Source organism: Streptomyces sp. NPDC017991 (assembly GCF_044328075.1).
In the GTDB taxonomy this organism is placed as follows: domain Bacteria; phylum Actinomycetota; class Actinomycetes; order Streptomycetales; family Streptomycetaceae; genus Streptomyces.
In genome coordinates this window covers 1-57,447 of record NZ_JBIRGP010000016.1, presented here as the reverse complement: position 1 = coordinate 57,447, position 57,447 = coordinate 1, and the positions used below count along the sequence as shown (strand labels likewise).

General features: G+C 70.2%; 48 protein-coding genes, 3 pseudogenes and 1 riboswitch. Of the genes and pseudogenes, 25 read left to right on the top strand and 26 right to left on the bottom strand.

Annotation, left to right across the window (positions count from 1 at the left end; genetic code table 11):
* Positions 1-105 precede the first annotated feature (105 nt).
* Positions 106-957 carry a helix-turn-helix domain-containing protein gene (locus ACH4DZ_RS37190; RefSeq protein ID WP_398292904.1) on the top strand — a complete coding sequence of 284 codons (852 nt, stop codon included), beginning with the start codon at positions 106-108 and terminating at the stop codon, positions 955-957.
* 22 nt (positions 958-979) lie between these two features.
* Positions 980-1,189, top strand: coding sequence for a DUF397 domain-containing protein (locus tag ACH4DZ_RS37185; protein WP_398293307.1), 210 nt, complete (start codon positions 980-982; stop codon positions 1,187-1,189).
* Here ACH4DZ_RS37185 and ACH4DZ_RS37180 read toward each other — a convergent pair.
* Entirely contained in the window at positions 1,155-2,012 is an 858-nt protein-coding gene (locus ACH4DZ_RS37180; RefSeq protein ID WP_398292902.1) for a helix-turn-helix domain-containing protein, read from the bottom strand. The genes ACH4DZ_RS37185 and ACH4DZ_RS37180 overlap by 35 nt on opposite strands.
* 16 nt (positions 2,013-2,028) lie before the next feature.
* On the bottom strand, positions 2,029-2,781 hold the full coding sequence (locus ACH4DZ_RS37175; protein WP_398292900.1) for a DUF6879 family protein: 753 nt from the start codon (positions 2,779-2,781) through the stop codon (positions 2,029-2,031).
* A gap of 232 nt (positions 2,782-3,013) precedes the next feature.
* Here ACH4DZ_RS37175 and ACH4DZ_RS37170 point away from each other — a divergent pair, with 232 nt between their 5' ends.
* On the top strand, positions 3,014-3,979 hold the full coding sequence (locus tag ACH4DZ_RS37170; protein WP_398292898.1) for a radical SAM/SPASM domain-containing protein: 966 nt from the start codon (positions 3,014-3,016) through the stop codon (positions 3,977-3,979).
* 72 nt (positions 3,980-4,051) lie between these two features.
* A complete protein-coding gene (locus ACH4DZ_RS37165; protein WP_398292897.1) occupies positions 4,052-4,402 on the top strand; it encodes a hypothetical protein in 351 nt (116 codons plus the stop codon).
* Positions 4,403-4,502: 100 nt separating this feature from the next.
* Here the strand turns inward: ACH4DZ_RS37165 and mnmA are convergent, their stop codons facing one another.
* Positions 4,503-5,639 carry a tRNA 2-thiouridine(34) synthase MnmA gene (gene mnmA, locus ACH4DZ_RS37160; RefSeq protein ID WP_398292895.1) on the bottom strand — a complete coding sequence of 379 codons (1,137 nt, stop codon included), beginning with the start codon at positions 5,637-5,639 and terminating at the stop codon, positions 4,503-4,505.
* Between the two features lie 60 nt (positions 5,640-5,699).
* On the opposite strand from mnmA, the gene ACH4DZ_RS37155 reads away from it, so the two are divergent.
* Positions 5,700-6,455, top strand: coding sequence for an N-acetylmuramoyl-L-alanine amidase (locus ACH4DZ_RS37155; protein WP_398292893.1), 756 nt, complete (start codon positions 5,700-5,702; stop codon positions 6,453-6,455).
* A 19-nt stretch (positions 6,456-6,474) separates the two neighbouring features.
* Here the strand turns inward: ACH4DZ_RS37155 and ACH4DZ_RS37150 are convergent, their stop codons facing one another.
* From ACH4DZ_RS37150 to ACH4DZ_RS37140, 3 genes are all read right to left on the bottom strand, one after another.
* Positions 6,475-7,644: a cysteine desulfurase family protein gene (locus tag ACH4DZ_RS37150; RefSeq protein WP_398292891.1), complete on the bottom strand. Its 1,170-nt coding sequence runs from the start codon at positions 7,642-7,644 to the stop codon at positions 6,475-6,477.
* A 93-nt stretch (positions 7,645-7,737) separates the two neighbouring features.
* The gene (locus tag ACH4DZ_RS37145) at positions 7,738-8,007 is read right to left on the bottom strand and encodes a DUF4190 domain-containing protein (RefSeq protein WP_398292889.1); all 270 of its coding nucleotides are present in this window, start codon (positions 8,005-8,007) and stop codon (positions 7,738-7,740) included.
* 142 nt (positions 8,008-8,149) lie between these two features.
* A complete protein-coding gene (locus ACH4DZ_RS37140) occupies positions 8,150-8,314 on the bottom strand; it encodes a hypothetical protein (RefSeq protein WP_387325836.1) in 165 nt (54 codons plus the stop codon).
* A gap of 116 nt (positions 8,315-8,430) precedes the next feature.
* Between ACH4DZ_RS37140 and ACH4DZ_RS37135 the strand changes: the two genes are divergently transcribed.
* The gene (locus ACH4DZ_RS37135; RefSeq protein WP_398292887.1) at positions 8,431-9,057 is read left to right on the top strand and encodes a TetR family transcriptional regulator; all 627 of its coding nucleotides are present in this window, start codon (positions 8,431-8,433) and stop codon (positions 9,055-9,057) included.
* Positions 9,058-9,135: 78 nt separating this feature from the next.
* Here the strand turns inward: ACH4DZ_RS37135 and ACH4DZ_RS37130 are convergent, their stop codons facing one another.
* The 11 genes from ACH4DZ_RS37130 to ACH4DZ_RS37080 form a co-directional block, all read right to left on the bottom strand.
* Entirely contained in the window at positions 9,136-10,107 is a 972-nt protein-coding gene (locus ACH4DZ_RS37130) for a helix-turn-helix transcriptional regulator (RefSeq protein WP_398292885.1), read from the bottom strand.
* Between the two features lie 71 nt (positions 10,108-10,178).
* Positions 10,179-11,045, bottom strand: a complete 867-nt coding sequence (locus ACH4DZ_RS37125) for a thioesterase family protein (RefSeq protein WP_398292883.1) — start codon at positions 11,043-11,045, stop codon at positions 10,179-10,181.
* A 98-nt stretch (positions 11,046-11,143) separates the two neighbouring features.
* Positions 11,144-11,806 carry a trimeric intracellular cation channel family protein gene (locus ACH4DZ_RS37120; protein ID WP_398292881.1) on the bottom strand — a complete coding sequence of 221 codons (663 nt, stop codon included), beginning with the start codon at positions 11,804-11,806 and terminating at the stop codon, positions 11,144-11,146.
* Between the two features lie 90 nt (positions 11,807-11,896).
* Positions 11,897-13,153 carry an ABC transporter ATP-binding protein gene (locus ACH4DZ_RS37115; RefSeq protein WP_398292879.1) on the bottom strand — a complete coding sequence of 419 codons (1,257 nt, stop codon included), beginning with the start codon at positions 13,151-13,153 and terminating at the stop codon, positions 11,897-11,899.
* 23 nt (positions 13,154-13,176) lie between these two features.
* Positions 13,177-14,274, bottom strand: coding sequence for an ABC transporter ATP-binding protein (locus ACH4DZ_RS37110; protein WP_398292877.1), 1,098 nt, complete (start codon positions 14,272-14,274; stop codon positions 13,177-13,179).
* Positions 14,271-15,269, bottom strand: a complete 999-nt coding sequence (locus ACH4DZ_RS37105; RefSeq protein ID WP_398292875.1) for an ABC transporter permease — start codon at positions 15,267-15,269, stop codon at positions 14,271-14,273. The genes ACH4DZ_RS37110 and ACH4DZ_RS37105 overlap by 4 nt, the downstream gene beginning before the upstream one ends.
* Before the next feature lie 117 nt (positions 15,270-15,386).
* Positions 15,387-17,177 (bottom strand): ABC transporter substrate-binding protein, encoded by a 1,791-nt coding sequence (locus ACH4DZ_RS37100; protein ID WP_398292874.1) that lies wholly within the window; start codon positions 17,175-17,177, stop codon positions 15,387-15,389.
* Positions 17,178-17,239: 62 nt separating this feature from the next.
* On the bottom strand, positions 17,240-18,253 hold the full coding sequence (locus ACH4DZ_RS37095) for an ABC transporter permease (protein ID WP_398292872.1): 1,014 nt from the start codon (positions 18,251-18,253) through the stop codon (positions 17,240-17,242).
* Positions 18,254-18,636: 383 nt separating this feature from the next.
* Positions 18,637-19,428 (bottom strand): enhanced serine sensitivity protein SseB C-terminal domain-containing protein, encoded by a 792-nt coding sequence (locus tag ACH4DZ_RS37090; protein ID WP_398292869.1) that lies wholly within the window; start codon positions 19,426-19,428, stop codon positions 18,637-18,639.
* 263 nt (positions 19,429-19,691) lie between these two features.
* Positions 19,692-20,477: an enhanced serine sensitivity protein SseB gene (locus tag ACH4DZ_RS37085; RefSeq protein ID WP_398292867.1), complete on the bottom strand. Its 786-nt coding sequence runs from the start codon at positions 20,475-20,477 to the stop codon at positions 19,692-19,694.
* Between the two features lie 50 nt (positions 20,478-20,527).
* A complete protein-coding gene (locus ACH4DZ_RS37080) occupies positions 20,528-21,214 on the bottom strand; it encodes an AAA family ATPase (RefSeq protein WP_398292865.1) in 687 nt (228 codons plus the stop codon).
* Between the two features lie 193 nt (positions 21,215-21,407).
* Positions 21,408-21,523: riboswitch (glycine riboswitch) on the top strand.
* 163 nt (positions 21,524-21,686) lie between these two features.
* Here ACH4DZ_RS37080 and gcvT point away from each other — a divergent pair.
* The 7 genes and pseudogenes from gcvT (at position 21,687) to ACH4DZ_RS37045 (ending at position 27,618) form a co-directional block, all read left to right on the top strand.
* On the top strand, positions 21,687-22,814 hold the full coding sequence (gcvT, locus tag ACH4DZ_RS37075; RefSeq protein ID WP_398292863.1) for a glycine cleavage system aminomethyltransferase GcvT: 1,128 nt from the start codon (positions 21,687-21,689) through the stop codon (positions 22,812-22,814).
* 108 nt (positions 22,815-22,922) lie between these two features.
* Positions 22,923-23,300, top strand: a complete 378-nt coding sequence (gene gcvH / locus ACH4DZ_RS37070) for a glycine cleavage system protein GcvH (RefSeq protein ID WP_398292861.1) — start codon at positions 22,923-22,925, stop codon at positions 23,298-23,300.
* Between the two features lie 30 nt (positions 23,301-23,330).
* Positions 23,331-24,593: a serine hydroxymethyltransferase gene (gene glyA / locus ACH4DZ_RS37065; RefSeq protein ID WP_398292859.1), complete on the top strand. Its 1,263-nt coding sequence runs from the start codon at positions 23,331-23,333 to the stop codon at positions 24,591-24,593.
* 130 nt (positions 24,594-24,723) lie between these two features.
* Positions 24,724-26,109, top strand: a complete 1,386-nt coding sequence (locus ACH4DZ_RS37060) for an L-serine ammonia-lyase (RefSeq protein ID WP_398292857.1) — start codon at positions 24,724-24,726, stop codon at positions 26,107-26,109.
* 19 nt (positions 26,110-26,128) lie between these two features.
* Positions 26,129-26,218: pseudogene (locus ACH4DZ_RS37055) on the top strand (TerB family tellurite resistance protein); the annotation flags it as partial.
* Between the two features lie 173 nt (positions 26,219-26,391).
* Positions 26,392-26,749 (top strand): annotated as a pseudogene (locus ACH4DZ_RS37050) (MMPL family transporter); the annotation flags it as partial.
* A 311-nt stretch (positions 26,750-27,060) separates the two neighbouring features.
* Complete coding sequence (locus tag ACH4DZ_RS37045; protein WP_398292856.1) at positions 27,061-27,618, top strand: glycoside hydrolase family 25 protein; 558 nt, start codon at positions 27,061-27,063, stop codon at positions 27,616-27,618.
* Between the two features lie 5 nt (positions 27,619-27,623).
* Here the strand turns inward: ACH4DZ_RS37045 and ACH4DZ_RS37040 are convergent, their stop codons facing one another.
* Positions 27,624-28,067 (bottom strand): endonuclease domain-containing protein, encoded by a 444-nt coding sequence (locus ACH4DZ_RS37040; protein ID WP_398293305.1) that lies wholly within the window; start codon positions 28,065-28,067, stop codon positions 27,624-27,626.
* 410 nt (positions 28,068-28,477) lie between these two features.
* On the opposite strand from ACH4DZ_RS37040, the gene ACH4DZ_RS37035 reads away from it, so the two are divergent.
* On the top strand, positions 28,478-29,020 hold the full coding sequence (locus ACH4DZ_RS37035; protein ID WP_398292854.1) for an MOSC domain-containing protein: 543 nt from the start codon (positions 28,478-28,480) through the stop codon (positions 29,018-29,020).
* Positions 29,021-29,054: 34 nt separating this feature from the next.
* Here ACH4DZ_RS37035 and ACH4DZ_RS37030 read toward each other — a convergent pair whose 3' ends face one another.
* From ACH4DZ_RS37030 to ACH4DZ_RS37000, 7 genes are all read right to left on the bottom strand, one after another.
* Positions 29,055-29,714: an NADPH-dependent F420 reductase gene (locus tag ACH4DZ_RS37030; RefSeq protein WP_398292852.1), complete on the bottom strand. Its 660-nt coding sequence runs from the start codon at positions 29,712-29,714 to the stop codon at positions 29,055-29,057.
* Between the two features lie 147 nt (positions 29,715-29,861).
* A complete protein-coding gene (locus tag ACH4DZ_RS37025) occupies positions 29,862-30,074 on the bottom strand; it encodes an EF-hand domain-containing protein (RefSeq protein ID WP_398293303.1) in 213 nt (70 codons plus the stop codon).
* Positions 30,075-30,163: 89 nt separating this feature from the next.
* On the bottom strand, positions 30,164-30,778 hold the full coding sequence (locus ACH4DZ_RS37020; protein WP_398292850.1) for an ADP-ribosyltransferase: 615 nt from the start codon (positions 30,776-30,778) through the stop codon (positions 30,164-30,166).
* A 262-nt stretch (positions 30,779-31,040) separates the two neighbouring features.
* Complete coding sequence (locus ACH4DZ_RS37015; protein WP_107021845.1) at positions 31,041-31,544, bottom strand: ATP-binding protein; 504 nt, start codon at positions 31,542-31,544, stop codon at positions 31,041-31,043.
* Between the two features lie 303 nt (positions 31,545-31,847).
* Positions 31,848-32,615 (bottom strand): enoyl-CoA hydratase/isomerase family protein, encoded by a 768-nt coding sequence (locus tag ACH4DZ_RS37010; RefSeq protein ID WP_398292848.1) that lies wholly within the window; start codon positions 32,613-32,615, stop codon positions 31,848-31,850.
* Positions 32,616-32,723: 108 nt separating this feature from the next.
* Positions 32,724-33,965 carry an Ig-like domain-containing protein gene (locus ACH4DZ_RS37005; RefSeq protein WP_398292846.1) on the bottom strand — a complete coding sequence of 414 codons (1,242 nt, stop codon included), beginning with the start codon at positions 33,963-33,965 and terminating at the stop codon, positions 32,724-32,726.
* A gap of 179 nt (positions 33,966-34,144) precedes the next feature.
* Positions 34,145-35,377: an Ig-like domain-containing protein gene (locus ACH4DZ_RS37000; RefSeq protein WP_398292845.1), complete on the bottom strand. Its 1,233-nt coding sequence runs from the start codon at positions 35,375-35,377 to the stop codon at positions 34,145-34,147.
* A 232-nt stretch (positions 35,378-35,609) separates the two neighbouring features.
* On the opposite strand from ACH4DZ_RS37000, the gene glgX reads away from it, so the two are divergent.
* The 10 genes and pseudogenes from glgX to ACH4DZ_RS36950 all read left to right on the top strand — a co-directional run bounded on the left by glgX (position 35,610) and on the right by ACH4DZ_RS36950 (position 52,122).
* Positions 35,610-37,937, top strand: coding sequence for a glycogen debranching protein GlgX (gene glgX, locus ACH4DZ_RS36995; protein ID WP_398292843.1), 2,328 nt, complete (start codon positions 35,610-35,612; stop codon positions 37,935-37,937).
* Positions 37,938-38,047: 110 nt separating this feature from the next.
* Positions 38,048-38,143 carry a putative leader peptide gene (locus ACH4DZ_RS36990; protein WP_398292842.1) on the top strand — a complete coding sequence of 32 codons (96 nt, stop codon included), beginning with the start codon at positions 38,048-38,050 and terminating at the stop codon, positions 38,141-38,143.
* Positions 38,144-38,280: 137 nt separating this feature from the next.
* Positions 38,281-39,719 (top strand): annotated as a pseudogene (locus tag ACH4DZ_RS36985) (sulfatase).
* Between the two features lie 109 nt (positions 39,720-39,828).
* On the top strand, positions 39,829-41,739 hold the full coding sequence (locus tag ACH4DZ_RS36980) for an ABC transporter ATP-binding protein (RefSeq protein WP_398292840.1): 1,911 nt from the start codon (positions 39,829-39,831) through the stop codon (positions 41,737-41,739).
* Positions 41,736-43,613, top strand: coding sequence for an ABC transporter ATP-binding protein (locus ACH4DZ_RS36975; RefSeq protein WP_398292838.1), 1,878 nt, complete (start codon positions 41,736-41,738; stop codon positions 43,611-43,613). The genes ACH4DZ_RS36980 and ACH4DZ_RS36975 overlap by 4 nt, the downstream gene beginning before the upstream one ends.
* Positions 43,614-43,684: 71 nt before the next feature.
* Positions 43,685-45,472 (top strand): ABC transporter ATP-binding protein, encoded by a 1,788-nt coding sequence (locus ACH4DZ_RS36970; protein ID WP_398293300.1) that lies wholly within the window; start codon positions 43,685-43,687, stop codon positions 45,470-45,472.
* Positions 45,469-47,298: an ABC transporter ATP-binding protein gene (locus tag ACH4DZ_RS36965; protein WP_398292836.1), complete on the top strand. Its 1,830-nt coding sequence runs from the start codon at positions 45,469-45,471 to the stop codon at positions 47,296-47,298. The genes ACH4DZ_RS36970 and ACH4DZ_RS36965 overlap by 4 nt, the downstream gene beginning before the upstream one ends.
* A gap of 251 nt (positions 47,299-47,549) precedes the next feature.
* Positions 47,550-49,586, top strand: coding sequence for a M4 family metallopeptidase (locus ACH4DZ_RS36960; RefSeq protein WP_398292834.1), 2,037 nt, complete (start codon positions 47,550-47,552; stop codon positions 49,584-49,586).
* Between the two features lie 317 nt (positions 49,587-49,903).
* Complete coding sequence (locus tag ACH4DZ_RS36955; protein WP_398292832.1) at positions 49,904-51,550, top strand: M4 family metallopeptidase; 1,647 nt, start codon at positions 49,904-49,906, stop codon at positions 51,548-51,550.
* Between the two features lie 65 nt (positions 51,551-51,615).
* Positions 51,616-52,122, top strand: coding sequence for a DUF1990 family protein (locus tag ACH4DZ_RS36950; protein ID WP_398292830.1), 507 nt, complete (start codon positions 51,616-51,618; stop codon positions 52,120-52,122).
* 47 nt (positions 52,123-52,169) lie between these two features.
* On the opposite strand, the gene glgP is transcribed toward ACH4DZ_RS36950, so the two are convergent.
* Complete coding sequence (gene glgP, locus ACH4DZ_RS36945; RefSeq protein WP_398292828.1) at positions 52,170-54,788, bottom strand: alpha-glucan family phosphorylase; 2,619 nt, start codon at positions 54,786-54,788, stop codon at positions 52,170-52,172.
* Positions 54,789-55,377: 589 nt separating this feature from the next.
* Between glgP and ACH4DZ_RS36940 the strand changes: the two genes are divergently transcribed.
* On the top strand, positions 55,378-57,447 hold a 2,070-nt coding region (locus tag ACH4DZ_RS36940), incomplete at its 3' end, for an alpha-1,4-glucan--maltose-1-phosphate maltosyltransferase (protein WP_398292826.1).

The window sequence follows — 57,447 nt, the reverse complement described above, 5'->3', positions numbered from 1 at the left end:
GCATTTAACCCGTGCCATAGCCTTAATCAGAACGGGTTAATAATTGCCGTGAGTGGACCGGACTCAGCAGGGTCGGCACACTGTGCGCGAGCAAGGAGAGTCCTTATGGCAGCAAACAGCCCCCCAACCATCAGGCAGCGCCGCTTCGGGCTGGAGTTGCGGCGCCTGCGCGAGGGTGCGGGCATGTCCGCGCCACAGGCAGCCGGAGCTCTGGGCACCGACCGCACGAACATCTCGAACATCGAGGCCGGTCGCTACGGCATCGGGGAAGAGCGGCTGCGACGACTGGCCAGCATCTACGAATGCAACGATGAGGCGCTGGTCGAAACGCTGGTTTCGATGACGGGCGGCCGCAAGCCGGGCTGGTGGGACGAGTACCGGGGCAAGGTCCCGCCCGGCCACTTGGACATCTCCGAGATCGAGCACTACGCCGTGCGACTCCGCACCGTGCAGACCTCTCATCTGCCCGGCCTTTTCCATACGGAGGATCACGCAAGGGCGATCTTCGACCTGGTTGTGCCCAAGCTGCCCCGGCTGGAGGTGGAGCTTCGCGTCGCTCATCGGCTGGCCCGGCAGGCCGTACTCACTCGCGAGACCCCGGTTCCGTACACGGGGATCATTCACGAAGCCGCTCTGCGGATGCAGTTCGGCAGCAGGGATGTCGCTCGCGCGCAGTTGCAGCACTTGCTGGAGCAGAACGAGCGCGACAACGTGACCCTGTTGGTGATCCCGTTCACCAACGGCGGCTTTCCCCTGGCGGGGGACTCGCTCCTGTACGCAGTCGGTGCCGATCCGCACCTGGACACAGTGCAGATGGATTCGCCGGCGGGAGCGCTGTTCTTCGACTCACCTACCCAGTTGGAGAACTTCCGCTTGCGGCTGGACCTGGTCGAGCAAGCCACGTTGACTGCAGTCCAGTCGGTGGAGTTCATCCACCAGGTCACCAAGGACATGTGAAAAGGTGCGCAACTTGCCCGAAATGAAATGGCTCAAGTCGTCCTTCTCCGGCGACGGCGGCAACAACTGCGTCGAGGTCGCCTCGACCTCGAACGGCGTCGCCCTCCGCGAGAGCGACAGCCCGGCCGAGGTCCTGGCGACGGGCCAGGGCACTCTCCTGTCCCTGATACTCGGGATAAAGACGGCCACCGTGCCGCCTACGCCCTGCTCAACGCCCGCCACGCCGCATTGATCAGGTTCTGCGCGTCCGCCCCGTACACCGCGGAGTTCCGCAGTGTGTGCCACGTACGCAGATAGGTGGCGATGGAGTCCCTGTCGTCGACCCACAGGTCCGCGTGCCAGACTTCGACGGTGACCAGGCGCTCGTCATGAATCCAGAAGCCGCCGGTCGGTGGGATTCTCAGCGGGGCGGCCATCGGGATGACGCCGAGTTCGATGGTGTCCATGCCGATCAGGCGTGAGAGGCGGTCCAGTTGGACGGCGAGCACTGACGGAGCGCAGATCAGAGAGCGGAGCGCCGTCTCGCCGACCAGGATCTTGAACTGTTTGTGCGGGTCGTGGAGCACGTCCTGCCGCTGCATCCGGGCACGTACTGCTTCCTCGGTGTCCCTTGGGGAGCGCTGAAGTTCTGCGTACCGTGTAAAGACCGAGCGGGCGTAGTCGGCGGTTTGCAGGATGCCCGGCACGGTGACGCTCTCGAAGCCGTGCACCACGGTGGAGCGCTGATACTCGGCAGCGAAGGTCTGCTGCACCGGGCGATGTCCTCTGGCGAGTTGCCTGCGCCACGACCGGATGTGCGACCTGAAGCCGCGGAGCTGTGCGAGCAGTCCGTCGTACAGGTCGCCCTGCCCGCATGCCACCGCCCACCGCTGTAGTTCTTCGGTCGTGATGGTCTGCTTGCCGTTTTCCAGTTTGCTGACCTTGACCTTGGTCCATCCGGCGCCAAGTCGCTCAGCCAGTTGCGTACCGGTGAGCCGTCCATCGGGGCACGAGAGCCGGAGTTCCCGAAGTCGTGCGCCGAACGCCTCGCGTGCCCTTTGATAGTCCGTACTCACCGGTGCACACCTGCTTCTACTCCTTCGCGGGCATGAGCGTCGCGAAGCTTTCGTATGGGATGGCGTGATGCAGCGCCGCGTCACGCAGCATGCAGTACCGGACGACTTCGGCCGGCTCCGTGATCAGCTCGATGTTCACGATGTTGTCGGCGTCGTCGAAGTTGATGAGCACGACGAGACGGCTGTCCAGGATCCAGAAGTCCGCGTGCCCGAGGTGTAGCTCTTCGGCGTCTTCGCGCCACAGGTTGCGCATGTTCTCGCCCAGGGCGGCGTTACGCTCCGCGTTGGCCATGAGGTACCGCTGACCGAGGGTCGGCGGGTTGTCGACGACGCGTACGCGGCCGACGGACTTTCCGGCTGCGATCTGCTTACGGATCGTGGTGCAGTACCACGAGTCCATGTCCCACTCGACAGCGCCCGTACCGACGAACTGCGCGTAGGTGTCGGTGACTTCATCGGACGCGTAGCGGCCCCTCGTCTCCATTCGCCACGCGGAATGCTCGAAGGTCTCGAACAGCCTGTTGAGTGCTTCGAAGTCGACGGTCTTCGCTGCGCGTGTCACGTCCTTCGGCCCCCAGTCCACGATGAGCTCGCGCGGGACGACGATCGGCACTTCGCCTTTCCCGAGATGCTGGAGCTGGGCGAGATCGTCAGGGTCGGTGAGCGGAGGCCCGTGCACGATCACTTCTCGCGTGTCCAGGTCTTCGTGTACGGCGGGGCAGCCGGTATCCCCGCTACCTGTGCCGTTGAAGCGCAGTCGTCGCGCCATGATCTCGTGCCTTCCGTCGGGAGCTGCTACGTCCAGCTTCCCCAAGGTCAACGCCGCGTGTCGCGGGTTCAGTTGCCTGATATGAGAAACTTCGCGCAACTTTGACAACTCGTCAAGCAACTGCGAGCAACCTGGGTAGCGGCCGACAACAGACCGTTCCTACGGTCCTCTTCATGACCGCGAAGCAGCGACAGCCGGCTGCGGCTCGCTCAGATCATGAAAGAAGACCTCTATGGGTGCACTCCTTCTACGGCCTACCTTTGCCTGGCTGGAGATCACGGGCCTGTGCAATCTCTCGTGTCGTCACTGCTACGCCGAATCCTCCCCGCAAGGAACACACGGTGACATGACCGATGCGGACTGGTTTCGGGTTCTCGACGAACTCAAGGCCATGGCCGTTCGCAACGTCCAGTTCATCGGCGGGGAACCGGCATTGCACCCAGCACTGCCCGAACTGATCCGGCACGCGCGGGCTCGCGGCATCCTGGTCGAGGTCTTCTCGAACCTCACTCACGTGAAGCCCGCGGTGTGGGAGGCACTCCAGCTCCCCGGCGTACGACTCGCCTTCAGCTACTACAGCGACGAAGCCGAGGACCATGATGAGGTCACACAGGCGCGGGGCTCTCACAGCACGACGCGCGCCAATGTCAAGAAGGCCAGGGCTTACGGGATCCCGATGCGCGGCAGCGTGATCAGCGTCCTGGAGAGGCAGCGGAGCACCGAAGCACGTGATGATCTTCTCCAGCTCGGCATCCGGGATGTGCGTACAGACCGCATCCGCCCGTTCGGACGCGGTGCCGATGGATCGGATCCGCGCATCCACAGGCTGTGCGGGATGTGCGGCCGAGGGAAGTTCGCGGTCTCGCCGAACGGCGACGTCTGGCCATGTGTCTTCTCGCGATGGATGACCGTGGGCAACGTGCTTGAGCGCCCGCTGGAACAGATCTTCAGCGGTGTTGCGATGCGTGCCGCGCGGGCCGAACTCGAAACCGTCTTCCCGGACACGGCAACCTCGGATCAGCCCACGTGCCTCCCCGAATGCAATCCGTCGTTCGAGACCTGCGCGCCACAGACGGCGTGCGCGCCGGACGCCGCGTGTGCGCCGACCAGTGACGGTGGGCTGCTGAACCGACCTCTGCCCTCCCCGCATCAGTCGGTGCGCTATCACAACCCTGGGGCGAGCGGCACGCGCTGCTGATCGGTCACGCCTCCGGAGCCGGGTCCAAGTGGGTAGCGTTCGGCATCCGCTATGACCTCGCCAGGAGTGACCATGGATGACGTGACGCTGTACCTTGCACGACGTGATGCGTACGCCGCCTTCCTCACGGCCGCTGATGCGGAATCCAACGTGGCGTGGCATCGGGTGGACGGGCGCTACGCCGACGAGCGTGCGGCGGTGGCTGCGGTCGATGAAGCCTATGCCGCGGCACGAGGCGCCTTCACCGTGATCGAGGTGGAGGGGCTCGGCCCGGTAGAGGAGGGGCACGCCGTTCTCGCGCAGTTGGCCGCGATGCACAAGGACCATGGGAGCACCCCGGACTGGAAAGCCTTCAAGGTGGCGCGTGAGAATTTCCTCCGCGCGGCGACCGGCTGTCTGCAGTCGATGCGCGACGATCGCTGACGGGAGGCGGGGTGCTGACGGGCGGGCGCCACGCGATCGGCTCAAGCCTTCGCCCGAGACCTTGCAGGCTTTCAGGCGGGGACTTGGCTGCGCCCGGACCTCAGCCGACGTTGACAGCGGCAGCCGCCCGCCTCGTCGTGGCGATCGTCGCCGAGCCCACCACCCGGGTGTCCTCGTACAGGACGATCGCCTGGCCGGGGGCCACGCCGCGGACCGGGTCCGTGAAGGTGACCTCCAGGGTGCCGTCCACCAGTTCCGCGCGGACCTCCGTCTCGCCGCCGTGGGCGCGGAGCTGGGCCGTGTACGTGCCGGGGCCCGTCGGGGCCGCGCCGCACCAGCGGGGCTTGATGGCCGTCAGGGCGGAGACGTCCAGGGCGGCGACGGGGCCGACCGTCACCCTGTTGTCCACCGGTGAGATGTCCAGGACGTAGCGCGGCTTGCCGTCGGCGGCCGGTGTGCCGATGCGCAGGCCCTTGCGCTGGCCGATCGTGAAGCCGTACGCGCCCTCGTGGCTGCCGACCACCGCGCCCGACTCGTCGACGATGTCGCCCTCCGCCTTGCCCAGACGCTTCGACAGGAAGCCCTGGGTGTCGCCGTCCGCGATGAAGCAGATGTCGTGCGAGTCCGGCTTCTTGGCGACCGCCAGGCCCCGGCGCTCGGCCTCCGCGCGGATCTCGTCCTTCGTGGTGAGCGTGTCGCCGAGAGGGAACAGGGCGTGGGCGAGCTGGCGGTCGTCCAGGACCCCGAGCACGTACGACTGGTCCTTCGCCATGTCGGACGCGCGGTGCAGCTCGCGCGTGCCGTCCTCGTTCACCAGCACCCTCGCGTAGTGGCCCGTGCAGACCGCGTCGAAGCCGAGAGCGAGGGCCTTGTCCAGCAGGGCCGCGAACTTGATCTTCTCGTTGCAGCGCAGACACGGGTTCGGGGTGCGCCCGGCCTCGTACTCGGCCACGAAGTCGTCCACCACGTCCTCGCGGAAGCGCTCGGCGAGATCCCATACGTAGAACGGGATGCCGATGACGTCCGCGGCCCGGCGGGCGTCGCGCGAATCCTCGATCGTGCAACAGCCACGCGCGCCCGTGCGGAACGATTGCGGGTTCGCCGAGAGGGCGAGATGCACACCGGTCACGTCGTGCCCGGCTTCCGCGGCACGGGCGGCGGCGACGGCGGAATCCACGCCACCGGACATGGCGGCCAGTACGCGGAGGGGGCGGGGGCGCTGTGAGGTCTCAGTCATAACCCCTCAAGGGTACGGGTCCCCGGGAACCGGAGCCCGCGAGTATCCGTTGACGATCACATGGGGGAGACGACGAATGACTCGGACCGGGGCATCTCGCGCCGCGCGCTGTTCATCGGCGGGGCCGCTGCCGCCGTGGGCACCGCCGTGCTGGCCCGGGACGAGCTGGGGCGTCTGTGGTGGCGTACGCCGGGCGTGGAGAAGCCGCGCAAGGAGGGTGAGGTCGACTTCGGGGGCGCGCGCTGGGTGGCGGCGTCCTCGGCGAACTGGCGACTTGCGGACCGGCCCGACGACTTCGGCGTGGACCGCGTGATCATCCATGTCACGCAGGGCAGTTTCAAGAGCGCGGTGAAGGTTTTCCAGGATCCCGGCCATGGCGCCGCCGCGCACTACATCGTCGGCAAGGACGGCCGCATCACCCAGATGATCCGCGAGCTGGACGTGGCCTTCCACGCGGGCAACCGCGAGTTCAACGAGCGGAGCGTCGGCATCGAGCACGAGGGCTTCGTCGACCGGCCGGAGGACTTCACGGACGCCATGTACGAGGCATCGGCCCGGCTCACCGCGCGCATATGTGCCCGGTACGACATCTCCGTCGACCGCGAGCACACCATCGGGCACGTGGAGGTGCCTGGCACCGACCACACCGATCCGGGGCCGCACTGGGACTGGGACCGGTACATACCGCTGGTGCGTGAGGCGGCGAAGCGGGACGCCGAGCGGACCGCCGGCCCGAGTGCGAGCCCGAGTGGGACCCTCAGTGCCGGTGCGACGGCGGCTCCGAAGGCCACCCCGGCTGCCGAGCGCGGCGCGTGACGGGGGCGAGCGGCCAGCGCTAGCTCAGTCCCGCCGTCCTGGCCCTCTCCACCGCCGGGCCGATCGCCTTGCCCACCGCTTCCACGTCCGCCTCCGTCGACGTGTGGCCGAGGGAGAAGCGCAGGGTGCCGCGGGCCAGGTCCGGGTCGGTGCCGGTGGCGAGGAGGACATGGCTGGGCTGGGCCACGCCCGCCGTGCACGCGGAGCCCGTGGAGCACTCGATGCCCTGCGCGTCGAGCAGCAGGAGCAGGGAGTCGCCCTCGCAGCCGGGGAAGGTGAAGTGGGCGTTCGCGGGCAGGCGGCCCCCGTCCGCCGGGTCGCCGCCGAGGATCGCGTCGGGCACGGCCGCGCGTACCGCGTCGACCAGGTCGTCGCGCAGCGAGCCGATCTCGCGCTCGAACCACTCCCGCTGTCCGGCGGCGGTGCGGCCCGCCACGGCGAACGCGGCGACGGCCGGTACGTCCAGGGTGCCGGAGCGCACATGCCGCTCCTGGCCGCCGCCGTGCAGGACCGGCACAGGGCTGTACTCGCGGCCGAGCAGCAGCGCCCCGATGCCGTACGGGCCACCGATCTTGTGTCCCGAGACAGTCATCGCGGCGAGTCCCGAGGTCCCGAAGTCGACGGGGACCTGGCCGAAGGCCTGGACGGCGTCCGCGTGCAGCGGGATCTCGAACTCCCCCGCCACATCCGCGAGTTCGCGAACCGGCGTGATCGTGCCGATCTCGTTGTTCGCCCACATGACGGTCGCGAGGGCGACGTCGCCGGGGTTGCGGGCGATGGCCTCGCGCAGGGCCTCGGGGTGGACGCGGCCGTACCGGTCGACCGGGAGGTACTCGACCGTGGCGCCCTCGTGCTCGCCGAGCCAGTGGACGGCGTCGAGGACGGCGTGGTGTTCGACGGGGCTGGCCAGGACCCGGGTGCGGGCCGGGTCGGCGTCGCGGCGGGACCAGTACAGGCCCTTGACGGCGAGGTTGTCGGCCTCGGTGCCGCCGGAGGTGAAGACCACCTCGCTGGGGCGGGCGCCCAGGGATTCCGCCAGGGTCTCCCGGGACTCCTCGACCGTACGGCGGGCGCGGCGGCCGGCCGCGTGCAGGGAGGAGGCGTTGCCCGTGACGGCGAACTGGGCGGTCATTGCCAGGGCCGCCTCCGGAAGCATGGGGGTGGTCGCGGCGTGGTCGAGGTATGCCATGGTGAGCCCGATTCTAGGGCCCGCTCTCGGCCGGCCTGGTCGGGCGGGGGCTGTTTGCGTCCGGCCCGTCGTCCGCGCCGGGTCCGGCCGGGCTCAGAAACTCCAGGACAGGGTGTTGTCCGCCGACATGAAGACGACCAGGACCACCAGGTCGGCGACGCCGAGACCGAGGCCCAGGAAGGCGCGTCCGCGGCGGGTGGTGCCCCGGAGGAGAGCCGTCGCGGCCAGGACGATCGAGACCGGGCCGAGGACGACGTTCAGAGCGAGCAGGCCGACCAGGCCGAGGATGAAGGACGCGACGGCCATACCGTCGGCGTCACGGGCGGCGCTCCGGCGCCGCGGGGCGGCGGTGGTGAGTTCCATGTGTCTGCTCCCAGCAGGCAGTCGTACGGGGACGGGTGGCATGTACGTGAACGGGTGCCGCGCACCTGGAGAGGTAGCGCACACCTGGACAGGCGGCGCGTACCTGGACAGGTATGTGGACGTCGGTTCGGCCCGAGGTCTCTCAGCCCGAGGTCTCGCGGCGGCGGCCGTGGCGCTCGCGGATCGCGAAGACCATCAGCCAGACGCCGATGACCACGGCGGCCACCACGGTGAAGGAGAGCGGTGCGTGGGCCACGGTGCCCAGCACGACGCCCAGCAGCAGGAGGGCTGCGACGAGGAACAGCATGAGTCGCCTCTCGTGACGATTCGGTGAACGCTTGTGGTAACAGTTGTCCACTGACTCGAAAGTCTAACGCGTCGGGCGACTTTCGCCGCACGGAGAACAGTTGTTTACTGCATGGCATGAGTCACAGTCCCGGTGTCCGGCAGGCCCAGAAGCAGAAGACCCGACAGGCGTTCCTGGACGCCGCGTTGGGCCTGCTGGAGGAGCAGAGCCTCAGCAGCCTGGGGCTGCGCGAGGTCACCCGTGCCGTCGGCGTCGCCCCGACCGCGTTCTACCGGCACTTCCACTCGACCGCGGACCTCGGTGTCGCCCTGGTCGAGGAGGCGCTGGGCAGCCTGCACCCGATGATCTCCGGCACGGTGTCCACGGCCGGCGACAGCGACGAACGCATAGACCGTGCCGTCGCCCTGATCGCCCGTCACGTGCGCGCGTATCCGGCGCACATCCGGTTCATCGCCCGTGAACGCAACGGCGGTGTGCAGAAGGTCCGGGCCGCGATCGCGGAGCAGATGGACCGGTTCGCCGACGAGGTACGCGCCGAACTGGCCAAGCAGGCCGAGTCCGACGGCTGGAGCGACGACGACCTGCTGATGCTCGCCGGGCTGTACGTCGACCAGATGCTGATGACCGCCAGCGCCTTCCTGGAGGCGGACCCGGACGACCCGGACGAGGAGGAGCGGGTGGCCCGGGTGGCGAGGCGCCGGATGCGGCTGATCAGCATCGGCCGCCGCCACTGGCTGCGCTGACACGGCCGGGCAGGTGACCCGCCTGTGGTGGGGGCAAAGGACGCCTCAACTCCCCCGCCGGTACCGCCCGTACCGCCGCTACCGCCCGTACAGCTCCGTCACGGACGCCGCCGCCCGCGCCAGTTCCTCGCGTACCCCGGGCGGCGAGAGGACCTCCAGCCGGTCCCCGAAGGCGAGCAGCGGGCGCGCCTCGCCCACGACCCCGTACGCGAGCCGTGCGACGACCCACTCGCTCGTCCCGTCGTCCTGGGGCGGCTCGGTGAGCGAGCCGCCGTGCAGGCGCAGGAACAGGTCGAAACGGTCGCGCCGCACCCGCACGGTCACGTCGATCCCGCCGGGCCGCTCCTCGACCTCGCGCCGCAACGCCTGCCAGGCGTCCGCCAGTTCCACTCCGGGCCGCCGCCGCACCGTCGCGTCGGTGAGGCGGGCCGAGCGCACGCGGTCGGCGCGGAAGAGCCGGGGCCTGCCGCGCCGGTCGGCCACGAGATACCAGACGCCCGCCTTGGCGACGAGCCCATAGGGGTCCACGGTGTACGTACGCGCCTCGGTGTCGCCGCCGTGGCGGTAGCTCAGCCGCAGCCTGCGGTCGGCGAACACCGCGTCCTGGAGGGCACCGAGGTCGACCGCGGCCCGGGGCCCGCCCTTCCGGCCGGTGGTCCAGCGCGTGGCGTCGACCAGGATGCGCCGGCTGGTGACCTCCGCGGCGGGCCGGTGCGGCTCCGGCAGCGCGGCCATCACCTTGCGCAGCGCGGAACCGAGGGCCGCGTCGAGGCCGAGCGCGGTGTGGGCGCCCTGCGCCGCCAGCACGAACAGCGCGCGCGACTCGTCGGCGGTGAGCCCGGTGACGTCCGTACGGAATCCGGCGAGCAGTTCGATCCCGCCGTGCCGGCCGCGCTCGGCGTAGACCGGGACGCCGGCGGCCGACAGCGCCACGACGTCCCGGTAGATGGTCCGCACCGACACTTCGAGCCGCTCGGCGAGTTCGGGCGCGGGCACCCGGCCACGGGTCTGCAGCAGCAGAAGGATGGCCAGCAGCCGGTCGGACTTCACACCTTCACTGTACGAAGACCTGGCAACGGACGAAGTCCGGGCGGCGTACGAAGTCGGGCGGCGTACGAAGATCAGCCGAGCCGCACCCGGGCCAGTTGGCGCGACTGCGCGACGAGCCGGTCCTCGCTGTCCCAGACCTCGGCGTCCTCCTCCAGGAAGCCGCCCGCGAGGTTGCGGGTGGTGATGGCGATCCGCAGGGGCCCCGGCGCCGGACGGCTGCGCACGTGCACGGTCAGCTCGACGGTGGGCACCCAGCCGCTCAGGCCGAGTTCGAAGGCGGTGGGCGGCAGGGCGTCCACCGCGAGGAGCAGCGAGAGGGGGTCGGCGTCGCGGCCGTCGGCGAGACCGAACCAGGCGCGCATCTCGCCCCGGCCGGACGGCGCCCCGAGGGCCCAGCCGAGCGTGCCCGGGTCGAGCTTGAGCATCAGCCGGTCGGCGATGGCGGAGCTGCCGGGGACGGGGGCACCGTCGGGGCTGTCCGAGGCGCCGAAGCACTGGTCGATCGGCGGGATCGCGGGCGGCTCCGCGGTCGTACGGACGTCGTCGGGCAGGCCGTCGAGGTCTCCGTACGAGGCGAGGACGCGGATCCGCTCGACCTCGCGGCCCTCGTCGTCGTACTGGAAGAGGGATGCCTGGCCGGTGGAGAGGGTGCGACCGGCGCGGACGACCTCGGTGCGCACGACCGCGGGGCCCGGGCGGGACGCCGTCAGGTAGTGCGCGGAGATCGTGAACGGGTCGGAGTGCGGCAGGGCGTCGGCGAGCGCGCGGCCCAGGACGGCGAGGAGGTAGCCGCCGTTGACCGCGTTGATGATCGTCCACCCGGCGGACAGGTCGATGTCGTAGACGCCGGGCTCGCGGCGGGTGACCGCGGTGTCGCGGTCGAACTCGCTGTCGCCGATCCTGGCCCGCAGCGCGTGCGCGGAAGCTGCTTCTGGCATGCGTGAACGGTACAACAGGTAAATACTAAGCGGTAGCTTTCCCTGTTTCGATCACATGAACTCACGCCCGGCCCACTCCGGAACCTCGCCCCGCAGCCTCACTCCGATACCTCCACCGCCGTCGAGCGCCGGTGCCACGCCCGGGGCGCGCGCCAGTGGTAGCGCATCGCGAGCAGCCGCAGCGCGAAGGCGGTGACGACCGCGAGCCCCGAGGTGAACGGGCTCAGCACGTCGTAGCGGATGCACAGGACGACCATCGTGGCGCCGACGATGGCGGGCACGGCGTACAGGTCGCGGTCCCAGCGCAGCAGCGACGGCACCTCGTTGGCGAGGACGTCCCGCAGCACACCGCCGCCGACGGCCGTGGCGAGGCCGAGGGTCGCGGAGGCGGTGAGGCCGAGCCCGTACTCGTACGCCTTCGTCGTGCCGGAGACGCAGAAGAGGCCGAGGCCGGCCGCGTCGAAGACGTTCACCCCCAGCTGGATCCGCTCCACCTCGGGGTGGAGGAAGAACACGAGCAGGGTGGCGAGGAGCGGGGTGAGGAAGTACCCGAGGTCGGTGAAGGCCGCGGGCGGCACGGCCCCGATGACCAGGTCCCGGAACAGGCCGCCGCCCAGCGCGGTGACCTCCGCGAGGACGGCGATGCCGAAGACGTCGAAGTTCTTGCGCACGGCCAGCAGCGCGCCGGAGATCGCGAAGAAAAAGATGCCGACGACTTCGAGCGTGTGCTGGACGGAGGGGGTGAAGAGTTGCTGGAGCACCTCTGCATTCTCACCCAGCACACAGCCCCCGCCTTACATTGCAAGGCGGGGGCTCGGTGTTACTTGCGTTACTTACTTCTCTTGCTTCTCTTACTTCTCCTTGGCGGGAGCCTCGTCCTCGGGCGCGGTCACGGCCGGCGTCTCCGGCGCGGTCACGGCCGGCGTCGCGGCCGGGGTGCCCGCGACCTCCGCCGCCACCGCGGCCGACGTCGCCGCGGACTCCGCGAGGACCTCGTCGGCCACCAGCTCCGCCGCCTGCTTGGCGACGGTCAGCAGCACGGTGTCCTGCGGGGCCTGGTCCTCGAAGTTCTCCGGGTGGTGGCAGGCGACCTGCTGACCGGGCTTCAGCTCCAGGAGCGGCGGCTCGGTGGTCGTGCAGATCTGCGTGGCCTTCCAGCACCGCGTGTGGAAGCGGCAGCCGCTCGGCGGAGAGATCGGCGAGGGCACGTCTCCCTGGAGCAGGATGCGCTCGCTCTTGGCCGACTTGCGCCGCGGGTCCGGGATCGGCACGGCCGACATGAGCGCCTTGGTGTACGGGTGCATCGGCGCCTTGTACAGCGAGTCGCGGTCGGCCAGCTCGACGATCTTGCCGAGGTACATCACGGCGATACGGTCCGAGACATGGCGTACGACGGACAGGTCGTGCGCGATGATCACGTACGTGAGGCCGAGCTCCTGCTGGAGGTCGTCCAGCAGGTTCACCACCTGCGCCTGGATCGACACGTCGAGCGCGGAGACCGGCTCGTCCGCCACGACCATCTTCGGGTTGAGCGCGAGCGCGCGGGCGATGCCGATGCGCTGGCGCTGACCGCCGGAGAACTCGTGCGGGTAGCGGTTGTAGTGCTCGGGGTTGAGCCCGACCACCGACAGCAGCCGCTGGACCTCCTTCTTGATGCCGCCCTCGGGCGTGACGCCCTGGAGCTTGAAGGGGGCGCTGATGATCGTGCCGATGGTGTGGCGCGGGTTCAGCGACGAGTACGGGTCCTGGAAGATCATCTGGACGTCACGGCGCATCGGACGCATCGCGCTCACCCCGAGGTGCGTGATGTCCTTGCCCTCGAACTCCACGGTGCCCGCGGTCGGTTCGAGCAGCCGTGTGATCAGCCGGCCCATCGTCGACTTGCCGCAGCCGGACTCGCCCACGACGCCCAGGGTCTCACCGGACTTGACCTCGAAGTCGAGGCCGTCGACCGCCCGCACCGCGCCGACCTGCCGCTGGAGCAGGCCCTTGCGGATCGGGAAGTGCTTCTGCAGCCCGGTCACCTTCAGGAGCGTCTCGCCGGGAGCGGCGTCCCTGGTGAGGGTCGCACCCGCGGCCACGCCTTCGCGCTGTGCGGAGTTGGCCACTGGTTTGTCCTCTGCTTTGTCACTCACAGCTTCGGCGCAATCTCTTCGGTCCAGATCCGTTCCCGCTGCTCCTGCGTCATGTGGCAGGCGGCCCAGTGCTGGCTGCCGACCACGGACAGCTCGGGGCGGACCGTGCGGGTGACGTTGTCCTTGGGTACGTCCGCGTACGCGCAGCGCGGGTTGAAGGCGCAGCCCGTCGGAAGGTTGATCAGCGAGGGCGGGGAGCCCTTGACCGGGATCAGCCGTTCGGTCTGCTCACGGTCGAGCCGCGGCATGGAACCCAGCAGACCCCAGGTGTAGGGGTGCCTGGGCTCGTAGAAGACCTTCTCGGCCGGACCCCGCTCGATGCAGCGCCCGCCGTACATCACCAGGATGTCGTCGGAGAGTTCCGCGACGACGCCCAGGTCGTGGGTGATGACGATGACCGCGGAGCCGAACTCCTTCTGCAGGTCCCGGATGAGGTCGAGGATCTGCGCCTGGACGGTCACGTCCAGGGCGGTCGTCGGCTCGTCCGCGATGAGCAGTTCGGGGTTGTTGACCAGCGACATCGCGATCATCGCGCGCTGGCGCATACCGCCGGAGAACTCGTGCGGGTAGCTGTCCACCCGCTTGTCCGGCTGCGGGATGCCGACCCGGTCGAGCATCTCGACGGCCCGCCTGCGGGCCGTCTTCTTGTCGACCTTGTGGTGGATCCGGTAGGCCTCCACGATCTGCTGACCGATCGTGTAGTACGGGTGCAGCGCCGACAGCGGGTCCTGGAAGATCATCGCCATCTCGCGGCCACGCAGCTTGCGCACGTGGTCGGGGTCGGCGGTGAGCAGTTCCGTGCCGTCCAGCCAGATCTCGCCGGAGATCTGGGCCTTGCGCTTGCCGTACTGGCCGGTCGTGTGCAGGCCCATGATGCCGAGCGAGGTCACCGACTTGCCCGAACCCGACTCGCCCACGATGCCGAGGGTCTTGCCCTTCTCCAGCGTGAAGCTGAGCCCGTCGACGGACTTGACCAGTCCGTCGTCGGTCGGGAAGTGCACCTTGAGGTCGCGGACTTCGAGGAAGGCGGAGGGGGCGGGCGAGTCCTTGACGGGCTCCCCCACGGCGGCTCCGCTCTTGCTGAGTTCGGTCATGAGAGCCTCACTCGGGGGTCGATCACGGCGTACAGCAGGTCCACCAGCAGGTTCGCGATGATCACCGCGAGCGAGGTGATCAGCGTGACGCCCAGGATGACGGGCAGGTCCTTGTCGCTGATCGCCGTGAGGACGGCCTGGCCGAGGCCGGGAAGGCTGAAGGTGGTCTCGGTGAGGATCGCGCCACCGATCAGCGCACCGAGGTCCATGCCGAGCATGGTGAGGATCGGCGTCATGGTGGAACGCATCGCGTGCTTTCCGATGACGACGGGTTCGGTCAGGCCCTTGGCGCGGGCCGTCCGGATGTAGTCCTCGCCCAGGACCTCCATCATGGTGGCTCTGGTGATACGGGCGTACATCGCGGCGTAGAGGAAGGCGAGCGTGACCCAGGGCAGGATCATGCCGCCGAGCCAGCCGCTGAAGCTCTCCGCGAGAGGCACGTACCGGCCGTCGATCCAGCCCAGTCCGTAGCTGAAGATCGCGAGCGACAGCATGCCGGTGAAGTAGATGGGGAGCGAGACGCCACCGAGGGCGATGATCATCGCGCCGCGGTCCCAGAGGGAGCCGCGCTTGAGCGCGGAGAGCACACCCGCCGCCACACCGAAGATCAGCCACAGGAAGGCGGCACCGAGCGCGAGACCCAGGGTCACCGGGAAGCGGTCGGTGAGCACCGGCCAGATGGCCTGCTCGTTGCGGAAGGAGTAGCCGAAGCAGGGCGCCGCGCACTCCGTGACGTCGCCGCCACCCGAGTACGTACGGCCTACGAACAGGCCTTTGAAGAACTCCCAGACCTGGGCGAAGATCGGGTCTGCCAGACCGAGCTTCTGCCGCACGGCCTCGATGGCCGCAGGGTCCGCCTGCTTGCCGACGAACATCGTGGCCGGGTCCACGCCCGCCCAGCGGGGGACGAGGAAGAAGATGCCGAAGACCACCAGAATGATGACCACCAGCATCACTGCGGCGGCGAAGAGCCGCCTGATGAGGTATGCGAGCACTGCTCTCGGCCCGGCGGCGGGGCCGCGGGCCACCGGAGGTCTTCCGGTGGCCCGCGGGTCACGCCGCGCCGGCCTTCACCTGCCTTTCGTGCCGTATGGCGGGTGCGCCGGTCGGTGTTACTTCTTCAGGCCGAGGTTGACGAAGTCGTACTGACCGCTGTAGCCGTCGGTCGTGTAGACGTTCGCCAGTCGGTTGGAGCGCCAGTTGATGAACTTCTCGAAGACGAAGGGCAGGTAGTAACCGCCCTCCATGACCTTGTGGTTGATCTCCGTGGAGATCGCGGCCTTCTTCGTGCTGTCGAGCTCCTTGGTGTAGCTGTCAAAGAGTCCGTCGATCGTCTTGTCCTTGATCAGGGCGAAGTTGTTGTTGCCGCTCTCAAGGATGTAGTCGCCGCTCCACAGGGGCAGGCCGTAACCCTGGACGCTGGGGAAGTCCGGGCCCCAGCCCATGATGATGATGCCGTAGCCCTTCTTCTTCACGTTCGAGGGGCTACCGATGATGCCGGTGGTCTGGGCACCGTCGAACTGCTCGATGTCGACGGTGATGCCGACCTTCTTCAGCGACGCCTGGAGGGACTCGGCGGTGGCCACCTCGACCGGCTTGTTGTTACGCACCGCGATGGTGGTCTTGAAGCCGTTCGGCTTGCCGCAGGCCTTGAGCTCTTCCTTGGCCTTGGCGACGTTGCCGGTCTTGTTCGTCGTCGCCGACTCGTACGGGTCGTACTTCTGACCCTCGGAGCCCGGGACCGACGGCGGCAGCATGTTGGTACCGATGTCGCCACCGGCGACCGGGCCGCCACGAGCGGTCTGGAGCGACTGGTGGTCGGCACCGTAGATCACGGCCTTGCGGCAGTGCTCGTTGTCGAACGGCTTGACGCTCTGCGGGAAGACCGCGTAGCGGATGTAGCCGGAGACCGGGTTGTCCAGGTTGCCCTTGTGCTCCTTCAGGGCGGTGGTGCGGCCCTGCGGGGAGAGACCGGTCTGGCCGATGTCCAGGTCGTAGTCGCCCTTGATCAGGCGCTGGTCCATGTCATTGGCGTTGGTGAAGAAGTCGACCGTGATCTTGTCCGGGTACGCCTTGCGGATCGGGTCCGAGGACGCCTTCCACTCGGTGTTGCGGACGAGCACGATGCCCTTGCTCGGCGTGTACGACTGGAACTTGTACGGGCCGGACGAGAACGGCTTCAGGCCGTACTTGGACTTGGTGTCCTTGTCCTGGCGGACCGGGGAGGCCGAGGTCAGCGCGAGCATCTCCTCGAAGTCCGAGTTCGCCTCGGGAAGCTTGAAGATGATCGTCTTGTCGTCGGGCGTCTCGATCGCCTTCAGGCCGAGCTTGTCCGCGGACTTGTCCTTGTACGGGCCCTTGTACTCCTTCTTCGGGTCCAGGACCTGCTGAAGGTAGATCGGACCGCCGGAGAGCACGTCCTGCGCCCACGCGCGCTCGATGCCGTACTTGACGTCCTTGGAGGTGATGGGCTTGCCATCTTCCCAGGTCGACCCGTCACGCAGCGTGTACGTGTAGGTCTTGCCGTCGTCCGAGACCTTCCCGGGCGCGGTGGCGAGGTCCGGCGTGACCTTGGCACCGTCGGCGCCCGGCTGGGTCGCGTTGGTGACCAGCTGACGGCTGTAGTACCGGGAGAAGTTCCACATGAAGCCGTAGTAACCGCGGGTGGTGTCCCACGAGTCGGCGTCCTGGGCGCCCGCGAACTTGAGCGTGCCGCCCTTCTTGGCGAGGGAGGCCTGGGCGACCTTGTTGTTCGCGGCGTCGAAGCCGGCCGCGCCGGTCTTCGAACCGCCCCCGTCGTCGTCGTTGCCGCCGCCGCACGCCGCCGTGGACAGCAGTGCAGCGACCACGGCTGCGGCGGCCACGGCCTGCTTGCGCCGCCCTGTGGTGCGTTGGGTACTCACTCGGATCCTCCGATATGTAGCGGCCCGTCGACAGATGACGGGTCCCTTGGGGGTACGGCAGTTCAGCGGGAGCCCTTCGGGTCGAGCGCGTCACGCACGCCGTCGCCGAAGAGGTTGAAGGAGAGCACGGTGATGAAGATCGCCACACCGGGGATCACCATGTACATGGGATCCGACTCGTAGTAGTCGATCGCCGCGGAGAGCATCTGTCCCCACGAGGCGGTGGGCGGCTTGACGCCGACGCCCAGGAAGCTGAGCGCCGCCTCGGTGAGGATGTTGGTCGGGATCATCATCGTCGTGTAGACGATGATCGGAGCGACCAGGTTGGGCAGCAGCTCCTTGAACAGGATGTAGAACCGTCCTGCTCCGAGGCTGCGCGCCGCTTCCACGTACTCGCGTTCCCGCAGCGAGAGCGTCTGGCCGCGGACCACGCGTCCGACGTAGGGCCAGCCGAAGAAGCCGATGACCAGGATCATCACGAACAGGCGCACGCCCGTGCCGGTCAGACCCAGCATCTCGTTCGGCATGACCGAGACCAGCGCGATGATGAAGAGCAGCTGCGGGAAGGCCAGCAGGCCGTCCATCACGCGGCTGACGGCCGCGTCGACCCAGCCGCCGAAGTAGCCGGCGAGTACGCCGAGGATCGTGCCGAGCACCACGGCGACCAGGGCCGACAGGAAGCCGACCAGCAGGGAGATCCGGGCTCCGTAGACGATCCGGGCGAAGATGTCGCGGCCGCTGACGGGTTCGACACCGAACAGGTGGTCCCCGCTGATGCCGCCGTAGGACCCGGTGGGGGTCGAGAAGAGCGGGTCGATCAGGTCCTCGTGATGCGTCTCGGGATCCTGTCCGACCAGGTTGGCGATCACTGGCGCGAACAGCGCGATCAGGATCAGCACGAGCACGACCATGCCGCCCGCCAGGGCCAGCTTGTCGCGCTTCAGGCGCTCCCAGGCGATGCGGCCGAGGGAACGCCCTTGTACCGCCTTCGCCTCGGCGGAGCCGGCAATGAGCGCCGCCTCTTCGGCCGCGCTCGGTGCGGCTTCGGCCGTCGGCTCGTGCAATGGTGCCGTCATCGTGGCAGGGACCCCTCTCAACCGGCGGTAGCCGGCCCACGCTTGCCGCTGTAGCGGCGTGATCAGTCCGTCGTACACATCTGGAGGTTTAAACCCCCTGGACCGGGAGTCTTCAACGCCTCGGTGATCTGAAGCCAGACTTCAAGGCGAATGGATGCGCAACCGTGATGCCGTCAGGAGGGTTCCGTTATCCGAACGCCGGGTAACGGGGGTCGGACACATGACACTTGGGGCGAAAGGGGCCTCGCATTCCATTTACCCGCGTAGATCGGGACATTCCGCCCAGCGGCGGTACGGGTATGGGAGCGGATGCTCCACTGGGTGGACTCCGCCTGACGGGTCACGCCCACCCTGCTGGATGGAGCGCGTCCCTCCAGATCATCTCAGTACGCGCCGGGGAACCCGTAACCGCCCGCCGCCGGCGCCTGGACGGGAGCCGCGTGCGCCTCCCGGTCGTAGAACGGCCGCGCGTTGGCGCGCAGCCACAGAGCCACCGGGTCGTACGCGTCGGACATCGCGACGGTCGACACCGGCAGCCCGTCCGGCACCGCGCCGATCGACTGCTGCATCATCGCCCGCACCGAGTCCACGGCCGGCGGGCTGGTGTCGTACACATCGAGTCCGATGGCGAGGTACGGGGCGCCGAGCGCGGGCTGCACCCAGGCGCGGCGCAGCGAGCGGACGGCGGCCGTCCGGTGCGCGTTCTGGGTGAGCTGGGCGTAGAACTGCGGGATCTCGATGCCCGGTTCGGACAGTCGCAGCGGGCCCGCGGGCTGCCGCTCCAGGCCGGTGGCGATACGCCGCAGATCGAGCCAGGGGATGCCGACGCCGCCGCCCGGCGCGTGCGGGTTCAGCCAGAGGCCGTAGTGGTCGGGGTAGAGCGTGCGGGCGACGTCGAGCCCGTCGACCACCTCGTACGAACGGTTCCAGCCGCTGGCCGAGAGCTCCTGGGCGGAGGTCACGCAGGGCGCGTAGCCGAAGCCGTCGACCTCCATGTTCCCGTACTGGGCGTCGGGCGAGCCCGCCTGGCCGTGCCAGAGCAGCATCCACACCTGACCGGACGGCGGGGTCGCCAGTGCGCGCAGGAGCGCCTCGTAGGCGTCGTAACGCCCGGGCGTCACTTGGCGCAGCATGTGCTCGACCTGCCCGGCCGCGGCCGTGCCCGACGCGCTCACCTTCTACCGCCCCTTCGCGACATCACTGACATACCGGTCCCATTCGATGAGGTGTCCCGTTCACTTGAACATCGCACCACTCCGACCGAGCCATGAAACCAGCTTAAGTGGCGATCCCGACAGCACCGTTGCGCTCCGTTGGGTTTGGCGATTTGAGCTCGGGACGCTCTGTGCGCTGTCGGGTGCGGGTTGTGTGTGGCCGGCCGCGCCGTTCCCCGCGCCCCTTCGAGGCGCGCCCTGACGGGCGCGGCCTCGAATCGGGTCTAGAACGCTCGGGTGTAGAAAGGCCGGACCTTTTCCCTGAGCCAGTCGCCCACCGGGTCCTGGGCCACGTCCAGGAAGACCAGGTTCACGGGGTGGGGCAGGGGGACCCGGCCGAGGGCGCGGCCCAGGGCGTCCAGGGGGAGGGTGCGGGCGTGCTCGTCCCAGTGCGTCACCTCGACGCCGACGAACATCACGGTGTCGCCGCCCTCGATGCTCGCCAGACAGCGCCGGGCGCCCGCCACCAGGCCGGTCGCGTCGAACTCCGCCGAGGCCGCCGCCAGGAAGTCCACCGGGTCGTCCTGCCAGTCGGGCTGGAACAGCCGGACCCGGCCGCCGCTCGCGGGCCCGTCCAGTTCGGTCCGCCCTGCCCGGCACAGCTCGGCGACGGCGGGCGGGGGCAGCGGTATCCCGACCGTGCCGTCCGGGTTCAGCACGATGCCGGCCTGGGGCGGCAGACCGCGCGCGAACTCCACAGCGGGCGCCACGGTGTACGCCATGCGGTCGCCGACGACCTGGCGGAACTGCTGCTCCGAGGTGAAGACCGGCACGTACGCCTGCCCGGCCAGCTCCATCGTGGGCAGGTCGAGCGGCCCGCTGTGCGGACCGCCCCCCTCGGGCAGCGGCACCCAGATGAAGCTGCGCCCGAGGGTCTCCACGATCCGGGCCCCCGTCGAGGGCGACGGAGGGAGCCCCAGGGAGGCGGCGAGCACCTCCTCCAACTCGTTGCCCGGCCAGCCCGTATGGGGGTGTGCGTGTGCCGGAATGTCCTGTGCCTGGAAGTCCATCTCCACCGCCTGCTCCAACCGCCGTGTGCGGTTGACGAGGTTAGTCGTCCTCAGTCGCCGAAATCGATGCGGCGCAGTACGTCCGCGGCGGCACGGTCGACGAGCACCGCGGAACCGCAGCCCTCCGGGAGGTCTCCCTTCTCCACCGAGCGCAGCAGCCGGGCGACCGCGCCGCGGTGGCGCGCGAACGCGTACCGCGAGACGCCCCGGCCGCGCTCGCGCTGGCCGTCGAGGGCGGTGCCCGGATCGACGTCGAGGAGCAGCAGGTGCAGGGTGCCGCCGCGGCGCCGGGCGTCCCGGGCGAGCCAGTCGCGCACCCAGGCCTGCGTACCGCAGTCGTGCACGACGACGCCCTCCCCGGAGCGCAGGGCCCGGCGCAGGCCCGCGTAGTGCGCGGCGCGGACGAGGGGGCGGTAGACCGCGTACGGCAGGAAACGGGCCAGGCGCTCGTCCCAGCGGTCGCGGGTGTCCTGGGAGTCGATGCGGCGGCCGGTCACCGCCCGGCGCATCAGGGTCGATTTGCCGCTGCCCGGCAGCCCCGTGACCACCACCAGATCGGCCGCGCCGAAGCGCAGGCCGTGCGGGCTGTGCCCCGAGCGCGCTCGGAGATCGCGGACGACGGGCGTCACCAGCGGGTCGCACGCCTCCCTGGCCGGAGCGGGTGGCTGCTTGGGCAGCGCGATGCCCGTGCCGGTCGCGTACGCCGTGGTCCTGTTCACCCTGATCGTCCTCCCCATGAGGTCGGCGGACCCATCTCCATCGAGTGTAAAGAGAAGGTAATGCGCTGGTCCCCCCGTTTCTGTTCTTGTCCTGCCACAGCCCCGTCACAGATCACTGTGAACCCCCTGGCCACCCGTCTCCGCACCGTGCGGCCCCCTGCCGGACCCGGGGGCGTGCAATGATGTGCCCGCCAACTGCATACCGGCCGCTTGAATCCGCGCGGGAGAGTTCCGGGAACGTGTACACGCAGGTGTACGAGTGCCCGGGCGCCGAAGGAGCAAGTCCCTCCCTTGAATCTCTCAGGCCCCCGTTACCGCGCGGACGAGGCACATCTGAAAAGCGGGCCGCCCCCTGACCGTCAGGGCGTCGGCCCCACCCAAGGTGCAAGTCAGTGACCCCCGTCCTCGGCGGTGGTCACGGCGAACCTCTCAGGTTCCGATGACAGATGGGGAGGAACGACCTCGCCGTCATGCCTTGGGAGCCCCGCCGATGAGCAGCAACACCCCCGTTGAACCGCGCCGCACGGCGCTCGACGCCCTGCATCGTTCGCTGGGCGCGACGATGACCGACTTCGCGGGCTGGGACATGCCCCTGCGATACGGCTCCGAGCGCGACGAGCACCTCGCCGTCCGGACCCGGGCCGGTCTCTTCGACCTCTCGCACATGGGCGAGATCACGGTGAGCGGGCCGCAGGCCGCCGCGCTCCTCGACTACGCGCTGGTCGGCAACATCGGCGGTGTGAAGACCGGCCGCGCCCGCTACACGATGATCTGCCGGGCCGACGGCGGCATCCTCGACGACCTGATCGTCTACCGCCTCGCCGACACCGGGTACATGGTCGTGGCCAACGCCTCCAACGCCCAGGTGGTGCTGGACGCCCTCGCGGAGCGCGCCGAGGGCTTCGACGCCGAGGTGCGCGACGACCGGGACGCGTACGCCCTGCTCGCCGTGCAGGGCCCCGAGTCCCCCGGCATCCTGAAGTCCCTCACCGACGCCGACCTGGACGGCCTGAAGTACTACGCGGGCCTGCCCGGCACGGTCGCGGGCGTCCCGGCGCTGATCGCGCGCACCGGCTACACCGGCGAGGACGGCTTCGAGCTGTTCGTGGCCCCGGCCGACGCCGAGGAGCTGTGGCAGGCGCTGACCGACGCGGGAGCCGCGGCCGGACTCGCCCCCTGCGGGCTCTCCTGCCGGGACACCCTGCGCCTGGAGGCGGGCATGCCGCTGTACGGACACGAGCTGAGCACCGCGCTCACGCCGTTCGACGCGGGGCTCGGCCGGGTCGTGAAGTTCGAGAAGGAGGGCGACTTCGTGGGACGCGAGGCGCTGTCCGCCGCCGCCGCCCGTGCCGAGTCGGCGCCCCCGCGCGTCCTGGTCGGCCTGGCCGCCGAGGGCCGCCGGGTCCCGCGCGCCGGCTACCCCGTCGTCGCCGGCGGCAAGGTGATCGGCGAGGTCACCTCCGGCGCGCCCTCGCCGACGCTCGGCAGGCCGATCGCGATGGCGTACGTCGACGCGGAGCACGCCGCGCCCGGCACCACCGGTGTCGGCGTGGACATCCGGGGCAGTCACGAGCCGTACGAGGTCGTGGCTCTGCCGTTCTACAAGCGCCAGAAGTGACACTGGTCGGCGAACGCCGGCCGTGAGAAGTGACTCTGGGCACATCCGCCCAGCTCACCCGTACTCCCCCTGCATCAGCACTCCCCCGCGTACAGGAGAATTCAGGCCATGAGCAACCCCCAAGAGCTGCGCTACAGCAAGGAGCACGAGTGGCTGTCGGGCGCCGAGGACGGCGTCTCGACGGTCGGCATCACGGAGCACGCGGCCAACGCGCTCGGCGACGTGGTGTACGTCCAGCTCCCCGAGGTCGGTGCCGCGGTGACCGCGGGCGAGACCTGCGGCGAGCTGGAGTCGACCAAGTCGGTGAGCGACCTGTACTCGCCCGTCAGCGGTGAGATCACCGAGATCAACCAGGATGTCGTGGACGACCCCGCGCTGGTGAACACCGCTCCCTTCGAGGGTGGCTGGCTCTTCAAGGTACGGGTCGCGGACGAGCCGAAGGACCTGCTCTCCGCCGCCGAGTACACCGAATTCTCCGGCTCCTGATTCCGGCTCCTCGCTAAGGACCCCTGACCGATGTCGCTTCTGAACACGCCCCTGCACGAACTCGACCCGGACGTCGCCGCCGCCCTCGACGCCGAGCTGAACCGTCAGCAGTCCACCCTTGAGATGATCGCCTCGGAGAACTTCGCCCCGGTCGCGGTCATGGAGGCCCAGGGCTCGGTCCTCACCAACAAGTACGCCGAGGGCTACCCGGGCCGCCGCTACTACGGCGGCTGCGAGCACGTCGACGTCGCCGAGCAGATCGCGATCGACCGGGTCAAGGAGCTGTTCGGCGCCGAGTACGCCAACGTGCAGCCGCACTCGGGCGCCTCCGCCAACCAGGCCGCGCTCTTCGCGCTGGCCCAGCCCGGCGACACCATCCTCGGTCTGGACCTCGCCCACGGCGGTCACCTGACCCACGGGATGCGGCTGAACTTCTCCGGCAAGCAGTTCGACGTGGTCGCGTACCACGTGGACGACGCCGGGCTGGTCGACATGGCCGAGGTCGAGCGGCTCGCCAAGGAGCACCGCCCCAAGGTGATCATCGCGGGCTGGTCGGCGTACCCCCGGCAGCTGGACTTCGCCGAGTTCCGCCGGATCGCGGACGAGGTCGAGGCCTACCTGTGGGTCGACATGGCGCACTTCGCCGGCCTGGTCGCGGCCGGCCTCCACCCGAACCCGGTGGAGTACGCGGACGTCGTCACCTCCACCACCCACAAGACGCTCGGCGGACCCCGCGGCGGGATCATCCTCGCCAGGAAGGCCTTCGCGAAGAAGCTCAACTCGTCCGTCTTCCCGGGCTTCCAGGGCGGCCCCCTGGAGCACGTGATCGCGGCCAAGGCGGTCTCCTTCAAGGTCGCCGCCACGGAGGAGTTCAAGGAGCGCCAGGTCCGTACCGTCGAGGGCGCGCGGATCCTCGCCGAGCGGCTGACGGCGGCCGACGCCCGCGAGGCCGGGGTGAACGTCCTCTCCGGCGGCACGGACGTCCACCTGATCCTGGTCGACCTGCGCGAGTCCGAGCTGGACGGACAGCAGGCCGAGGACCGGCTCCACGAGGTCGGCATCACGGTCAACCGCAACGCCGTCCCGAACGACCCCCGGCCGCCGATGGTCACCTCCGGCCTGCGGATCGGTACGCCCGCCCTCGCCACCCGCGGCTTCACCGCCGAGGACTTCACCGAGGTCGCGGACGTCATCGCCGAGACGCTGAAGCCGACCTTCGACGCGGCGGCGCTCAAGGCCCGCGTGACCGCCCTGGCCGAAAAGCACCCGCTGTACCCCGGTCTGGGCAAGTAGTTCCGATTCCGGACAGGTAGTTCGGTTTCCCGGGGTACCGCGCACACTGGAAGGTGCGCGCGGCGCCCCGTCCCGATCCATCCCGCTCAACCCTGCTTCACCCCGCTTCATCCCGTTTTGAGGAGTTCCCGTGGCCATCTCGGTCTTCGACCTGTTCTCGATCGGCATCGGCCCGTCCAGCTCCCACACGGTCGGCCCGATGCGCGCGGCGCGCATGTTCGCGCACCGCCTGCGCAACGAGGACCTGCTGGCCCCCGTGACCGCGGTCCGCGCCGAGCTGTACGGCTCCCTGGGCGCGACCGGCCACGGCCACGGGACCCCCAAGGCGGTGCTGCTCGGCCTGGAAGGCGCCTCGCCCCGCACGGTGGACGTCGAGGGCGCCGACGACCGGGTCGAGAAGATCAGGTCGTCGGGCCGCCTCGACCTGCTCGGCGAACACGAGATCGACTTCTCCTTCGACGACGACCTGGTGCTGCACCGCCGCAAGACACTGCCGTACCACGCGAACGGCATGACGCTGTGGGCGTACGACGCCACAGGCGCCGAGGTGCTGTCGAAGACGTACTACTCGGTGGGCGGCGGGTTCGTCGTCGACGAGGACGCGGTCGGCGCGGACCGCATCAAGCTGGACGACACGGTCCTGAAGTACCCCTTTCGCACGGGCGACGAGCTGCTGCGGCTCACCCAGGAGACCGGCCTGTCCATCTCCGCGCTGATGCTGGAGAACGAGCGGGCCTGGCGCACCGAGGAGGAGATCCGCGAGGGGCTGCTCGCCATCTGGCGGGTGATGCAGGCCTGCGTCTCGCGCGGCATGTCCCGCGAGGGCATCCTGCCGGGCGGCCTCCGCGTCCGCCGCCGCGCGGCCATGTCGGCCCGCCAACTGCGCGCCGAGGGCGACCCGCTGGCCCACGCCATGGAGTGGATCACCCTGTACGCGATGGCGGTGAACGAGGAGAACGCGGCGGGCGGCCGGGTCGTGACCGCCCCCACCAACGGGGCCGCGGGCATCATCCCGTCGGTCCTGCACTACTACGTCAACTTCGTCGCGGGCGCCTCCTCCTCCGAGACCGAGAAGGAGGACGGCGTCGTACGCTTCCTGCTCGCCGCGGGCGCGATCGGCATGCTCTTCAAGGAGAACGCGTCCATCTCGGGCGCCGAGGTCGGCTGCCAGGGCGAGGTCGGCTCGGCCTGCTCGATGGCGGCCGGCGCGCTGGCGGAGGTGCTCGGCGGCTCTCCCGAACAGGTCGAGAACGCCGCCGAGATCGGCATGGAGCACAACCTCGGCCTCACCTGCGACCCCGTCGGCGGCCTCGTCCAGATTCCCTGCATCGAGCGCAACGGCATGGCGGCGGTCAAGGCCGTCACGGCGGCGAAGATGGCCATGCGCGGCGACGGCTCCCACAAGGTGTCCCTCGACAAGGTCATCAAGACGATGAAGGAGACGGGCGCGGACATGTCCGTCAAGTACAAGGAGACGGCCCGGGGCGGACTCGCGGTGAACATCATCGAGTGCTGAGGGAAGAGCCTTCCATCAGCGGGAGGCCATCCTCCTCCAGGGCGCCCGTACCGCTCTCGCCAACGGGTCGTACTCGCCTGCCGAACGGGAGCCGACTACTCCCCCGGGAGTAATCCGCACCCGCCGTCGCCCCCGGCAGTACGCGTCACCTCGCCCTCTCGCCCGACGAAACCCGTCGTTCTCACCGGAAGTCTGGGGACCGAAGCAGACGTCACCCGGAGGGAGATCGGTCAATGAGGGCCGCGGAGACAACCACGACGAGGACCGGCACGCAGGCGAGCCGTTCCATGGGCGGTGCTCGGGCTGTGGATCGCCGTGATCGCCGACTACATGTCGATGGGTGTCGCCTACGGCCTCAACCAGGCCTTCGGCACGACCGTCTCGGGGCAGAGTTCGGGTGTGATGACGATCCTCGTGTTCGGGGCGGGCACGGACTACGCGCTGCTGCTCGTCTCGCGCTACCGGGAGGAGCTGCGGCGCGTCGAGCGACCGTACGAGGCCATGGTCGCCGCCCTGCGCGGCTGCGGGCCCGCCGTGCTCGCCTCCTCCGGCACCGTCGCCGCCGGACTGCTGTGGCCTGCTCGCCGCCATCCTCGTAGTGGTCGGACGGCGGGTGTTCTGGCCGCTCGTGCCCGCCTGGACAGGTCGCCTCACCCGTCCGGACCGAGCTGTCTCCGCGAGTAGCCACCGCCTGCCTGATCGAGTCGATTGCTCGTCAGCGTAGAAAGAGCGGCTTCGCAGGTCGGCACCGGCTCATGTCCGGCGAGCGGACACGGAGAACACCGTCGAGAGCCACGTCGGGAGCGCGCGCTCCGGCGCGGCCTTCAGAGCGCTGCCGTGCGTGAGGGTAATACGGGCCAAGTGCGGGCACCACAAAGGAGATTGCCCCCCCCACAGGCCCCAGGAAGCACGATCCGTGTTTCCGGCCACCCCAGCACCAAGGAGTCACGCATGTTGCGCGGCATCGACGTAAGTGCCTACCAGTCGTCCTCGTACAGCACCGAGGGCCTGTCCTTCGTCTTCGTCAAGGCCACGGAAGGCCGGACGTACGTCAACCCGAAGCTGAGCGCGCAGACGAAGCGGGCCAGGGACGCCGGCTGTGTGGTGGGTTTCTACCACTTCCTGTGGCCCGGCAACCTCACGGCCCAGGCCGAGTACTTCGTCAGCAAGGCCCCGGAGAAGGCCGGCGACATCCTCGCCGTGGACTGGGAGACGACGGGGGAAGGAACCCACGCCAGCAACGCCGAGAAGGACCGCTTCATCCGCAAGGTGCGGGAGTTGCGCCCGAACAACCGGGTCGTCCTCTATTGCAACCGGGACTACTGGCTGAATGTCGACGACACCTCGTACGCGGGTGACGGCCTCTGGATCGCCGACTACGTGGCCTCGGGCAAGCCCCGCATCCAGGCGAAGTGGCGCTTCCACCAGTACACGGACGACCCGCTGGACAAGAACGTCGCCAATTTCTCCACGAAGGCGGCCCTGCGAGAATGGGCCGAGGACGCCTGAGGCGTCTAAGCCCCAGTGAGGGCCAGTGCCGCACGCAGCCGCTTCGCCGGAGGATCGGCGAGGTACTCGTTGAGCAGGTCGAAGGTACGAAGCTCGGGCGGGAGAGCTTCGTACCAACCAAGGCCGTGCAGGTTGCAGCTGTTGCAGACGAGACCTCGGACGCACTTTCCACAACTGCCCCGGCCGGGACAGCAGGCATGATCGTGATCGATGTCCATGGCCCTGTCGCCTGCGTGCGGCCTGGCACACACGGCACAACGGCCCTGCTGGAGCCTCAGGAGCAGCTCGACGAAACCTCTGTTCACCTTGTACTGGCCCAGGCGTACTCGTTCTGCATTGCACGGCTTGCAGTACGGTCTCGGGGCTCCTGATGCATTGAGGAGCGAATACTCCGCCAGCGGCTTTCCCTCGCCGCATCCCAGACATTCGACAATGCCGCGTTCGATCATCTTTCGGAAGGCTCCGTTCCCTCTCTTCTTCCGCAGTGGTGAAAGCGGCTGCCCCTTGACGCACTGCTGGTAGTGAGCGGCGCAGAGCCCTCGGGCGGAAACCGCTCTGAGGCAACCGTCGAACGCGCACACCCGATCGTCGGCGATCGAGCGCGCAAGGTTGACAGGAGCAAGTTCACTCCCTCTTCGCTGCTGCATGTAGTGGGTCCTGCACAAACCTCTGGTCAGCGGAAATCTTTCGGACGACCGGCCACAGGTCCATTCACGCCCGCTCGCTGCACAGCTCCTCATCCAGTCCTCCGCCCGATCGGCCCAGCTGCCGTACGATCCGATCAACGAGGATGCCGAACACACGTAACGCTCTCGTACAAGCGATTCAGCAGTTTCGGGGACGAGGGGAGCCGTGCGGTATGGGTGGGAGTGTTGCTGCGGTCAGCAGTAATGGGGCGTACTCGTTCACCAAGCCGGAGCGCGAGAGCATCATGCTGCTCGCCGGGCTCGGGGTCGAGGGTGATGTGCATGCCGGGGTGACCGTCAAGCACCGGTTCCGGATGCGGAAGGATCCCTCGCAGCCGAATCTGCGGCAGGTGCACCTCATCCACGAGGAGCTGTTCGACGAGGTCCGGGGCGCCGGGTTCGAGGTCGCGGCCGGGCAGCTCGGGGAGAACGTCACCACCCGGGGCATCGATCTGCTGGGGCTGCCGGCCGGGACCCTGCTGCGGCTCGGGGACGAGGCCGTGGTGGAGGTCACCGGGCTGCGCAATCCCTGTGCGCAGATCGACACCTTCCGGAAGGGGCTCATGAAGCAGGTCGTGGGGCGGGGCGAGGACGGAAGGCCCCGGTTCAGGGCCGGAATCATGAGTGTGGTCGTCGCGGGCGGCCTGGTGCGGCCCGGTGACCCCGTGGAGGTCGAACTGCCGGCCGGGCCGCATCTGCCGCTGGAGATCGTCTGAGCGAGGGGCGCAGGGCGAGGGGCGAGCGCGGGGGTTACGCGGTGAAGTCCGGGGTGCGTTCCCTGGATGCCTCGGCCAGGGCCTTCGTGACCGCGTCCACGCCCTCCTGGAGGCCGTAGACGGGCGTGCCGGGCTGCTGGCGCCAGGAGTCGTCGAGGCCGCCCGAGTCCACGGTGTCGAAGCCGAGTTCGTCGATGAGGGCGCGTACGACCTGCTTGGCGGTCGCGTCGTCGGCCGCCACCGGGAGGGCGATGCGGTCGGGGGTGCCGGCCGGGCGGGGGCGGTCCAGGATGTCCTGCGCGTAGGTGCCGTTGAAGGCCTTGACGACCGTGTGGCCGAGGTGCTGGGCCGTCCAGCGGGACTCCGTCAGACCCTCGTCCAGGATCGCGCCGATCCTGCCGTCCCGCTGCGGGTAGTAGTTGCCGGTGTCGATGACGGTCACCCCGTCGGCCGCTCCGTCCAGCAGTCCGGACGGCAGGTCGGGGATCGCCTTCAGGGGGATCGTGACGACGACGACCTCGGCGCCCCGGGGAGCCTCCTCGACGGTGACGGGGGTGGCCCCGGTCTCCTCCGCCAGCGCGGTGAGCGTCTGCGGGCCGCGGGAGTTGGCGACGTACACGTCGTGCCCGAGTGCGGTGAGGCGGCGGGTGAGGTTGCCGCCGATGTTCCCTGCTCCGATGATGCCGATCTTCATGGGGGGCTCGCCCTTCGAGGGGGTGGGTGACTCCTGGCGCGATATACCAACCCCGGTTCATACCGGGCTATTCCGAGCCCCACCCGGATGGGCGAACACGACGAAGGGGCGCCCTCCGAGAACCGGAGGGCGCCCCTTGCGCCGAGGTCACCTGTTGATGTGGGCCCAGAACTCGTCGAACGAGAGCAGCTTGTCGCCGTTGAGGTCCTGGGCGCCGATGACGGCCTCGGCCACCGACTCCGTGACGTTCCAGTCCCCGCCCTGGGCCATGGCCTTCTTGAACTCGGCGGCGGTGATGTAGCCGTCCCCGTCCACGTCGATGCGCTCGAACGCCTTGCGTGCTTCCTCGATGTCCGCCACCGGACCCGCCCCTTCGTGGTGCTTCACTGACGAGGTCAGATTAACGTTCCGCTCCGGCGCGCAGCGCGGCGACCACCCAGGCGCCGGAGTCAGTGCCAGGGCTCGTAGTGCGGGTTGCTCTCGCAGTCGCTCATGATCTCGGTCTTGGTCTTCTTGTCGACCGGGCAGACGCCGATGATGTACTGCCGCGCGATACCGCCCGGGAAGGCGACCTCGACCTGGTCGGCCCACTTGTGGGTGTCGCCGATGGTCTTGTTGACGTCCACGCCGCCCGGGGCGTCGATGTAGTAGTTGTAGCCGCTCTTCCACCACTTCTTGTAGAGGTCGTGGTCGTAGCTCGTGGAGACGTACGGGGAGGGCTGGTTGACCAGGACGTACTGCTCGATGTCGTACTGGCCGTTGACGACGTCCTTCGGCAGGAAGCCCTGCTCGAAGACGACGGCCGGGCCGCGGCCGTCGCTGCGGTAGAGCGTGCCGCAGCCGGTGCGCCAGGCGGGTTCGGGGGTGATGCGGTCGACGTCCACGCGGTGGTCGGCGGCGGCGTGGACGGGGTTCGCGTACTGGGGGCAGGCGGGGGCGGCTGCCGCCTTCGCCGTGGGCTTGGCGGGGGTCTCGGTGGGGGCTGTCGCGGCGGAGGTGGTGAGGACGGTGGTCAGGGCGAAGGTGAGGATTGCTGCGTGGCGCTTCCAGCGGGGTGTGGTCATGGGAGCACGATCCCGGTGCGGCCTGCTCCGGGAGCGAACCCTCACTCGTACGGCGGCGTGTCCGTTGACGGGGTTGCCGTGGGGGGCTCTCCCGCCCCCGCCGCCCCTACCCTTCCCGTCACGTACTCGGGGGCGCTGCCCCCGAACCCCCGGTCCTCAAACGCCGGACGGGCTGAAGATGTCGCGGACGGGCTGAAAGACATCCTCCAGCCCGTCCGGCGTTTGAGGACAAAGAGGAGGCGGAGAGAGGCGAGGAAAAGACCTAGCGGTCGGCCACCCGCATTTCGAACCAGGTCGTCTTGCCCCTCGGGAGCAGGTCGACCCCCCAGCGGTCGGACAGCTTGTCCACCAGGAACAGGCCCCGGCCGCTGACGTCCATGTCCTGGACCGGCATCAGACAGGGCAACCCTCGCGAGGGGTCACGGACCTCGACCCGGATCCACCCCCGCCGACGGCGCATCCTGAGCCCGAAGACCCGCGCCCCCGTATGCCGCACGGCATTGCCCACGAGTTCCGACACCAGTAACACGGCGTCCTCGGTCATCTTCGGCGAGAGCCCCCACTGGCGGAGCACCACGACCTGGGTGAGCCGACGCGCCGTGGCGGCGGACTCCGGCCGGGACGGCAGCGGCACCTCCGCCTCGGTGGGGTTGCCGAACAGTTCCAGCGCCTTCAGCGCGTGTTCGTCCTCGACAGCAGGCGACCAGCGCGCCGCGGTCGCACTCCCGTGCCGCCGCGGCTGTTCGATACCCTCCAGCCCCGCCATGCCCCCATCATGACCCGCGGAGGGGCTTCTCCGGGGGTGTTCCGGAGGAATACGCCCCCCGGAACCCCTCGTTCCGCATCACTCGATCGACATATGCCATCGGCATTACAGTGGCCCGTACACCCCATCCGACCTGCGCGGACCGCTGTGTTCGGGGCAATCGCCCGCGCTCCCCCGCAAGGAACCCTTAAGCCTCCCTTAAGGGTCCGATAAACCGCCCCTTCGGGGGAATCTCCACGCGCACGGGTGACTTGTCGCGTCAACTGCGAGTGGACCAGCGGCAGTGTTCCAACAGCCGTCGCCTCAGCGGAACTTCGCCTTGTCCGGTCCCTCCTCGACGAAGCTCCGCATGCCCGACTCCCGGTCCTCCGTTGCGAACAGGCCCGCGAACCAGTTGCGTTCGACCGCGAGCCCCGTCTCGATGTCCGTCTCCAGGCCGACGTCGACGGACTCCTTGGCCGCGCGCAGCGCGAGCGCCGGCCCCTTCGCGAGTTTCGCGGCCCAGGCGTGCGCCTCGGTGTACACGTCGGCCGCAGGCACGACCCGGTCCACCAGGCCGAGCGACAGGGCCTCGTCGGCCTTGACCATGCGGCCGGTGAAGATGAGGTCCTTCGCGCGGGAAGGGCCGATCAGCCGGGACAGGCGCTGCGTGCCGCCGGCGCCCGGGATCAGACCGAGGAGGATCTCCGGCTGGCCCAGCTTGGCGTTGTCCGCGGCGATCCTGAAGTCGGCGCACAGCGCCAGTTCGCAGCCGCCGCCCAGCGCGTAGCCGGTGACCGCGGCGACGACCGGCTTGGGGATGCGGGTCACCGCGGTGAAGGAGTCCTGGAGGGCCCGGGAGCGTACGACCATGGCCGTGTGGTCCATGGCCTGCATCTCCTTGATGTCCGCGCCCGCCGCGAACACCTTCTCGCCGCCGTAGAGGATCACCGCGCGCACGTCCTCGCGGCGGGTGGCCTCCTCGGCGAGTTCCTTGAGCCGGTCCTGTGTGGCGACGTCCAGCGCGTTCATGGGCGGACGGTCGAGGCGGATCGTGCCGACGCCCTCGGCGACTTCGAGATGCACAGTCATGACAGCAGGTTAACGGGGGCTAACGGGAACGGCCCCGGTGCGCTCCGTCACAGCGGAGCACACCGGGGCCGTACGGTCAGGGAAACGGTCGGAGAAGGGGTCGGCGGGTCAGGCCGTCCACTTCTCCCACGACATGTTCCAGCCGTTGAGCCCGTTGTCCGGGTCGATGGTCCGGTCGTGGGAGTTCTTCACGATCACCACGTCGCCGACGATCGAGCGGTCGAAGAACCACGCGGCCGGGGCTCCCCGGTCACCGCCGCCGCGCTGGTCGCGCAGGCCGATGCAGCCGTGACTGGCGTTGTAGTTGCCGAAGGCGTCGCCGCCCCAGTAGTTGCCGTGGATGAACGTGCCCGAGTTGGACAGGCGCATCGCGTCGGGCACGTCCTTGATGTCGTACTCGCCGCCGTAGCCGACCGTCTCGCCGTTCATACGGGTCACCCTGAGGCGCTCGCTGATGACCATCTGGCCGTTCCAGGTCTCGTAACCCGCCTTGCCCGTCGTGACCGGGATGGTCTTGATGACCTTGCCGTCGCGCCTGACGGTCATCTTCTTGGTCTTGACGTCGACGGTGGAGACCTGGCTGCGGCCGATCGTGAACTTCACGGTCTTGGCCTGCTCGCCGTAGACGCCCGGCCTGCCCTCGACGCCGTCGAGGTTCAGGGTGACGGTGACCTTCGTACCGGACTTCCAGTACTTCTCCGGGCGGAAGTCGAGGCGGTCGTTGCCGAACCAGTGGCCCTCGACGTCGACCGCCGGCTCGGTCTTGATCCTGATCGCCTTCTCGATGTCCTCGGGGTGGGTGATGCCCCGGGTGAAGCGCACCGAGAAGGGCATCCCGACGCCGACCTTGGAACCGTCCTCGGGTGTGAAGATCCCGACGAACGTGTTCTTCGGGGTCAGCGTGGTGAACGCGGACTCCTCGGCGGCCTCACGGCCCTCGGAGTCCTTCGCCACCGCGTGGACCTTGTACTTCGTCGAGGCCGCGAGATGGGCGGCGGGCGTCCAACTGGCGCCCCCACCGGTGATCTTCCCCTCGACCGGGTTGCCCTTGGTGTCCTCGACCTTCACCTCGGTCAGTTTGCCCTTGGCCGCCGTCACCTTCAGTGCGCCGCTGGTCCTGACGGCGTCGGCACCGTCCTTCGGCGCTATGGTCACCAGCGCCTGCGAGACTTTGGTGTCCGCCTGGCCGGAATCCTTGCCCTTGTCCCCGCCGGACCCGGTGTCCGAGTCCCCTCCTCCGCCGCACGCGGTCACGAGAAGCAGCAGCACCCCCAGCACAAGTGCCAGGGCTCCCTTGCCGTTTCGTGTCCGCGCGCCAACCGACGCCCCCGATATCGGTCGCCCGTTCAAGTTCGTTCTCCCCTCGCACGGCCTGTTCAGGCCCGTACTACGGCGCGTCCCGCGCACGCATCGCGCTAATTAATCACACTGCCAGGAGAGATGACCTCCCAGGAATGTCACCGTTCAGTCCCAACTGCTGGAGCCGGGAGCGCGACCGGGGCCTTACCTGTGCGTACCCCTATGTCGGGCTACTTCACCGCTGAGCCCGCTTTCCAGGCTTTCCAGCCCATGTTCCACCCACCGAGGCCGTTGTCGGGAGCGACCTTCCTGTCGTTGCTGTGGACGACCTCGACGACGTCACCGATGAGGCTGCGGTCGAAGAACCAGCCCGCCGGGGTCGCGGAGCTGCCGCCCTTCACATCGCGCAGGCCCACGCAGCCGTGGCTGACATTGGCCGTGCCGAACACGCCCTTGGCCCAGTAGTTGCCGTGCAGGAAGGTCCCGGAGGAGGTGAGGCGCATCGCGTGCGGGACGTCGGGGATGTCGTACTCGCCCTTGCCGTCGGCCCGTTTGAAGCCGACGGTGGCCCCGTTCATCCGGGTCACCTCCAGCATCTCGGTGACCACCATCTTCCCGTTGTACGTGGTGTTGCCGGGGGCTCCGGCGGTGATCGGCACCGTGGACAGGAGTTCGCCGTCGCGGCTCACCCGCATGGTGTGGGCGGCGGCGTCGACGACGCTGGTCTGGCTGCGGCCGACCGTGAAGGAGAAGGTCCTGTACTGCAGCCCGTACACGCCGGGGGCCGCCTCGACGTCCCGCAGCCGCAGGTCGACGGTGACCCTGGTGCCGGGCTTCCAGTAGGTCTCGGGCCGGAAGTCGAGGCGGTCCTCGCCGAACCAGTGCGGGGCGATCTCCGTCTTCGGTACGGAGGTCACGCGGATCGCGCGCTCGACCGCCGCCCGGTTCTCGATCTCGCGGTTGAACTCCAGGGACACGATCATGCCGGTGCCGACCGTCGAGCGGTTCTCCGGCATGACGTATCCGATGAACCGCTCGTCGGGGACGTACGTCGTGAACGTCACGTGGCGGGCCACCCGCCGGCCGTGGGCGTCGAGGGCGACCGCGTCCACCGTGTACTTGGCGGCCAGCGCGAGCTTCGGGTCGTCGGGCCGCCAGGTCGCCCCGTCCTCGCCGATCGAGCCGGGCACCGGGGACTCCTGCGCGTCCTGGGACTTCACGACCTTCACGGACTCCAGGCGCCCGGCCGGCACCCGGACCTTCAGGCCCTTCTCGGGCGGTACGGCCTTGCTGCCGTCGTCCGGCGAGACCCGGATCGCCTCCTCGGGCGAGCGGGGCTTGCCCAGCATCTCGTCCACCCCGTGCGAGGTGCATCCCGCGGCCGCGGCCAGCAGGCCCGCCCATGTCAGTACGGCGGCCAGCGCGGCCCCTGCGCGCCCCGCGCGCGTCTGTGCGTGCATCACGTGGGACCCAACGACGGAGCGGGCCCCGGGGAAGTGGGTCCGTTCGGCGGGTGCCGGGCGGCGCCGGGCGCGCCTCACATTCCGTGCCCCTGTTCGGCCTCCGCCGCAGGAAACGTGAGTGCGAGCCCGGCTCTGGGCAGAACAGTGGGGAGGACGACACGGACAGGAGACCGCGGCCGGGACGCCGCGGTCCTCCTCGTGCCGCTCCGACCGAGCCGCGGGAGGGCCCAGGGTGTCGAGCGCAGCCGAGCAGGAGGCAGTGCGGGAACCGGTGCAGGAGGGGCGCGCCCTCGGCGGAGGGCTGCCCGCACAGGCCGCCCCCGTGGTGAACGGCACGGCGCGCACGGCGCCGGGCGTCTCCGTGTGGCCGGGCGCGCCGACCCCGCTCGGGGCGCGCTTCCGGACGGGGCCCGACGGGGTCTCGGGCACCAACTTCGCCCTGTGGGCGGGCGGGGCCGAGTCGGTCGAGCTCTGTCTCTTCGGCACGCCGGACGACTGGGACGGCGGCGGCGACAGGGACGGCGGGGGCACCGAGATCCGGGTCCCGCTGACCGAGCTGACCCATGAGATCTGGCACGGATTCGTGCCCGGCGTGCGGCCCGGACAGCGGTACGGCTTCCGGGTGCACGGCCGCTGGGACCCGTGGACCGGCGCCCGCTGGAACCCCGCGAAACTGCTCCTGGACCCGTACGCCCGCGCGGTGGACGGCGCCGGACGCGACGAGTTCGGGAGTCTGCCGCCCGAGGTGTACGGGCATGTGCGCGACTGGCCGCAGCAGCAGGTCGCGGACACCGTGCGCGACGACCGGGACTCGGCGCCGTACGTCCCCAAGGGGGTCGTCGTCCATGACGACACGCCCGGTGACGAGTGGGCCGACGACCGGCGCCCGAAGACGCCCTGGGCGGACTCCGTCATCTACGAACTGCACGTCAAGGGATTCACCAAGCTGCACCCGGGGATCCCGGAGGAGCTGCGGGGCACGTACGCCGGGCTGGCGCATCCGGCGGCGATCGAGCACCTGGTGGCGCTCGGCGTGACGGCCGTCGAACTGCTGCCGGTGCACCAGTTCGCGCACGAGGACCATCTGCTGCGCCGGGGCATGAAGAACTACTGGGGCTACAACTCGATCGGCTACTTCGCCCCGCACGCCGGCTACGCGGCCTCCGGGACCAACGGCCAGCAGGTCGGCGAGTTCAAGCGCATGGTCCGCGCACTGCACGCCGCCGGGATAGAAGTCATCCTCGACGTGGTCTACAACCACACGGCGGAGGCGAGCGAGCTGGGCCCGACCCTGTCGCTGCGCGGGATCGACAACCGCGGCTACTACCGGCTGCAGGACGACGCCCGGCGGTACGCGGACTACACGGGCTGCGGCAACACCCTGCACGTCGTGCAGCCGCACGTGCTGCGGCTGATCACGGACTCGCTGCGCTACTGGGTGACGGAGATGGGCGTCGACGGCTTCCGCTTCGACCTCGCGGCGGCGCTCGCCCGGTCCATGCACGACGTCGACATGCTCTCCCCGTTCCTCGCCGTCATCGCGCAGGACCCGGTGCTGCGCCGCGTGAAGCTGATCGCCGAGCCGTGGGACGTGGGCTCCGGCGGCTACCAGGTGGGCGCCTTCCCGCCGCTGTGGACGGAGTGGAACGACCGCTACCGCAATGCGGTGCGGGACTACTGGCGGGGCGCGCTGCCGGACGTACGGGACCTCGGGTACCGGCTGTCGGGGTCGAGCGACCTGTACGCGTGGGGCGGGCGGCGGCCGTACGCCTCGGTGAACTTCGTGACGGCCCACGACGGCTTCACCCTGCGCGACCTGGTGTCGTACGAGCGCAAGCACAACGAGGCCAACGGCGAGGGGAACCGGGACGGCACCGGCGACAACCGCGCGTGGAACTGCGGCACCGAGGGCGAGACCGAGGACGCCCGGATACGTGGTCTGCGGCGCCGCCAGCTCCGTAACCTCCTGACCACGCTGCTGCTCTCCACGGGTGTCCCGATGCTGGTCGCGGGCGACGAACTGGGGCGCACCCAGGGCGGCAACAACAACGCGTACTGCCAGGACAACGAGATCAGCTGGCTCGACTGGAGCCTGCTGGACGACCCCGGCTGGCGGGCCCTGTTCGACCTGACGTCCCGGCTGATCGCCCTGCGCCACGCACATCCCGTGCTGCGGCGGCGCGCCTTCTTCTCGGGCCGGGCGCACTCGGCCGACGGACTGCGGGATCTGGCGTGGTTCACCGCGCACGGCACGGAGATGACGGAACGGGACTGGTACGCGCCCGCCGGGACGCTGGGAATGTTCCTGTCCGGGCGGGACATCCCGGGGCGGGACGCACGGGGGGTGCCCGTGACGGACGACAGCTTCCTCGCGGTGCTGCACGCGGGGATCGGACCCGCGGGCTTCGTCCTGCCGGGGCCGCCGTGGGCGGGGTCGTACGAGGTCGTCGTCGACACCTCGCGGGAGGAGCAGTCGGAGGCGCCGGGCGTGGTGCACCGGGCGGGCACGACGATCACCGTGCCGGCGCGGGCGGTGCTGCTGTTGCGGGTGGTGGGCTGAGGTGCGCCCTCCACGGGAGGGGTGTGGGGTGTCTCCCGCGCGTGCAGGGGCCTTCCGCTATCCGGACAGCTGTTGACGTCCCAGGTGACGCACTGGGAACGTCCCTTGCCATGAGGCTTTCCGCTGATCACCCGTGCGCGTGCGTCGCGCTCGTGGAGCGGCGCCATGTCGATCTGTGCCGGCAGTCCAGCGCCATCTGTCGCTGAGCCCGCGGTCTGCTCACCTTTTCTTTCGCGCACCCCGCGCACCCCGCGCACCCCGCGCTCCCCGCGCTCCCCGCGCCTCCCGCGCCTTCTTTCGCGCTTCCTGGCCATGCACTCCCCCCTGCATCCGAGGATCCCGTATGCCTGAGATATCCCGTCGTACCTTCGGTGGGCTCGTCGGTGGCGGTGCCGTGACCGCCGTCGCCACCACGGCCGGCACCGCTACGGCCGGTACCACCACGGCCGCCGCCTCCCCGGCGCCGCCGAACGGCCCTTCGAGGCGCGTCCCTCCGGCGCCTCGTCCGGCGGACGACCCAACCTCCTGGTCATCCTCGGTGACGACCTCGGCTGGGCGGACCTCTCCTCGTACGGCGCCCCGCACATCAGGACGCCCCATCTGGACCGGCTCGCCCGTCAGGGGGTGCGGTTCACCGACGCGTACTCCGGGTCCGCGACCTGCTCGCCGACCCGGTTCAGCCTCTACACCGGCCGGTATCCGGGCCGCACGCCCGGCGGTCTCGCCGAGCCGATCGCCGACAAGGCGCAGGGGCTCGACCCGAACCACCCCACGCTCGCCTCCCTGCTGAAGAAGGCGGGCTACTCCACCGCGCTGATCGGCAAGTGGCACTGCGGCTGGCTGCCCGACCACAGCCCCACCAAGTCCGGCTGGGACGAGTTCTTCGGCAACTTCGGCGGTGTCCTTGAGTACTTCTCCAAGCTCGGCCAGCTCGGCGACCACGACCTCTACGAGGGTGACGCCCAGTACAAGGACCTGCGCTACTACACCGAGGTGCTCACCGAGCGGGCCGTCGAGTACGTCGGCCGGGACCACGACAAGCCCTGGCTGCTGAACCTCAACTTCACCACCCCGCACTGGCCCTGGCTCGCCGAGGACGACGCGGAGACCGGCGCCGGGATCGCCGCGAAGATCCGGACGGCGAAGACCCAGGCGGAGGTCTCCCGGGCGCTCAACCACTTCGACGGCGGCTCGGTCGAGAAGTACACGCAGATGGTGGAGAGCCTGGACGCGGCCGTCGGCGAGGTGCTCGCGGCGCTGCGGCGCTCCGGCCAGGAGGAGAACACGCTGGTGCTGTTCGCCAGCGACAACGGCGGCGAGCGCTACTCGTACAACTGGCCGCTCAGCGGTGAGAAGTTCGTGCTCCTCGAAGGCGGGATCCGGGTACCGGCGATCGTGCGCTGGCCGGCCCGGATCGACGGCCACCAGGTCAGCCACGCGCCCAACTTCTCCCCCGACTGGACCGCGACCCTGCTGGAGGTGGGCGGCGCCCGGCCCGACCCGGCGTACCCGCTGGACGGCACCAGCCTCGCCGGATACCTGCTGAAGGGCGCGAAGCCGCCGGAGCGCGACCTGTTCTGGCGGGTACGGGCCAACCGGGCGCTGCGGCGGGGCGACTGGAAGTACTACCGGGACGAGAGTGGCGACGACCATCTCTACAACCTCGCCGCCGACTCCCGCGAACAGGCCGATCTCGCGCCGGACCGGCCGGAGCTGCTCGCCGAGCTGAAGGCGGCCTGGGAGAAGACGGCGGCGACCCTTCTCCCGTACCCGACCGCCTAGGGCGGCCCCAGCTCCGGCTCCGGCTCCGGCTCCCAGCCCTGCCTCCCGGCCCCTGGACCGGCCAAAACTCGCTGGGTGTTGTCAGTGCCGAAACGTAGGCTCGCTGCTGATGCCAACCACACCTGCGCCCGCCGAGGGAACCGAGAAGACAGAGTCCGCCGAGAGCCGTTCCGCCGTGCGCGGCCTGCTGCGGCTGTGGCCGTACGTGAAGCCCGTACGCGGACGGCTGGCCGTCGCGGCCGTCGTCGCGGTCGTCGCCTCCTGTACGGGTCTGGTGATCCCGCTCGTCCTGAAGTGGATCGTGGACGGGCCGGTGGCCGACCGGAGCACGGGCGGGGTGTGGCTCGGAGCGCTGTACCTGCTGCTGCTCGGGGTCGTGGAGGCGGTGCTCTTCGGACTCCGGCGGTGGCTGGTCGCCCGGCCGCTCGCCGGGGTCGAGGCGGCGATGCGGGCCGATCTGTACCGGCATCTGCAGCGGCTGCCCATCGCCTTCCACGACCGCTGGCCGTCGGGGCAGTTGCTGTCGCGGGGTACGACGGATCTGATGCTGCTGCGGATGTTCCTCGCGTTCCCGCTGACGTTCCTGCTGGTCAACTCGGTGACGATCCTCGTGGGTGTCCTCATCATGCTGGCCCAGGACTGGACGCTGGGCCTGGTCCTGCTCGCGCCGGCCCTGCCGGTGATGATCGTCTGCTGGCTGTTCGAGAAGCGGTACTCGCGGGTGGCGCGGCAGGCGCAGGACCAGGTCGGCGACCTGACGACGCTCGTCGAGGAGAGCGTGCTGGGCATCCGGATCATCAAGGGGTTCGGCCGCCACCGCAGCCAGGCGCTCGCCTTCCGGGAGCTCTCCCGGACCCTGCGCGGCACGGAACTGGCGAAGGCGCGCCTGCTCGCCGGCATCTTCGCCGCGATCACGACGCTGCCCGAACTCGCCATCGGCGCCGCGCTCGTGCTCGGCACGGTGCAGGTGGCCGACGGCTCCCTGTCGGCCGGCACGCTGGTCGCGTTCCTCTCCACGGCCCTCGCCCTGCGCTGGCCCGTCGAGTCGATCGGCTTCCTGCTGGCCATGAGCCAGGAGGCGGCAACGGCCACGGAACGCTACTTCGAGGTCATGGACGCGGCCCCGGAGACGGATTCCGGGGCCAGACCGACGTCCGGGGCAGCACCGGCGTCCGGGCCGGAGCCGACCGAGGTGCGTGCGGGCGGCGGGGCATCGGCTACCGGCACGGGGACCGGAACCGGCGGGGACCGGCACGGTGGTCACGGCGGGCTTCGGTTCGAAGGGGTGCGGTTCCGGTATCCCGATGCCGAGAGCGGCAGCGTTCCCGTGCTCGACGGGATCGATCTGCACATCCGCCACGGCGAGACCATGGCCCTCGTGGGCGGCACGGGCTCCGGCAAGACCACGCTCACCGCGCTCGTTCCCCGGCTGCACGAGGTCACCGCGGGCCGGATCACCCTGGACGGCGTGGACATCACCGGGATGCCCAGGGAGGAACTGCGCGCCCTCGTGGCCGTCGCCTTCGAGGAGCCCACCCTCTTCTCCGCCGGGGTCGGCGAGAACGTCCTCATGGGGGCGCCGGACACCGCGGGCGACGCCGATCTGGCCCGCGCCCTGGCCGTCGCGCAGGCCGACTTCGTCCACGCGCTGCCCCACGGGACGGACACCCAGGTCGGCGAGCAGGGCCTCAGCCTCTCCGGCGGCCAGCGCCAGCGCCTGGCCCTGGCGAGAGCGGTCGTCGGCAACCCCCGCTTCCTCGTCCTGGACGATCCGCTGTCCGCCCTGGACGTCCACACGGAGGCCCTGGTCGAAGCGGCCCTGCGCCGCGTCCTCGCCGGGACGACCGCCCTGGTCGTGGCCCACCGCCCGTCCACGGTCCTGCTCGCCGACCGCGTCGCCCTGCTCTCCGGGGGCCGTGTCACCGCCGTGGGCACCCACCACCAACTGCTGCGTACGAGCGCGGAGTACGCCTGGCTGATGTCGGGAAGGACAGAGACGACCGAGAGGGAGAACCGATGACGGCGCCCACGACCACCGCGCCGGCACCCGGCGACGCGACGCGGCCGGCGGACCCGCCGCCCGAGGACGGCGATCTCTTCGACCGCGACGCCCTGCCCGCTCCCCCGCGCGCCACGTCCACCCTCCTGCGCTCCCTGCTCGCGCCCATGAGGGCCCGCGTGGTCCTCGCGGCCGTCCTCCTGCTGCTCCAGCAGGCGGCGGTGCAGGCGGGCCCGATGCTCGTGGCGTACGCGATCGACCGTGCCGTACCGGCCTTCCGCGCCGACGACCACGGCCCGCTGCTCGCGGTGGCGGCCGCGTACGCGCTGTGCTCGGTGGCGGCCGGCGCCCTCCAGTACTGCTTCGTCCTCACCTCGGCCCGCGTCAACCAGGACGTCCTGCTGGACCTGCGCGGCAGGATCTTCCGGCACGCGCAGGCGCTCAGCGTCGACTTCCACGAGCGCTACACCTCGGGCCGGCTCATCTCGCGCTCCACGACGGACGTCGAGTCGCTGCGCGAACTGCTCAGTGAGGGCCTCCAGGAGCTCATCACCGTCATCCTGTCGTTCGTCTACATCTCCACGATGCTGCTCTGGCTGGACCTGGGCCTCGGCGCGGTCGCCGTCGCGTCGTTCGTGCCGCTGTTCCTCCTCATCCGGCTCTACCGGCGCCGCGCCGGGCGCGTCTTCGCCGTCCGGTCGACCGCCATCGCCGCGGTGATCGTGAAGTTCGCGGAGACGATGAACGGCATCAGGCCGGTGCGCGCCTTCCGCCGCGAGGCCGTCAACGACTCGGCCTTCCACGCGCTCAACAGCCGCCACGAGCGTGTCAACGGCGACGCCATCCTGGAGATGGCCCGCTATGTCGTCGGCTCCCGGCTGGTCGCCAACACGGCGGTCGCGGGAATAGTGCTGTGGGGCGCGTACCGGGTGGCGTCCGGTTCGCTCGCGCTGGGCGTGCTGGCCGCCGCGGTGCTCTACCTGCGGCGTCTGTACGACCCGATCGACCGGCTCGGCATGTTCCTCAACTCGTACCAGTCGGCGGCGGCCTCGATGGAGAAGATCGCGGGTCTGCTGGCCCAGGTCCCCTCGGTGCCGGAGCCGTCGCAGCCGCGTGAGCTGCCCGCGCTCGCCTCCGAACTGCCGGGCCGGGAGGTCGTGTTCGAGGACGTGCGGTTCGCGTACCGGACGGGGGGCGAGGTGCTGCCGTCCTTCTCGCTGACGCTGCCGGCGGGCCAGACCGTCGCCGTGGTCGGCTCGACGGGCGCGGGCAAGTCGACGCTCGCCAAGCTCCTGGCCCGCTTCTACGACCCCACGACCGGCCGGGTCCTCCTCGACGGCGTGGATGTGCGCGAGCTGTCCGTGCCCGAGCTGCGGCGCGGTGTGGTGATGGTGACGCAGGAGGCCTTCCTGTTCTCCGGCACGGTCGCCGAGAACATCGCCATCGGCCGCCCCGACGCCTCCCGCGAGGACATCGAGCGGGCCGCGAAGGCCATCGGCGCCCATGACTTCATCAGCTCCCTGCCGGACGGCTACGACACGGACGTACGCAAGAGGGGCGGGCGCATCTCGGCCGGTCAGCGCCAACTGGTGGCGTTCGCGCGGGCGTTGCTGGCCGACCCGGCGGTCCTGATCCTCGACGAGGCCACCAGTTCGCTGGACGTGCCGGGCGAACGGGCCGTCCAGCGGGCCATGCACACGGTCCTGCGCGGCCGTACGGCGGTGGTCATCGCCCACCGTCTGTCGACGGTCGAGATCGCCGACCGGGTCCTCGTCATGGAGCACGGCCGCATCGTCGAGGACGGCAGCCCCGACCGTCTCGTCACGGACACGGGCCGGTTCGCGGACCTGCACCGGGCCTGGCGGGACAGCCTCGTGCGGGGGCACGCCGAGTGACCCTGAGGCGGGCGGGCCCGGAGCGGGCGGCCCCGGAGCGCGAGAGCCCGCAGCGGGAGCGCCCGAAGCGGATGGGCCGCCTGGAGCGCTTCGCGTACGAGGATCCCGGCGTGCCCGACCTCCGCGGCGGCGGCCGGTATCTGTGGTGGCTGGTCACCCGGCAGCCGGGGCGGTCCGCGGCGGGCGCGGTGCTGGCCACCACCTGGCTGGTGCTCATCGCGCTGACGCCGTATCTGCTGTCCCGGGCGATCGACGACGGGCTGGAGCCGGGCGACCTGGCCGCGCTGGCCGGCTGGTGCGCCGCGCTGCTGGGCCTCGGGGTGTTCAACGCCGTGGTGGGCGTCCTGCGCCACCGCACGATGACCAAGGTCCGGATGGACGCCAACTTCCGTTCGGTGAAGCTCGTGGTGGGGCAGGCGACCCGGCTGGGCGCCGGGCTGTCCCGGCAGACGGGGACCGGCGAGGTCGTCACGATCGGTGTCGGCGACGTGCTGACGATCAGCGGCGCCCTGACCGTCGTGGGGCCCGGCGTCGGCTCGGTCGCCGCCTATGTCGTCGTGGCCGGGCTGCTGCTGTCGGTCTCGCCGCCGCTGGCCGCGGTGGTCCTGGTCGGCATCCCGGTGATCGTCGTACTCGTCGGTCCCCTGATGGGGCGGCTGCGGAGCGTGGAGACGGAGTACCGCGAGCGGCAGGGCACGCTGACCGCGCGGATCGGGGATCTCGCGGGCGGACTGCGGGTTCTCAACGGCCTCGGCGGGAAGGGGCTGTTCGCCGACGCCTTCCGCCGGGACTCGCAACTGCTGCGGGAACAGGGGTACCGGGTCGGGGCCGTGACGAGTTGGCTCCAGGCGCTCGGTGTGGGGCTGCCGACGGTGTTCCTGGCCGTCGTGACCTGGCTGGCGGCCCGGCTCGCCGCCCAGGGCTCGCTGACCGTCGGCGAGCTGGTGGCCGTGTACGGCTATGCCGCGGTCCTCGTGGGCCCGGTGGCGTTCTTCGTCGAGTGCGGCTACCAGATCAGCCGGGGCGTGGTGGCCGCCCGACGCGTCGTACGCTTCCTGGCCCTGGAGCCCCTGATGTCGGACGGCTTCCCCGCGGACCCGGCGAAGGACTCCCCCGCGGACCCCGCCGCACACCTCCCTCTAGACGCCCCGGCGGAGCCCTCGGTGCTGCACGATCCGCAGTCCGGTGTCCGCGTGGTGGCGGGCTCGCTGACCGCGCTGGTCGGTGCCCGTCCGGCGGAGTCCGCCGCCGTGGTCGACCGGCTCGGCCGGTACACCGGGTCGGCGGCCACCTGGGGCGGCGTACGGCTCGACGCGATCCCCCTGCCGCGGATACGGGAGCGCGTCCTGGTCGCCGACAACGAGGCCGACCTGTTCGCGGGCACCCTGCGCGAGCTGCTCGCCGGCCGCCTGGACCAGGACGGTACGGACGACACGGCCGTCGGCAGGGCCGTGCACGCGGCCGTCGCGGACGACATCGTGCTCGGGCTGCCCGACGGGCTCGACTCGGCCGTGGACGCGCAGGGCCGCAGCCTCTCCGGAGGCCAGCGGCAGCGTGTACGCCTGGCGCGGGCCCTGCTGGCCGACCCGGAGGTGCTGCTCGCGGTCGAGCCCACCTCGGCGCTCGACGCGCACACCGAGGCCGCGGTCGCCGCCCGGCTGCGCGCGGAGCGCGCGGGCCGCACGACCCTCGTCACCAGCACCTCGCCGCTGGTGCTCGATCAGGTGGACACCGTGTACTACCTGGTCGACGGCGAGGTCGCGGCCGTCGGCGGACATCGCGAACTCCTCGAAAGGGAGCCGGGGTACCGGGCGCTGGTGGCCCGCGACGCGGAAGAGACGGAAGGGGCCGTGCGGTGAGCACGCAGCTGCCGGTCGCCGAACCGGCCGACGTGCGCGCCGCCGCGGCCCGGCTGATCCGCGCGGACGGCCGTGCCTTCGCCGCCGTGCTCGTCCTGAACGCGCTGGCCGCCGCTGCCGGTCTGGCCGGCCCGTGGCTGCTCGGCCGCATCGTCGACGAGGTCAGGGCGGGCGCCGGGGTCGCCGTCGTGGACCGGCTGGCGCTCGTCATCCTGGTGTGCGCGCCCGCCCAGTTGCTGCTGGCGCGGGCCGCCCAGTTCGTGGGGCACCGGTTCGGGGAGCGGACCCTGGCGCGGGTACGCGAGGAGTTCGTCGACCGGGCGCTGGCACTGCCCGCGTCCGTGGTGGAGCGGGCGGGCACCGGCGATCTGACGGCCCGCGGCACCGCCGACGTCGCCGCGGTGGGCACGACCCTGCGCGACGCGGGGCCCGAACTGCTGATCTCCTCGGTGCAGGCGCTGTTCCTCATCGGCGCGGTCTTCCTGCTCGATCCGCTGCTGGGCGTCTGCGCGGTGCTCGCCCAGGCCGGTATCTGGTTCGCCCTGCGGTGGTACCTGCGCCGGGCGCGGCCCGCCTACCTCGCCGAGGGCGCCGCCACCTCGGAGGTCGCCGAGATCGTCTCGGCCACCACGGCCGGCGCGCGCACGGTCGAGGCGTTCGGGCTGCAGCGGCGGCGCGTCGCCGCGAGCCGGGACGCCCTCGACACGTCCCGCCGCACCCGTATGCGCACGCTGAACCTGCGGTCCGTGTTCTTCCTGACCGTGGAGGTCTCGAACGTCCTGCCCGTGGCCGTCGTCCTGATGGTGGGCGGAACCCTGCACGCGCGGGGCACGATGAGCGTGGGCGCCGTGGTCGCGGCGGCCCTGTATCTGCGCCAGTTGGAGTCGCCGCTCGACACGATCCTGATGCGGGTGGAGCAACTGCAGAGCAGCGGCGCCTCGTTCGCGCGGGTGGAGGGCCTCGGCCGGGCCCCGCGCACCGGACCCGCGGGGTCGCCGTCGCAAGTGCCGTCGCCGTCGAAGTCCCCCGCCCCGGCGGACGACCGCATCGACGTACGGGGGGTGCGTTACGCGTACGACCGCGGCGGCGAGGTGCTGCGCGGGGTCGACCTGACCGTGCGGCCCGGGGAGCGGCTGGCCGTCGTGGGGCCCTCCGGCGCCGGGAAGACGACCCTGAGCCGGCTGCTCGCGGGCGTCGACGTGCCGGGCTCCGGCACGGTGACGGTCGGCGGGGTGCCGATCGCCGGCCTGGACCCGGAGCAGCTGCGGCGGCAGGTCGTGCTCGTCACCCAGGAGCACCACGTGTTCCTGGGCACGGTCCGCGACAACCTGTTGATCGCCGATCCGGCCGCCGACGACGCCGCGTTGTGGGCGGCGCTCGCGGCGGTGGGCGCCGACGACTGGGTCCGGGAACTGCCGGACGGGCTCGACACGGAGCTGGGTCCCGGCGGCGGTCCCCCGGCCGTCGACCACGCCCGGCCGCCGGGAGGCGCGCCCGTCGCGGACGGCTCCCGGGCCCAGCAGCTGGCGCTGGCCCGGGTGGTGCTGGCCGACCCGCACACCCTGATCCTCGACGAGGCCACGGCGCTGCTCGACCCGGCCACCGCGCGCCACACGGAGCGCGCGCTGGCCGCCGTGCTCGAAGGGCGCACCGTCATCGCCATCGCGCACCGGCTGCACACCGCGCACGACGCGGACCGGGTGGCCGTGATGGAGGAGGGACGGCTGACCGAACTCGGCACGCACGAAGGCCTCGTGGCGGCCGGCGGCGCCTACGCGGCTCTGTGGCACTCGTGGCACGGCGAACGGTCCGCATACCGAACATGACCCTCCGGACAACGGAGGCTTTCCGGCCAACTTCCTGTCGCGCCCCTGACAGATGTGCCAATTTCCTGCCACTCTTCCCACGACCACCTCACAGCAACCTCACAGAAATCGCTGTGGCGTGGTGCTCGGCTCTGCACGCAAGTGGCCCCACCCGCACGTGGTTCTGCGTTCCGTCTTGTTCTGCCCGGACGGCTCTCGACCGTCCGGTCCCCCCTGGCCACGCGTTCGTGGCCACGCAGAAGGAGTCCGTGTTGAAGCGCACCTCCCACAGACCCACCGCCCGCTCCGTCCCCCGCAAGGCTGCGGCCGGCGCGCTCGTCGCCGTCGCCGCCCTGCTCGCCGCGGCCGTCCAGACGGGCGCCGCGACCGCGGACGCCCCACCCGCCCCGGGCAAGCTCGACAAGGGGTCCCTGTCCGTCAAGCTCTCCCCCGCCCAGCGCGCCGCGCTGATCCGCGACGCCGACTCCGCGAAGACGGACACCGCGGCGGAACTCGGCCTGGGCGCCAAGGAGAAGCTGGTCGTCCGTGACGTCGTCAAGGACGCGGACGGCACGGTCCACACGCGCTACGAGCGCACCTACGCCGGACTCCCGGTCCTCGGCGGCGACCTGGTGGTCGACACCGCGAAGTCGGGGAGGACGGAGGGCGTCACCCGGGCGGTGAAGGCCCGGCTCACGGGGCTCACCACCAGCGCCGCCGTGAAGCCGGCGGTCGCCGAGAAGCAGGCACTGACGGCCGCCTCCGCGGAGGGCTCGAAGAGGACCGAGGCCGACGGCGCCCGCAAGGTGATCTGGGCCGCGGGCGGCAAGCCGACTCTCGCGTACGAGACGGTCGTCGGCGGCCTCCAGCACGACGGCACCCCGAACGAGCTGCACGTCATCACGGACGCGGCCACCGGCAAGAAGCTCTTCGAGTACCAGGGCGTCGAGAACGGCACCGGCAACACCCAGTACAGCGGCTCGGTGACGCTCGGCAGCGCGCAGTCCGGGTCGACGTACAACCTCACGGACACCACGCGGGGCAACCACAGGACGAACAACCTGAACCGCGGTACGTCCGGCACCGGCACGCTCTTCTCGGGCCCGGACGACGTGTGGGGCAACGGCGCCGCCTCGAACACCGAGACGGCCGCCGCGGACGCCCACTACGGGGCCGCGCTCACCTGGGACTACTACAAGAACGTCCAGGGCCGCACGGGTATCCGCGGTGACGGCGTCGGCGCGTACTCCCGCGTCCACTACGGCAACAACTACGTCAACGCCTTCTGGCAGGACTCCTGCTTCTGCATGACGTACGGCGACGGGTCGGGCAACGCCAAACCGCTCACGTCGATCGACGTGGCTGCGCACGAGATGACGCACGGCGTGACCGCGAACACCGCGGGACTGGTCTACAGCGGGGAGTCGGGCGGCCTGAACGAGGCGACCTCCGACATCTTCGCGGCGGCCGTCGAGTTCTACGCCGGCAACAGCTCCGACGTGGGCGACTACCTGGTCGGCGAGAAGATCGACATCAACGGCAACGGCACGCCGCTGCGGTACATGGACAAGCCGAGCAAGGACGGCGCGTCCAAGGACAGCTGGTACTCGGGCATCGGCTCGGTGGACGTGCACTACTCCTCCGGCCCGGCGAACCACTTCTTCTACCTGCTCAGCGAGGGCAGCGGCGCCAAGACCGTGAACGGCGTCGCGTACGACTCGCCGACCTCCGACGGCCTGCCGGTCACCGGTATCGGCCGCGAGAAGGCCGCGCTGATCTGGTTCAAGGCGCTCACCACCAAGTTCACCACCACGACCAACTACGCGGCGGCGCGCACCGGAACGCTCGCGGTCGCGGGCGAGCTGTACGGCACCACCAGTGCCGAGTACACGGCCGTGCAGAACGCCTGGGCGGGCATCAACGTCGGCGCCCGGCCCGGCGGCGGGGGCGGCGGCACGTCCTTCGAGACCACGACCGCGGTATCGATTCCGGACAACGGAGCCGCCGTCACCTCCTCGATAACTGTTTCCGGCCAGGCCGGAAACGCCCCCTCCAACTTGATCGTGACGCCGAACATCACCCACACCTGGCGCGGTGACCTGGTCGTCGACCTGGTGGCCCCCGACGGCTCGTCGTACCGCCTCAAGCCGTTCAGCTCCTCGGACTCGGCGGACAACGTCACCGAGCCCTACACGGTCAACGCCTCGACCGAAGTCGCCAACGGAACCTGGCAGTTGAAGGTCCAGGACCAGGCGGCGCAGGACGTCGGCAGGATCAACGGCTGGAAGATCACCTTCCCCCAGAGCTAGCCGCGCGACCCCGGCCCACGGGGTGCCGTCCCGGGATCCGAGTCCCGGGACGGCATCCTCTTTGCTCCTGCTTTGCCGCCGCCTTGCCCAGTGCTTCCGGTTCCATTGCCGGGCCTTTGCGGGCGATCAAGTCCGCAATGCGTACGCCGATCTTCGGGCAGCGGACGATTTCCGGCCAACCTCTCTTTGCCCCGCTGACATGTACGCGACCCAACTGGCACTGTTCACCTCGCACGGCAGGCACACCCGCACCGCAACTTCACAGCAGCCCGACCGCTTCCCCATACCGGTCGGACACCCCCCACGAAGGAGCTTGTGTGACCCCCCTCTACGCGCGTCGCAACCGCACCACCCTCGCCATCGCCACCGCTGTCGCGGCCGGTGCTCTCCTCACCACCGGTCTGACCACCGGTGCCTCCGCCCAGACCCCGGTGGAGAAGTCCGACACGACCCTCGCCGCGGCGCCGGTCCAGCTCACCCCCGCGGCCCGTACGAGCCTCATCGCGAAGGCCGACGCCGCCACCACGGAGACCGCCGACGAGATAGGTCTCGGCGCCGACGAGAAGCTGGTCGTCAGAGACGTCCTGAAGGACGCCGACGGCACGACCCACACCCGTTACGAGCGCACCTACGCGGGACTCCCGGTCCTCGGCGGCGACCTGGTCGTCCACGAGACCAAGGCCGGGAAGACCACGGGCGTGACCAAGGCGACCAAGGCCACCGTCAAGGTCGCGGACGTCACCCCGTCCATCGCCAAGTCGGCGGCCGAGAAGCAGGCCGTGTCGGCCGCGAAGGCCGAGGGCAGCAAGAAGTCGGCCGCCGACAAGGCGCCCCGCAAGGTCGTCTGGGCGGCCGACGGCAAGCCGGTCCTGGCCTACGAGACGGTCGTCGGCGGCTTCCAGCACGACGGCACCCCGCAGGAGCTGCACGTCGTCACCGACGCCGAGTCGGGCAAGAAGCTGTACGAGTGGGAGGCGGTCAAGACCGGTATCGGCAACAGCCAGTACTCCGGCAAGGTCACCATCGGCACCTCGCTGTCGGGCTCGACGTACCAGCTCAACGACACGTCCAGGGGCTCGCACAAGACGTACAACCTGAACAAGGGCACCTCCGGCACCGGCACCCTGTTCACCGACGCGGACGACACCTGGGGCACGGGCGCGGCGTCCAACACCCAGACCGCCGCGGTCGACGCGCACTACGGCGCCCAGGTCACCTGGGACTTCTACAAGAACGTGCTCGGCCGCACCGGCATCAAGAACAACGGCGTCGCGGCCTACTCCCGCGTCCACTACAGCACGGCGTACGTCAACGCCTTCTGGCAGGACTCCTGCTTCTGCATGACGTACGGCGACGGCTCGGGCAGCGTCAAGCCGCTCACCTCGCTGGACGTCGCGGGCCACGAGATGAGCCACGGCGTGACCGCGAACACCGCCGGCCTCAACTACAGCGGTGAGTCGGGCGGTCTGAACGAGGCCACCTCCGACATCTTCGGCACGGCGGTCGAGTTCTACGCGGCCAGCACCACCGACGTCGGCGACTACCTCATCGGCGAGAAGATCGACATCAACGGCAACGGCACCCCGCTGCGCTACATGGACAAGCCGAGCAAGGACGGCGCGTCCAAGGACAGCTGGTCGTCCAGCCTCGGCTCGGTGGACGTCCACTACTCCTCCGGTCCGGCGAACCACTTCTTCTACCTCCTCTCGGAGGGCAGCGGCGCCAAGACGATCAACGGAGTCAGCTACAACTCCACGACGTCCAACGGCACGACGCTCACCGGCATCGGCCGCGACAAGGCCGTCAAGATCTGGTACAAGGCGCTCACCGAGTACATGACGTCCACGACGAAGTACGCGGGCGCCCGTACGGCGACGCTGAGCGCGGCGTCGGCGCTGTACGGCTCGACGAGCACCGAGTACAAGGCGGTGGCGGCGGCCTGGTCCGGCGTGAACGTCGCGTAACGCTCCACACGCGGGCGGTACCCGGGACGAGGTCGGTCCCGGGTACCGCCCTACTCTTGGTTCCCATGCCCTTCACGTACGAGGATGTGGGCGCGACCCGCGACGGCCGGTGCCCACCCGGCTTCCACCCCCTGCACGTCCGCACCCGCATAGGTGAGGGCCACGAGGTCTTCGAGAAGGCCTCCCAGGCGGTCATGACCTGGGAACTCCACAAGGCGGCCGGTGTCACCATCACGACGGACGCCGCCGAGGCCGCCCCGGGCGTCGACGTGACGGTCGGCCTGGGGTCCTTCATCCAGGCGCCCTGCCGCGTGGTCTGGACCCTCGGCGAACCCCGTCGCGCCGGCTGGGCCTACGGCACCCTCCCCGGCCATCCGGAGTCCGGCGAGGAGGCGTTCGTGGTCGACCGCACGGGCGACGGCACGGTCTGGCTGACCGTGACCGCCTTCAGCCGCCCGGCGAAGTGGTACACCCGCGCGGGCGGCCCGGCCACCCGCGGCCTGCAGCACGCGTACGCGCGCCGGTGCGGGGCGGTGCTGCGGAGGATGTGCGCGGAGTTCGACGAGGCGTAGCACCCGGCCGCCTCGCCCCGCCGCCCGCCGCCTCCCCTCCCCTCACCTCACCGCATGAGCACCCCCGCCCCCTCCACCAGCTCCTCCGCGGGGACCGCCACCAGGCCCAGTTCCGCGTTGGAGGCGAGCAGTCGGTGGGCCGGGAGGATGCGGACCGTGTAGCCGAAGGGGCCCGTGCGATCGAGGGAGAGCGGGCCCTCGTAGAGCCGGCGGCCCTCCGCGTCCGGGCCGCCCGCCGGTTTCAGCGGGAACGTCGTGCCGTCCGTGATGCGGTCCTCGGAGTCGACGCGCCCCGAGACCGCCTGGACCTCGACGTCGTCCGGAGCCAGGTCGCCGAGGCCGACGAGGACCCGCAGGGACAGCGTCGAGCCCAGTTCGGCCGTGGCGGTCGCGGCGGTCGTCTCGACATGGTCGACCGTGATGTGCGGCCAGGCCGCCCGCACCCGGGACTTCCACACCGCCAGCTCCCTCGCGGCGGGGTGGTCCATGGAGCGGTGGGCCAGGGCCGCCGGGGTGTAGAGGCGTTCGACGTACTCGCGGACCATACGGCCCGCCAGCAGCTTCGGGCCCAGGTGGGACAGGGTCTGGCGGACCATCTCGATCCAGCGGTCGGGCAGGCCGGCCTGCCCGAGTTCGTAGAAGCGCGGGGCCACCCGCTGTTCCAGCAGGTCGTAGAGCGCGCCGGCCTCCAGTTCGTCGCGGCGGTCGTCGTCGACCGCGGTGCCGTCCGCCGTGGGGATCGCCCAGCCGAAGTCCGGCCGGAACCATTCGTCCCACCAGCCGTCCAGGACCGACAGGTTGAGGCAGCCGTTCAGCGCGGCCTTCATGCCCGACGTACCGCACGCCTCCAGGGGGCGCAGCGGGTTGTTGAGCCAGATGTCGCAGCCGGGGTACAGCTTCTGCGCCATCGCCATGCCGTAGTCGGGGAGGAAGACGATCCGGTGGCGTACGCGCGGGTCGTCGGCGAAGCGCACCAGTTCCTGTACGAGGCGTTTGCCGCCGTCGTCGGCCGGGTGGGCCTTGCCCGCCACCACGATCTGGACGGGCCGCTCGGAGTGCAGCAGCAGGTCCATGAGCCGGTCGCGGTCCCGCAGCATCAGCGTCAGGCGTTTGTAGGAGGGGACGCGGCGGGCGAAGCCGATCGTCAGGACGTCCGGGTCGAGTACGCCGTCGATCCAGCCCAGTTCGGCCGTCCCCGCGCCCCGCTGCCGCCAGGACGCGTACAGCCGCTCCCGTACCTCGGCCACCAGTTGCTCGCGCAGGGAGCGCCGCAGCTCCCAGATGTCCTGGTCGGGGATGTCGGCGACGGCGTCCCAGGTCTCGGAACCGCCGACGGTGAGGGCGTCCTCGGTGCGCTGCGCGCCGATCTGCCGGGCGCCGAGCCGGAACACCTCGGGGGCCACCCAGGTGGGGGCGTGGACGCCGTTCGTCACGGAGGTGATGGGGACCTCGGCGGGGTCGAAGCCGGGCCAGAGCCCCGCGAACATCTCCCGGCTGACCTGGCCGTGCAGGAGGGAGACGCCGTTCGCGCGCTGGCCCAGCCGCAGTCCCATCACGGCCATGTTGAAGAGGTTCGGCTCACCGCCCGGGTAGGTCTCCAGGCCGAGGCGCAGGATGTGTTCGACGTCGACGCGCGGGAGTTCCGCGTCGGGGCCGAAGTGGCGGGCCACCAGCTCACGGTCGAAGCGGTCGATGCCGGCGGGCACGGGGGTGTGGGTCGTGAAGACGGTCCCGGCCCTGACGGCCTCCAGGGCGGCCTCGAAGTCGAGGTCCTCGTAGGACAGTTCGTGGATGCGCTCCAGGCCGAGGAAGCCCGCGTGGCCCTCGTTCGTGTGGAACACCTCGGGCCGCGCGTGGCCGGTGAGCCTGCAGTACGTCCGCACGGCCCGCACGCCGCCGATGCCGAGCAGCATCTCCTGGAGCAGCCGGTGCTCGCTGCCGCCGCCGTAGAGCCGGTCGGTGACACCGCGCTCGCCGAGGTCGTTCTCCTCGACGTCGGAGTCCAGCAGCAGCAGCGGGACCCGGCCGACCTGGGCCAGCCAGATCCTCGCGTGCAGGGCCGTACCGCCGGGAAGGGCCAGGGAGACCTGGGAGGGGGTGCCGTCGGGTTCGCGCAGCAGGGAGACGGGCAGTTCGTTGGGGTCCAGGACCGGATAGTGCTCCTGCTGCCAGCCGTCGCGGGACAGGGACTGCCGGAAGTAGCCGTGCCGGTACAGCAGTCCGACACCGATCAGGGGTACGCCGAGGTCGCTGGCCGCCTTGAGGTGGTCCCCGGCGAGGATGCCGAGGCCTCCGGAGTACTGCGGCAGCGCGGCGGTGATGCCGAACTCGGGTGAGAAGTAGGCGATGGCGTCGGGGAGTGCGGACGGCTGGGACTGGTACCAGCGGTCCCCCGTCACGTAGTCGTTGAGATCGTCGGAGGCCGCGGCCAGCCGCCTCAGGAACCTTCGGTCGCCGGACAGCTGGGCCAGCCGCCCGGACGACACGCTCCCGAGGAGCCGTACCGGATCGCAGCCGGCGGCGCTCCAGCGCTCGGGGTCCACGGACTGGAAGAGGTCACGGGTCTCGGCATGCCAGGACCAGCGCAGGTTGCGCGCCAGATCGCTGAGGGGGTGGAGGGCTTCCGGGAGTACGGGACGCACGGTGAACCTGCGGATGGCCTTCACGAGCTTCCACCTTCACAAAGGGCGTATCGCCAAGGACGTACGGACGTCACCCACGACGGTAGCGGCGCGGTTGCTCCACAACCACGGCGCGCGGCGCTGCGCGGGGTGCACCGGGGGATGTTCCGCGGGGTGTTCCGCCGGGCGTGCCGTGGCCGAAGTGCGGGTTCGGTGGGGGCTGGGCGCGCAGTTCCCCGCGCCCCTTTCGGGGCGCGGCCTTCCGTGCGGGGGCGGGGGCGATATGGCCGATTCCGTACCGGCGTGCGGCCTTGTGGGGGTTCGCGCCGCACGAGAGGCTGCCGCGCACAGGCTCCCGCAGGTCGGCAACCCTTGACCAAGTACACATTCACAGACCGGTCTCGTCCCGCGAATCCCGGGTAGATGCTTCACGGATCAGTGGACGCTTTGCAGATCAGTGGCGGATTCCCAGCGGTCGGGGCCGGTCTTGTGTGTGGACATACGCGCGAGTAGTTAACAAAGTGCCGGATTGCCTACCCGAAAGGGGAGGGAAGGCTCCAGCGGTAACGCACAGCAGGAACCACCTCCCCACACTCTCATCCGCCCACCCACGTTGACGCGGACAGGAGCGGTCATGCCCGCCATGCACCACCAGTCGTCACCACCCCCGACGCCCCGCACGACACCACCCCCGGATCCGGGGGAGAAAGCAGACAGCCCCGCCGGTCAGGCCGATCCGGTCGGTCCGGCCGAGCCCACGGCCTCCGGCGCCGAGCAGGCCGCGCCCGCCGCGCCCGCCGCCTCCGCCACCACCACCCCCGAAAGTGCCTCCTTGAGTGCCCCCGTGATCGGCCGCATCCCCGTCCTGGACGTACGTCCTCTCGTCGCGGGTGGCCTGCGCCCCGCCAAGGCCGTGGTGGGAGAGTCCTTCGAGATCTCCGCGACGGTCTTCCGGGAGGGCCACGACGCGGTCGCCGCGAACGTCGTGCTGCGCGGCCCCGAGGGCCGCACGGGCCCCTGGACACCGCTGCGCGAACTCGCCCCCGGCACGGACCGCTGGGGCGCCACCGTCTCCGTACCGGCGCCCGGCCTCTGGACGTACACCGTGGAGGCCTGGGGCGATCCGATCACCACCTGGCGCCACCACGCCCGGATCAAGATCCCGGCGGGCATGGACACCGAGCTCGTCCTGGAGGAGGGCGCGCTGCTGTACGAGCGCGCCGCGGCCGGGGTGCCGAAGAGCAAGGGCCGGCGGCAGGCGATCCTCGCCGCCGTGGAGGCCCTGCGCGACACCGGCCGTCCCGCGGCGGCCCGGCTGGCCGCCGCGCTCACCCCCGACGTGGACCATGTCCTCGCCCGTCACCCCTTGCGTGAACTGGTCACCGCCGCCGCCCCGCTGAACCTCCAGGTCGAGCGCGAACGGGCGCTGTTCGGCTCCTGGTACGAGTTCTTCCCGCGCTCGGAGGGCGCGGTGGTGGAGCCCGGAAAGCCACCGGTCAGCGGCACGTTCCGGACGGCGGCCCGGCGGCTGCCCGCGATCGCGGACATGGGTTTCGACGTCGTCTATCTGCCGCCGATCCACCCCATCGGTACGACCTTCCGCAAGGGACCCAACAACACGCTCGACCCCGGCCCGTACGACGTCGGGGTGCCGTGGGCGATCGGCTCGCCGGAGGGCGGGCACGACGCCGTCCACCCCGACCTCGGCACGATCGACGACTTCGACGACTTCGTGCGCCGGGCGGCGGAACTGGACCTGGAGATCGCGCTCGACTTCGCCCTCCAGTGCTCACCCGACCATCCATGGGTGGAGAAGCATCCGGAATGGTTCCACCACCGCTCCGACGGCACGATCGCGTACGCGGAGAACCCGCCGAAGAAGTACCAGGACATCTATCCGATCGCCTTCGACAGGGACATGCCGGGCCTGGTGCGGGAGACGCTCAGGGTGCTGCGGTTCTGGATGAGCCACGGCGTGCGGATCTTCCGTGTCGACAATCCGCATACGAAACCGGTCATCTTCTGGGAAGAGGTGATCGGGGAGATCAATCGCACCGATCCCGATGTGATCTTCCTGGCCGAGGCGTTCACCCGCCCGGCGATGATGAACACCCTCGGCGCGATCGGTTTCCAGCAGTCCTACACGTATTTCACCTGGCGCAACACCAAAGAGGAACTGACCGAATACCTCACCGAACTCTCCGGTGAGGCGGCGGCCCATACGCGCCCCAACTTCTTCGTCAACACCCCCGACATCCTGCACGAGTTCCTTCAGCACGGTGGCCGGGGCGCCTTCGAACTGCGCGCGGTGCTGGCCGCGACACTGTCCCCGACCTGGGGTGTCTACAGCGGATTCGAGCTGTGCGAAGGCGTGCCGGTGCGCGACGGCAGCGAAGAATACCTGAACTCCGAGAAGTACCAACTACGTCCACGGGACTGGGAGTCGGCAGAACGCGAAGGCCGTAGCATCGCGCCTCTGATTGCCGCGCTCAATGCGATCAGGCGCCGCAGCCCCGCCCTTCGACAACTGCGTGACCTGCATTTCCATCACACGGACAAGGAGACAGTGCTCGCGTACTCCAAGTCGGCCACGGACGCACGCGGATCGAACACGGTTCTGGTGGTCGTGAACCTCGACCCCCACCACACCCAGGAAGCCACGGTCTCGTTGGACATGCCACGACTCGGCCTCGACCGGCACGCG

What these genes read in the sequence shown, in the direction of transcription:
- ACH4DZ_RS37190 (WP_398292904.1), top strand. Translation starts at nt 106, where the DNA reads ATGGCAGCAAACAGCCCCCCAACCATCAGGCAGCGCCGCTTCGGGCTG.
- ACH4DZ_RS37185 (WP_398293307.1), top strand. Translation starts at nt 980, where the DNA reads ATGAAATGGCTCAAGTCGTCCTTCTCCGGCGACGGCGGCAACAACTGC.
- ACH4DZ_RS37175 (WP_398292900.1), bottom strand. Translation starts at nt 2,781, where the DNA reads ATGGCGCGACGACTGCGCTTCAACGGCACAGGTAGCGGGGATACCGGC.
- ACH4DZ_RS37170 (WP_398292898.1), top strand. Translation starts at nt 3,014, where the DNA reads ATGGGTGCACTCCTTCTACGGCCTACCTTTGCCTGGCTGGAGATCACG.
- ACH4DZ_RS37165 (WP_398292897.1), top strand. Translation starts at nt 4,052, where the DNA reads ATGGATGACGTGACGCTGTACCTTGCACGACGTGATGCGTACGCCGCC.
- mnmA (WP_398292895.1), bottom strand. Translation starts at nt 5,639, where the DNA reads ATGACTGAGACCTCACAGCGCCCCCGCCCCCTCCGCGTACTGGCCGCC.
- ACH4DZ_RS37155 (WP_398292893.1), top strand. Translation starts at nt 5,700, where the DNA reads ATGGGGGAGACGACGAATGACTCGGACCGGGGCATCTCGCGCCGCGCG.
- ACH4DZ_RS37150 (WP_398292891.1), bottom strand. Translation starts at nt 7,644, where the DNA reads ATGGCATACCTCGACCACGCCGCGACCACCCCCATGCTTCCGGAGGCG.
- ACH4DZ_RS37145 (WP_398292889.1), bottom strand. Translation starts at nt 8,007, where the DNA reads ATGGAACTCACCACCGCCGCCCCGCGGCGCCGGAGCGCCGCCCGTGAC.
- ACH4DZ_RS37140 (WP_387325836.1), bottom strand. Translation starts at nt 8,314, where the DNA reads ATGCTGTTCCTCGTCGCAGCCCTCCTGCTGCTGGGCGTCGTGCTGGGC.
- ACH4DZ_RS37135 (WP_398292887.1), top strand. Translation starts at nt 8,431, where the DNA reads ATGAGTCACAGTCCCGGTGTCCGGCAGGCCCAGAAGCAGAAGACCCGA.
- ACH4DZ_RS37125 (WP_398292883.1), bottom strand. Translation starts at nt 11,045, where the DNA reads ATGCCAGAAGCAGCTTCCGCGCACGCGCTGCGGGCCAGGATCGGCGAC.
- ACH4DZ_RS37110 (WP_398292877.1), bottom strand. Translation starts at nt 14,274, where the DNA reads ATGACCGAACTCAGCAAGAGCGGAGCCGCCGTGGGGGAGCCCGTCAAG.
- ACH4DZ_RS37095 (WP_398292872.1), bottom strand. Translation starts at nt 18,253, where the DNA reads ATGACGGCACCATTGCACGAGCCGACGGCCGAAGCCGCACCGAGCGCG.
- ACH4DZ_RS37085 (WP_398292867.1), bottom strand. Translation starts at nt 20,477, where the DNA reads ATGGACTTCCAGGCACAGGACATTCCGGCACACGCACACCCCCATACG.
- ACH4DZ_RS37080 (WP_398292865.1), bottom strand. Translation starts at nt 21,214, where the DNA reads ATGGGGAGGACGATCAGGGTGAACAGGACCACGGCGTACGCGACCGGC.
- gcvT (WP_398292863.1), top strand. Translation starts at nt 21,687, where the DNA reads ATGAGCAGCAACACCCCCGTTGAACCGCGCCGCACGGCGCTCGACGCC.
- gcvH (WP_398292861.1), top strand. Translation starts at nt 22,923, where the DNA reads ATGAGCAACCCCCAAGAGCTGCGCTACAGCAAGGAGCACGAGTGGCTG.
- glyA (WP_398292859.1), top strand. Translation starts at nt 23,331, where the DNA reads ATGTCGCTTCTGAACACGCCCCTGCACGAACTCGACCCGGACGTCGCC.
- ACH4DZ_RS37045 (WP_398292856.1), top strand. Translation starts at nt 27,061, where the DNA reads ATGTTGCGCGGCATCGACGTAAGTGCCTACCAGTCGTCCTCGTACAGC.
- ACH4DZ_RS37040 (WP_398293305.1), bottom strand. Translation starts at nt 28,067, where the DNA reads ATGATCGAACGCGGCATTGTCGAATGTCTGGGATGCGGCGAGGGAAAG.
- ACH4DZ_RS37035 (WP_398292854.1), top strand. Translation starts at nt 28,478, where the DNA reads ATGGGTGGGAGTGTTGCTGCGGTCAGCAGTAATGGGGCGTACTCGTTC.
- ACH4DZ_RS37030 (WP_398292852.1), bottom strand. Translation starts at nt 29,714, where the DNA reads ATGAAGATCGGCATCATCGGAGCAGGGAACATCGGCGGCAACCTCACC.
- ACH4DZ_RS37020 (WP_398292850.1), bottom strand. Translation starts at nt 30,778, where the DNA reads ATGACCACACCCCGCTGGAAGCGCCACGCAGCAATCCTCACCTTCGCC.
- ACH4DZ_RS37015 (WP_107021845.1), bottom strand. Translation starts at nt 31,544, where the DNA reads ATGGCGGGGCTGGAGGGTATCGAACAGCCGCGGCGGCACGGGAGTGCG.
- ACH4DZ_RS37010 (WP_398292848.1), bottom strand. Translation starts at nt 32,615, where the DNA reads ATGACTGTGCATCTCGAAGTCGCCGAGGGCGTCGGCACGATCCGCCTC.
- ACH4DZ_RS36990 (WP_398292842.1), top strand. Translation starts at nt 38,048, where the DNA reads ATGAGGCTTTCCGCTGATCACCCGTGCGCGTGCGTCGCGCTCGTGGAG.
- ACH4DZ_RS36980 (WP_398292840.1), top strand. Translation starts at nt 39,829, where the DNA reads ATGCCAACCACACCTGCGCCCGCCGAGGGAACCGAGAAGACAGAGTCC.
- ACH4DZ_RS36975 (WP_398292838.1), top strand. Translation starts at nt 41,736, where the DNA reads ATGACGGCGCCCACGACCACCGCGCCGGCACCCGGCGACGCGACGCGG.
- ACH4DZ_RS36970 (WP_398293300.1), top strand. Translation starts at nt 43,685, where the DNA reads ATGGGCCGCCTGGAGCGCTTCGCGTACGAGGATCCCGGCGTGCCCGAC.
- ACH4DZ_RS36950 (WP_398292830.1), top strand. Translation starts at nt 51,616, where the DNA reads ATGCCCTTCACGTACGAGGATGTGGGCGCGACCCGCGACGGCCGGTGC.